The sequence below is a fragment of the Novosphingobium sp. UBA1939 genome (genome assembly GCF_002336885.1).
Lineage (GTDB): Bacteria > Pseudomonadota > Alphaproteobacteria > Sphingomonadales > Sphingomonadaceae > Novosphingobium.
In genome coordinates this window covers 1-46,014 of record NZ_DDFB01000152.1, presented here as the reverse complement: position 1 = coordinate 46,014, position 46,014 = coordinate 1, and the positions used below count along the sequence as shown (strand labels likewise).

At 66.3% G+C, this 46,014-nt stretch carries 55 protein-coding genes; 16 read left to right on the top strand and 39 right to left on the bottom strand.

The features are described 5' to 3' along the window. Positions 1-214: Hpt domain-containing protein (locus B3547_RS20540; RefSeq protein WP_292966538.1), on the bottom strand; the 214-nt coding region annotated here is incomplete at its 3' end. After that, positions 211-471, bottom strand: coding sequence for an STAS domain-containing protein (locus B3547_RS20535; protein WP_194920042.1), 261 nt, complete (start codon positions 469-471; stop codon positions 211-213). The genes B3547_RS20535 and B3547_RS20540, both read right to left, overlap by 4 nt. Positions 472-698: 227 nt before the next feature. Here B3547_RS20535 and B3547_RS20530 point away from each other — a divergent pair, with 227 nt between their 5' ends. Then, entirely contained in the window at positions 699-1,727 is a 1,029-nt protein-coding gene (locus B3547_RS20530; RefSeq protein ID WP_292966534.1) for a chemotaxis protein CheB, read from the top strand. A 206-nt stretch (positions 1,728-1,933) separates the two neighbouring features. Here the strand turns inward: B3547_RS20530 and fliS are convergent, their stop codons facing one another. From fliS to B3547_RS20440, 18 genes are read right to left on the bottom strand one after another with little or no spacing between them, the layout of a single operon-like run. Further along, entirely contained in the window at positions 1,934-2,314 is a 381-nt protein-coding gene (gene fliS, locus B3547_RS20525; protein ID WP_292966531.1) for a flagellar export chaperone FliS, read from the bottom strand. Next, positions 2,314-3,780, bottom strand: coding sequence for a flagellar filament capping protein FliD (gene fliD / locus B3547_RS20520; RefSeq protein ID WP_194920044.1), 1,467 nt, complete (start codon positions 3,778-3,780; stop codon positions 2,314-2,316). Before fliD ends, fliS begins: the two co-directional genes overlap by 1 nt. 45 nt (positions 3,781-3,825) lie before the next feature. After that, positions 3,826-4,965 (bottom strand): EscU/YscU/HrcU family type III secretion system export apparatus switch protein, encoded by a 1,140-nt coding sequence (locus B3547_RS20515; protein WP_124809269.1) that lies wholly within the window; start codon positions 4,963-4,965, stop codon positions 3,826-3,828. A gap of 10 nt (positions 4,966-4,975) precedes the next feature. Beyond that, the gene (gene fliR / locus B3547_RS20510) at positions 4,976-5,758 is read right to left on the bottom strand and encodes a flagellar biosynthetic protein FliR (RefSeq protein ID WP_124809268.1); all 783 of its coding nucleotides are present in this window, start codon (positions 5,756-5,758) and stop codon (positions 4,976-4,978) included. A gap of 10 nt (positions 5,759-5,768) precedes the next feature. Further along, on the bottom strand, positions 5,769-6,041 hold the full coding sequence (locus tag B3547_RS20505; RefSeq protein WP_124809267.1) for a flagellar biosynthetic protein FliQ: 273 nt from the start codon (positions 6,039-6,041) through the stop codon (positions 5,769-5,771). Positions 6,042-6,054: 13 nt separating this feature from the next. Beyond that, complete coding sequence (gene fliP, locus B3547_RS20500) at positions 6,055-6,927, bottom strand: flagellar type III secretion system pore protein FliP (protein ID WP_124809266.1); 873 nt, start codon at positions 6,925-6,927, stop codon at positions 6,055-6,057. A 28-nt stretch (positions 6,928-6,955) separates the two neighbouring features. After that, positions 6,956-7,246, bottom strand: a complete 291-nt coding sequence (locus tag B3547_RS20495) for a flagellar biosynthetic protein FliO (protein WP_124809265.1) — start codon at positions 7,244-7,246, stop codon at positions 6,956-6,958. After that, the gene (gene fliN / locus B3547_RS20490; protein WP_124809264.1) at positions 7,246-7,533 is read right to left on the bottom strand and encodes a flagellar motor switch protein FliN; all 288 of its coding nucleotides are present in this window, start codon (positions 7,531-7,533) and stop codon (positions 7,246-7,248) included. The genes B3547_RS20495 and fliN overlap by 1 nt, the downstream gene beginning before the upstream one ends. 36 nt (positions 7,534-7,569) lie before the next feature. Next, on the bottom strand, positions 7,570-8,466 hold the full coding sequence (locus tag B3547_RS20485; protein ID WP_124809263.1) for a FliM/FliN family flagellar motor switch protein: 897 nt from the start codon (positions 8,464-8,466) through the stop codon (positions 7,570-7,572). Positions 8,467-8,473: 7 nt separating this feature from the next. Beyond that, positions 8,474-9,067 (bottom strand): flagellar basal body-associated FliL family protein, encoded by a 594-nt coding sequence (locus B3547_RS20480; protein WP_124809262.1) that lies wholly within the window; start codon positions 9,065-9,067, stop codon positions 8,474-8,476. A gap of 41 nt (positions 9,068-9,108) precedes the next feature. After that, positions 9,109-10,335, bottom strand: a complete 1,227-nt coding sequence (locus tag B3547_RS20475; protein ID WP_292966515.1) for a hypothetical protein — start codon at positions 10,333-10,335, stop codon at positions 9,109-9,111. 29 nt (positions 10,336-10,364) lie between these two features. After that, positions 10,365-10,796 carry a hypothetical protein gene (locus B3547_RS20470; RefSeq protein WP_124809260.1) on the bottom strand — a complete coding sequence of 144 codons (432 nt, stop codon included), beginning with the start codon at positions 10,794-10,796 and terminating at the stop codon, positions 10,365-10,367. Further along, positions 10,786-12,093, bottom strand: coding sequence for a FliI/YscN family ATPase (locus B3547_RS20465; RefSeq protein WP_370449684.1), 1,308 nt, complete (start codon positions 12,091-12,093; stop codon positions 10,786-10,788). The genes B3547_RS20470 and B3547_RS20465 overlap by 11 nt, the downstream gene beginning before the upstream one ends. A 56-nt stretch (positions 12,094-12,149) precedes the next feature. Further along, positions 12,150-12,791 (bottom strand): FliH/SctL family protein, encoded by a 642-nt coding sequence (locus B3547_RS20460; RefSeq protein ID WP_292966511.1) that lies wholly within the window; start codon positions 12,789-12,791, stop codon positions 12,150-12,152. Then, complete coding sequence (fliG, locus tag B3547_RS20455; protein WP_124809258.1) at positions 12,784-13,794, bottom strand: flagellar motor switch protein FliG; 1,011 nt, start codon at positions 13,792-13,794, stop codon at positions 12,784-12,786. Before fliG ends, B3547_RS20460 begins: the two co-directional genes overlap by 8 nt. Beyond that, entirely contained in the window at positions 13,791-15,530 is a 1,740-nt protein-coding gene (gene fliF, locus B3547_RS20450) for a flagellar basal-body MS-ring/collar protein FliF (protein WP_292966508.1), read from the bottom strand. The genes fliG and fliF overlap by 4 nt, the downstream gene beginning before the upstream one ends. Positions 15,531-15,533: 3 nt before the next feature. Further along, positions 15,534-15,911, bottom strand: a complete 378-nt coding sequence (gene fliE / locus B3547_RS20445; RefSeq protein ID WP_124809256.1) for a flagellar hook-basal body complex protein FliE — start codon at positions 15,909-15,911, stop codon at positions 15,534-15,536. Next, positions 15,908-17,116 (bottom strand): sigma-54 interaction domain-containing protein, encoded by a 1,209-nt coding sequence (locus B3547_RS20440; RefSeq protein ID WP_223806612.1) that lies wholly within the window; start codon positions 17,114-17,116, stop codon positions 15,908-15,910. Before B3547_RS20440 ends, fliE begins: the two co-directional genes overlap by 4 nt. A 361-nt stretch (positions 17,117-17,477) precedes the next feature. Here B3547_RS20440 and B3547_RS20435 point away from each other — a divergent pair, with 361 nt between their 5' ends. Further along, complete coding sequence (locus tag B3547_RS20435) at positions 17,478-18,305, top strand: flagellin (protein ID WP_125954931.1); 828 nt, start codon at positions 17,478-17,480, stop codon at positions 18,303-18,305. 136 nt (positions 18,306-18,441) lie between these two features. After that, on the top strand, positions 18,442-20,196 hold the full coding sequence (locus B3547_RS20430) for a chloride channel protein (protein ID WP_292966503.1): 1,755 nt from the start codon (positions 18,442-18,444) through the stop codon (positions 20,194-20,196). Between the two features lie 10 nt (positions 20,197-20,206). On the opposite strand, the gene B3547_RS20425 is transcribed toward B3547_RS20430, so the two are convergent. From B3547_RS20425 to B3547_RS20360, 14 genes are read right to left on the bottom strand one after another with little or no spacing between them, the layout of a single operon-like run. Beyond that, entirely contained in the window at positions 20,207-21,046 is an 840-nt protein-coding gene (locus B3547_RS20425; RefSeq protein ID WP_124809253.1) for a flagellar motor protein MotB, read from the bottom strand. Positions 21,047-21,061: 15 nt separating this feature from the next. Continuing rightward, complete coding sequence (gene motA, locus B3547_RS20420) at positions 21,062-21,925, bottom strand: flagellar motor stator protein MotA (RefSeq protein WP_124809252.1); 864 nt, start codon at positions 21,923-21,925, stop codon at positions 21,062-21,064. Positions 21,926-21,968: 43 nt separating this feature from the next. After that, entirely contained in the window at positions 21,969-22,889 is a 921-nt protein-coding gene (locus B3547_RS20415; RefSeq protein WP_124809251.1) for a flagellar biosynthesis protein FlgL, read from the bottom strand. A gap of 4 nt (positions 22,890-22,893) precedes the next feature. Then, a complete protein-coding gene (flgK, locus tag B3547_RS20410; protein WP_124809250.1) occupies positions 22,894-24,234 on the bottom strand; it encodes a flagellar hook-associated protein FlgK in 1,341 nt (446 codons plus the stop codon). Positions 24,235-24,240: 6 nt separating this feature from the next. Continuing rightward, positions 24,241-24,558 carry a rod-binding protein gene (locus B3547_RS20405; protein ID WP_124809249.1) on the bottom strand — a complete coding sequence of 106 codons (318 nt, stop codon included), beginning with the start codon at positions 24,556-24,558 and terminating at the stop codon, positions 24,241-24,243. Continuing rightward, positions 24,555-25,664, bottom strand: coding sequence for a flagellar basal body P-ring protein FlgI (locus tag B3547_RS20400; RefSeq protein WP_194920056.1), 1,110 nt, complete (start codon positions 25,662-25,664; stop codon positions 24,555-24,557). Before B3547_RS20400 ends, B3547_RS20405 begins: the two co-directional genes overlap by 4 nt. Positions 25,665-25,684: 20 nt before the next feature. Beyond that, entirely contained in the window at positions 25,685-26,374 is a 690-nt protein-coding gene (locus tag B3547_RS20395) for a flagellar basal body L-ring protein FlgH (RefSeq protein WP_414690597.1), read from the bottom strand. A gap of 5 nt (positions 26,375-26,379) precedes the next feature. Beyond that, entirely contained in the window at positions 26,380-27,168 is a 789-nt protein-coding gene (gene flgG / locus B3547_RS20390) for a flagellar basal-body rod protein FlgG (RefSeq protein ID WP_124809246.1), read from the bottom strand. Between the two features lie 14 nt (positions 27,169-27,182). Next, on the bottom strand, positions 27,183-27,926 hold the full coding sequence (locus B3547_RS20385) for a flagellar basal body rod protein FlgF (RefSeq protein WP_125954935.1): 744 nt from the start codon (positions 27,924-27,926) through the stop codon (positions 27,183-27,185). 9 nt (positions 27,927-27,935) lie between these two features. Next, entirely contained in the window at positions 27,936-28,730 is a 795-nt protein-coding gene (locus B3547_RS20380; RefSeq protein WP_194920058.1) for a flagellar hook-basal body protein, read from the bottom strand. A gap of 27 nt (positions 28,731-28,757) precedes the next feature. Continuing rightward, entirely contained in the window at positions 28,758-29,039 is a 282-nt protein-coding gene (locus tag B3547_RS20375) for a flagellar hook assembly protein FlgD (RefSeq protein WP_194920059.1), read from the bottom strand. Next, complete coding sequence (gene flgC / locus B3547_RS20370; RefSeq protein WP_124809242.1) at positions 29,039-29,455, bottom strand: flagellar basal body rod protein FlgC; 417 nt, start codon at positions 29,453-29,455, stop codon at positions 29,039-29,041. The genes B3547_RS20375 and flgC overlap by 1 nt, the downstream gene beginning before the upstream one ends. Before the next feature lie 2 nt (positions 29,456-29,457). Further along, positions 29,458-29,805, bottom strand: coding sequence for a flagellar basal body rod protein FlgB (gene flgB, locus B3547_RS20365; RefSeq protein WP_125954937.1), 348 nt, complete (start codon positions 29,803-29,805; stop codon positions 29,458-29,460). Further along, positions 29,765-30,034, bottom strand: a complete 270-nt coding sequence (locus B3547_RS20360) for a hypothetical protein (RefSeq protein WP_194920060.1) — start codon at positions 30,032-30,034, stop codon at positions 29,765-29,767. Before B3547_RS20360 ends, flgB begins: the two co-directional genes overlap by 41 nt. On the opposite strand from B3547_RS20360, the gene B3547_RS20355 reads away from it, so the two are divergent. The 9 genes from B3547_RS20355 to B3547_RS20315 all read left to right on the top strand — a co-directional run bounded on the left by B3547_RS20355 (position 30,020) and on the right by B3547_RS20315 (position 37,233). Further along, positions 30,020-30,745 (top strand): MotA/TolQ/ExbB proton channel family protein, encoded by a 726-nt coding sequence (locus tag B3547_RS20355; protein WP_125954938.1) that lies wholly within the window; start codon positions 30,020-30,022, stop codon positions 30,743-30,745. The genes B3547_RS20360 and B3547_RS20355 overlap by 15 nt on opposite strands. Beyond that, entirely contained in the window at positions 30,742-31,191 is a 450-nt protein-coding gene (locus tag B3547_RS20350) for a hypothetical protein (RefSeq protein WP_292966490.1), read from the top strand. Before B3547_RS20355 ends, B3547_RS20350 begins: the two co-directional genes overlap by 4 nt. After that, positions 31,191-31,778, top strand: coding sequence for a flagella basal body P-ring formation protein FlgA (locus B3547_RS20345; RefSeq protein WP_292966488.1), 588 nt, complete (start codon positions 31,191-31,193; stop codon positions 31,776-31,778). Before B3547_RS20350 ends, B3547_RS20345 begins: the two co-directional genes overlap by 1 nt. Before the next feature lie 146 nt (positions 31,779-31,924). Further along, positions 31,925-32,170 carry a flagellar biosynthesis anti-sigma factor FlgM gene (gene flgM / locus B3547_RS20340; protein ID WP_255504732.1) on the top strand — a complete coding sequence of 82 codons (246 nt, stop codon included), beginning with the start codon at positions 31,925-31,927 and terminating at the stop codon, positions 32,168-32,170. Positions 32,171-32,199: 29 nt separating this feature from the next. Further along, entirely contained in the window at positions 32,200-32,517 is a 318-nt protein-coding gene (locus tag B3547_RS20335; RefSeq protein WP_292966483.1) for a flagellar protein FlgN, read from the top strand. A gap of 156 nt (positions 32,518-32,673) precedes the next feature. Next, complete coding sequence (locus tag B3547_RS20330; RefSeq protein ID WP_292966480.1) at positions 32,674-33,537, top strand: transglycosylase SLT domain-containing protein; 864 nt, start codon at positions 32,674-32,676, stop codon at positions 33,535-33,537. 6 nt (positions 33,538-33,543) lie between these two features. Then, a complete protein-coding gene (locus B3547_RS20325; RefSeq protein WP_124809234.1) occupies positions 33,544-35,661 on the top strand; it encodes a flagellar biosynthesis protein FlhA in 2,118 nt (705 codons plus the stop codon). Further along, a complete protein-coding gene (locus B3547_RS20320; protein ID WP_292966478.1) occupies positions 35,658-36,389 on the top strand; it encodes a sigma-70 family RNA polymerase sigma factor in 732 nt (243 codons plus the stop codon). The genes B3547_RS20325 and B3547_RS20320 overlap by 4 nt, the downstream gene beginning before the upstream one ends. 61 nt (positions 36,390-36,450) lie before the next feature. After that, entirely contained in the window at positions 36,451-37,233 is a 783-nt protein-coding gene (locus B3547_RS20315) for an SDR family oxidoreductase (protein WP_292966476.1), read from the top strand. Between the two features lie 25 nt (positions 37,234-37,258). Here the strand turns inward: B3547_RS20315 and B3547_RS20310 are convergent, their stop codons facing one another. Further along, on the bottom strand, positions 37,259-37,960 hold the full coding sequence (locus B3547_RS20310; RefSeq protein ID WP_292966540.1) for a L,D-transpeptidase family protein: 702 nt from the start codon (positions 37,958-37,960) through the stop codon (positions 37,259-37,261). Between the two features lie 149 nt (positions 37,961-38,109). Continuing rightward, positions 38,110-38,904: a transglutaminase-like domain-containing protein gene (locus tag B3547_RS20305; RefSeq protein ID WP_124809231.1), complete on the bottom strand. Its 795-nt coding sequence runs from the start codon at positions 38,902-38,904 to the stop codon at positions 38,110-38,112. 80 nt (positions 38,905-38,984) lie between these two features. Here B3547_RS20305 and B3547_RS20300 point away from each other — a divergent pair, with 80 nt between their 5' ends. After that, entirely contained in the window at positions 38,985-39,656 is a 672-nt protein-coding gene (locus B3547_RS20300; protein WP_292966474.1) for a retropepsin-like aspartic protease family protein, read from the top strand. Between the two features lie 9 nt (positions 39,657-39,665). Here B3547_RS20300 and B3547_RS20295 read toward each other — a convergent pair whose 3' ends face one another. After that, a complete protein-coding gene (locus B3547_RS20295) occupies positions 39,666-40,931 on the bottom strand; it encodes a DUF418 domain-containing protein (RefSeq protein WP_292966471.1) in 1,266 nt (421 codons plus the stop codon). Between the two features lie 4 nt (positions 40,932-40,935). Further along, complete coding sequence (locus tag B3547_RS20290) at positions 40,936-41,934, bottom strand: SPOR domain-containing protein (protein ID WP_292966468.1); 999 nt, start codon at positions 41,932-41,934, stop codon at positions 40,936-40,938. Positions 41,935-42,219: 285 nt separating this feature from the next. Here B3547_RS20290 and B3547_RS20285 point away from each other — a divergent pair, with 285 nt between their 5' ends. The 3 genes from B3547_RS20285 to B3547_RS20275 all read left to right on the top strand — a co-directional run bounded on the left by B3547_RS20285 (position 42,220) and on the right by B3547_RS20275 (position 44,946). Beyond that, on the top strand, positions 42,220-42,942 hold the full coding sequence (locus tag B3547_RS20285; protein WP_124809227.1) for a ParA family protein: 723 nt from the start codon (positions 42,220-42,222) through the stop codon (positions 42,940-42,942). A 13-nt stretch (positions 42,943-42,955) separates the two neighbouring features. Further along, positions 42,956-43,528 (top strand): hypothetical protein, encoded by a 573-nt coding sequence (locus B3547_RS20280; protein WP_292966463.1) that lies wholly within the window; start codon positions 42,956-42,958, stop codon positions 43,526-43,528. Between the two features lie 86 nt (positions 43,529-43,614). Next, positions 43,615-44,946, top strand: a complete 1,332-nt coding sequence (locus B3547_RS20275) for an SPOR domain-containing protein (RefSeq protein WP_194920075.1) — start codon at positions 43,615-43,617, stop codon at positions 44,944-44,946. A gap of 21 nt (positions 44,947-44,967) precedes the next feature. Here the strand turns inward: B3547_RS20275 and B3547_RS20270 are convergent. Next, positions 44,968-46,014: dihydroorotase (locus tag B3547_RS20270; RefSeq protein WP_292966458.1), on the bottom strand; the 1,047-nt coding region annotated here is incomplete at its 5' end.

Below are 46,014 nucleotides of genomic sequence, written 5' to 3'. Positions count from 1 at the left end.
AAAGCAGCGTTTCGAACGTGTGCGTGAACGCCTGGAGCGCGATGAAGCCGAAGGCGCCCGCGCCACCCTTGATCGAATGGACGCCCCGGAACACCGCGTTGACGGTATCGTCATCCTGCGTGCCCGCCTGGCAGGCAGCCAGCCCGGTTTCGGCGGCGGCCAGCGATTCCTCGCATTCCGCGAAGAAGATCGCCTGGATTTCCTCGCTGGTCATGCCGCGCCTCCATCGAACAGGTCGGCTTCCAGGCCCGCCAGCCGGGCAATGTCCTGCAGGACGGGCGAGGGGAGAATGGTCGCTCCGCCTTGCGAACGGCGCGCGCTGACCAGCAATTGCAACATGGCCTGCCCGATCTGCGTGCATTCGCGTGCGTCGATCTGCAGCGGGCCTGAACCAAGCGATGCGATCATCGAGGGCAGCACCGCTTCGGCGGCGGCCCGATCGCAGCGCGATGGCAGGGTTATGGTCGGCATCGTGACGGTTCCTTCGCGTGGCGTGCATCCGATCCCGGCGGGCTGACGGCCCGGCCGTTTTCGCTGGAATGCTTCTTAACCATCGAGGCGCAAAGGCTGCCTTGAGGGGAACCTAGGTTGAGATACCTATCCCCGCGGATGCAATTTGCTTGGTGATAAAGCGTTAAGCCTGTTTGCCGTGAAGGGGTGCCGCCTGGGCACGCCTGCAGGCGAAGGTTTGCAAGCAAATGCACGAAGCAAGAGTTCTTGTCGTTGACGATTCAGCCGCGATGCGCGCGCTGTTTTCGGATATTCTGGACCAGGCGAAGAACGTCCGGGTCGTGGGCGCGGCGGCCAATGCCGCAGAAGCGCGCGACCAGATCGACGCGCTGCGCCCGAACGTGATCACGCTCGACGTCGAAATGCCGGGCATGAGCGGAATCGAGTTCCTTGAAGAAATCATGGAGCACAATCCGCTGCCGGTGGTCATGCTGTCGAGCCTGACGCAGGCGGGCACCGAAACCTCGCTCAAGGCGTTCGAGCTGGGCGCGGTGGAGTGCTTTCCCAAGCCGCTGCGCGCCACGCCGGAACAGTTCAACAAGTCGGTCGGCAAGCTGGGCAAGATCGTGCTGGCGGCCGCCAACAGCAACGTGCGCGATCGCAAGACCGTGCGGGACCAGAAGCAGGTCGATGCCCAGTTCGAATGGAACGGCCGCATCGTGGCGTGCAGCGCCTCGATGGGCGGGATCGACGCGCTGACGACGCTCCTTTCCGATTTCCCGTCCAATTGCCCGCCGACCATCGTCGCCCTCCAGGCGGAGCCGGCCCTCGTCGAAACGTTCATCAAACGGCTGAACACCGACCTGAAGTGCGCGGTGAAGGCGGCGAAGGACGGCGCGGCGCTCAGCCAGGGCACGATCCACATCGCCGCCGACCCCGAATGCCATGTCGTGGTGGAACCGGGTACGCCGCCGCGCATCCGCCTGATCGTGCGCGAACCGATCGAGGGCGCGCGACCTTCCGCCAATCTGCTCTACGGCTCGATCGCGCGTGGCGCGGTTCCCGCAGTGGGCGCGGTGCTGACCGGTATGGGCAGCGATGGCGCGAAGGGACTGAAGCTGTTGCGCGAAGCCGGCTGCGATACCTTCGCGCAGGACCGCAAGACCGCGCTGGTCGCCGAAGCGCCGACGGCCGCCATCGAACTCGATGCCGCCTCGCGCGAGGTGGCGCTGGATGAACTCGCGACCGCCATGATCGGCTGTTGCAATATTGGTTGAGGCCGGCAGCGGGCGGTGTTGACCCGATGCCGGCACGGCGATCGATCCGGACCGTGCGTCCCATAGCCTTCGGGGACAAGGGGCGGGGCCGGTGCGGGGGATCGTGACCGGCGGACAGATGTGTCCGCGACCGGTCCGGATCGATCAATCCGTCCGCAATCCATGATGAGAGCCTGATCGCAAGCGCGACGAAACGGCGGCGGCGTTCAGCCGCGCGCCGCTTGCAGCATGGCCTGACGGATCTCGAGGAAGTCCGCGCGAATGGTGGTCAGCCGTTCCGCGTCGAAGTTGACCGCGGAATCAAGCACCGAGCGCCGCGCCGCCTGGTAGAGCTGGATTAGCGCCGGGCCGGTCGGGTTGGTGGTGTCCACCCCCATTTCCAGCGCCAGCAGCGACGAGACGGCGCGCGTCAGCGCCGCGCTTTTCGCGGCATTGTCGCCGCGCCCCGCCGCATAGATCGCGCGCGATAGCGAGCCGGTGAACTGTTCCAGGCACAGGTCCACCAGTTGTCGCGGATCGGCGCCGAACACGCGGGCGTCGAAATCGACCCGGCGATAAGCTTCGCTGGGATCCTGGAGATACCGCATCAGCCACTGGAGCTCTTGGAGTTCCAGGCCGAGATCTGCGCCTGCAGGAAGGACAGCGTCGATTTCGACGCGCTAAGCCGCGTGTCGAGCGAGGCGAAGCGGCTGACCATCTGCTGGCGCAGCGTTTCCTGTTGGGCGGCAAGATCGCTCTTGTCGCTCGCTGCCTTGGTCTGCGCCGCCGTCAGGCGGTTGACGGTCCCGGTCAGCGAACTGGGGTCCACTGCCGAGGTGAGGTTGCGCGAGATCTTGTCGAACGAGGCGTAGACGCCATACAGGCCGTTGGTGAACATGGCCGCGGATTCGGAAGGGTAGTTCGCCAGCGTGGCGGACAGGCGGTTCGAATCCAGCGTGAACGTGCCGTCGCGCTGGATCACCAGCCCGAGATCGGACAGCGTCTTCGGCGCGCCGGCGGCGGCGTTGGGCATGATCACCGTGCTGCCAAGCGTCGTCAGCGTGTTCTGCAGCGATCGCGCGCCGGGATCGTTGTTCAACGCACCCGAGTTGGGATCAGTGTCGTTCTTCAGTTCGCCCGCGACCGAGTTCAGCGCGTCGACGAGATCGGACATGGCCGTCGAAATGGCGCTGGTGGGGTCGGAAAAGCCGATGGTCGTGGGCGAGCCGGCATTGGTGCCGGTCAGCTTGAGCGTCAGGCCCGGCGCTGCGTCGGTGATCGTGTTGGACGTGCTCGTGCGCTGCACGCCGTCCAGCTTGAACACCGCGTCGGTCGCCGTCGTGGTCAGGCGCGAAAGATCGCCGGAAGGGGACCAGGCGAGATTCGACAGGCCCGGATCGGAGGCGTTTTCAGATGCTTCGAGGACGAAGCCGTTGGCCGCGCCATCCTTGCCCTTGAGCACGAGTTGCGCGCCGTTGGAGCCGTTCGCGACATAGGCGGTGACGCCCGCGCCCGAAGCGTTGATCGCCGTTGCCACATCCGACAGCGTGGCGCCGGTCGGCACGGTGATGTTGACGGCGCTGTGGCTCGTATCCTCGGTGAAGGAGGAGCCGGACACGGTGCCGAACTTCAGCGTCAGCGTGCCCGAACCGACGGTCGAGGTCGACGCGGCATAGACCGGCGAGCTGAGCGTCTGGCTCTTGGCGACCGAAGTCACTTCCAGCGAATAGGTGCCGCTGCCCGAAAGGGTTCCCTTGGTGACGGAGGCCACGCTCGCATTGGTGATGGTCGGCGTCACGGCAAGGTCGCCCGTGCGCACGCGCGTGCCGAGCGACGTGGCCAGCGAGGAGATCATGCTTTTCAGCGTGGACGCGGCCGAGATCTGCGTCGTCAGCTTGTCGTACTTGGTGCTGAGCTGGTCGATCCGGCTCGCGTACTGGGCCGACGAAAGCTGCTCCGCCAGCGACGCCATGTTGATGCCGCTGCCACCGCCGAGGGCCGACAGCAATGTCGACGTGACCGACGAGGATGATGTCGACGAGGTCGTGCTCGAAGTGGATGAGGTCGTAGCCATGACGAAAAGAACGGTCCCTGGGCCGGTGAGTTAAGGGGTGGCGGATCAATGCATTGTCTGGCGTTCCGGGCGGCCGTCCGCATCGAAGCGCACCTCGATCGGCACCTCCACTTGCGGGGTGGGCGGGGTTTCGCCTCGCTTCAGCGAGAGGACGAACGCCAGAACCGAAGCGACCGCGACGTACAGCTCTTCGCGGATCACCTGGTTTTCGCGCGTGGTGAAGTACACGGCACGGGCGAGCGCAGGGTATTCCAGCGTCGGCACGTTCAGTTCCGCGGCCAGTTCGCGCATCGCCAGCGCCTTTTCGCCACGGCCCTTGGCCAGCACGATCGGCGCGGATGCCTTGTCCGGATCGTAGGCCAGCGCGACCGAGAAGTGGGTCGGGTTGGTGATCACGAACTGAGCCTCGCGCATCGCCTTCTGCACGCCGCCCATGGCAAGCTGGCGCTGCTTGTTGCGGATCGCGCCCTTCTTTTCGGGTGAACCTTCGGCTTCCTTGCTTTCGTCACGCATGTCCTGGTGGCTCATGCGCAGCCGCATGAAGCGGCGTGCCCACTGGACCGGGAAGTCGATCATCGCGATCACGACCAGTCCCCCGGCGAGCATGAACAGCAGCGAGAGCAGCGAATCCCAGGCATAGGCAAGCTGCATCCGCACTTCGCCTCCGCCCAGGCCAACCAGCCCGGAAATCCGCCCGCGCATCCACAAGTAGGCGATGCTGCCGAGCAGAACGAGCTTGGCCAGGCCCTTGCCCAGCTCGATCCATCCCTGCAGGCCGAGCATCCGCTTCAGGCCCGAAAGCGGGTTGATCCGCGATGCCTTGGGGGCAAGGTTGCTGCCCACCCAGCGCCCGTCGCTGAGGCCGATCTGCGATCCGAGCGATGCGGCCATGATCAGGCCGCCCAGGACCAGCACCGGCGGCAGTAGCGCGACGATGGCCGGCACGATCATCTGATCGGGCGAGAAATCTTCCAGCGTGCCACGATCCCAGCTGAAGCCGGCGCGGGCGGTGGCGCCCAGTTCGGTCAGCACCCAGGGGCCGGCGAACTTCAGCCAGGCGGCGCCGACCAGCACGGCGATCGCCGTAGTGACTTCGCGGGAGCGCAATACGTCGCCGCGTTTGGCGGCGTCCCGTTTGCGCTTCTCACTTGGGGCGAATGTCTTTTCGCCATTTTCCTCGGCCACCGCGGCGCTCCTACTTGGCGATCATGGCGCCGGCCTGCGTGACGGCGGCGGCGGAAAGGTCTTCCAGCCGGTCGGTCAGCAGCGGCATCGCGGCGATCAGGGCGACCAGCCCGGCCAGGATGCCGGCTGGCAAGCCCAGCGAAAACAGGTTGAGGCTGGGGGCAGAGCGGCTGATCACGCCGGTCATCACCTGCACCAGCAGCAGCAGCAGCGTGACCGGCAGGGCGATCGAAAGCGCGGTGGCGAACATCACCGAACCGAAGCCCATGATGATTTCGAACCGGCCGGGCGCGAACCAGGCGCTGCCGGGCGGGAATGCGCGGTAGCTTTCCACGATCAGCGCGATCCAGTTGAGATGCGCGCCAAGGCCCAGGAACAGCACGGTCAGCACCACCGCGAAATACTGGCCGAGCGCGGGCGAATGCGCGCCGCTGGAAGGGTCGGCGGCGGTGGCGATGCTCATGCCCATGCTGGCGCCGATCACTTCGGCGGCGATCGTGGGCGCGGCGAAGGAAAGCTGGAGCACGAAGCCAAGCGACAGGCCGATCATGATCTCGTTGAGCGTGGCCATCAGCCCGGCCAGCGACAGCAGGGCCGGGGGTGGGGCGACGGGCGACCAGGCGCAGATCATGATGGCCAGCGACGCCGAAAGCACGACGCGCAGCTGATAGGGGACGGCCATCGCGCCGAACAGCGGGGCGGCGAGCATGGCTGCGCCGATCCGTGTCATCACGAACAGCATCCGCCAGAACTCGTGTTCCAGTCCGCCGAAGCCGAAGTTGAGCTGGATCATCGCGTGGCGCTCAGTTCCCGGTGGCCGCGATCTGGGCGAAGATGTCCTTCATGAAATCGCCGATCAGGCCCATCATCGCGCCGCCCAGCAGCACGAGAACCAGGGCGATGATCGCCAGCTTGGGCACGAAGGTCAGCGTCTGTTCGTTCACCGAGGTCGCCGCCTGGATCACGCCGACGACAAGACCGACGGCCAGCGAGGCGAGCAGGACCGGGGCGGCAACCAGCGCGGTCACCCACAGCATCCGGTCGGCAAGGGCAAGGAGGGCGGAAGTATCGTCCATGGCGCGTCTTCTCCTAGCCGAAGCTGGCCGCAAGGCTGCCCATCAACAGTGCCCACCCGTCCACAAGAACGAACAGCAACAGCTTGAATGGCAAGGATATCACCGTGGGCGACATCATCATCATGCCCAGGCTCATCAGCACCGATGAAACCACCAGGTCGATCACCAGGAAGGGCAGGAACAGCATGAAGCCGATCTGGAAGGCGGTCTTCAACTCGCTGGTCACGAAGGCCGGCAGCAGGATCGAGAAGGGCACGTCGGCGGCGTTGGTGAACTTGGGCGCGTGGGCCATGTCGGCGAACATCGACAGATCGTGCTCGCGCGTCTGCCGGATCATGAAGGCGTGGAATTCCTTGCCGCTCGCGCTGATCGCCTGCTCGGCGTTGATCGTGCCGGCGGCATAGGGCTGGATCGCGTTGGCGTTCACCTTGTCCAGCGTCGGCGCCATGACGAATAGCGACAGGAACAGCGAAAGGCCGATCAGCACCTGGTTCGGCGGCGACTGCTGAAGCCCCAGCGCCTGCCGCAGGATCGCCAGCACCACGAGAATGCGGGTGAAGCTGGTCATCATCAGAACCAGCGAAGGCAGGATCGTGAGCAGCCCCATGATGAGCAGGAGCTGCAGCGACAGCGAAAGGCTGCCACCCTGCTGGTTGCCGGCCATCTGGCCGAAGGCGCGGTCGAGCGCGCCCGAAACGGCCGAAGGCGACGGGGTTGCGGCAGCCGGGGCCGAAGCGGGCGCGGCCTGCGCTGCGATGGTGGAAGCGGGGGCGGCGGAAGCGGGCGCCACGGCTTGCGCATGGGCGGCCGGCACGCTGCCGAAAATCAGGGAAATGGCCAGGAACGCGCTGAACAGGGCGGATGCCATGGGGCCGAAGATACGCATGCGAAGAAGATCCTGCGGGTAGGCGGTGTCAGGCCGTGGTGTCGATCAGCGGCTCGTGCGAGGCGCTGCGCGCCGGCGCTTCCGCCAGGGCAACAAGCCCGTTCTTCGAGGCCGAGACGAGGATTTCGCGACCGTGGAATTCCAGCACGGCAAGCCGCAGGGTGGGCGAGAGCATCTGCGTTTCGATGATCTTCACCGAACGCGTGCCCTGTCCCTGCCCGAACTTGCCTTCCATCCGCTTGGCGAACTTCAGGCTGGCCCAGGCCAGGCCGCCGATCAGTGGCAGCAGGATCAGCAGCTTGAGAATATACCAGAACATCAGGCGGCCTCGCCCTTTCCGGTGAAGGCGACAGGCGTTGCGTCGCCTGCCAGCTCGACGATGCGAAGGCCGAAGCGATCGCCCTGCGCCACGACTTCGCCGCGCGCGATGAGCTTGCCGTTGACCATGACGTCGAGCAGTTCGTCGGTCTGGCGGTCAAGCATGATGACGCTTTCCTCGCTCAGGCCGAGAACGTCCTTCAACTTCATTTCGGTGCGACCGAGTTCCACGGTCAGGCGGACGTCCACGTCCTTCAGAAGATCAAAGCTGCGGGGAATAAAGCTCATGGGGTGCCTCGTTCGAATGCGTGTGGTCTGGCAAAATCAGGAAGGATTGGTGATCTGGATGGCGACCCGGTCATCGACCGAGCCAAGCGTTCCGTGCGCGATCGTTCGTTTGCCGACACGGACCGGAATGTTGCGGGCGATCGGCAAGGACAGGATTTGTCCCACTTCCAGCGATGATATCGTGGAAAGCGGCAGTGCCACATCGACCAGCAGCGCGCTGACCGGCAGCGGCATGTCCGCGAACGGTTGCGACAACGGATCGGCCGGGCCAACGCGGGTGCGCGCGATCGGCGGCTTCTCGCCATGCCCGAACAGGTGCGCCAGCGTGGTCAGCGGGAAAGCGATCCGCATGGTCCACGGTGCAAGGCCTTCCTCCGTCACGGACACGGTCAGCACGGCCAGTTGCGTCGCCGCCGGGAAGGGGTGGAGCTGACGCAGGCTGCTGTCGCGGCGGATCGGCTGGACGGCGTCCGCCGAATTCGATCCCAGCGCGGCGGCCAGCCCGATGCCGATCTGGCGTTCCAGCCGGTCGATCATCAGTTCCGCCGACAGGGGGAATTCGCGGGGAAGCACCTCCGGCACCTGGCCGCGGCCGCCAAACGCGCGGTCCACCAGGCTGAGCACCGCTTCCGCCTCGATCGTGCAGAGCAGCGGAGCAGCCTGGGAACCGGCTGCCATCAGGCTGTTCGCCGCCAGCGATTCAACCGTGGTGACGAATTCCTTGAAGTTGCAGCTCGTCGGTTCGGCAACCGCCACCTGCGGTCCCTCGTTGCCCAGCAGCGGTGCAAGCGCGACGCGGAGCGAGCGGGCGAACCGTTCCGTGGCGCGGGAAAGCGCCGGGATCAGTTCCGCCGGTCCGGGACCGGGGCGCAGCAACGCTTCGCTGTGCTGGGCCAGCGGGCGTTCGGCAATAAAGGCGCGTTCTGGCTTCATGGTTGCCTTACTGGACGATGAAAGTCTTGAAATAGACCGCGTCGACTCCGCCGAAACCTTCGGCCGAAGTCAGCACCTTGTTGATCGTGGCGGTCAGCCGCTTCTGCAGACGATCCTTGCCTTCGGCAGTGTGGATGTCTGCTTCGGGCGTGTCGGCCAGATCGGCGAGGATCGCGGATCGGAGCGCCAGTTCATGCTTCTTGAGCCACAGCATCACGCGATAGTCGCGGCGCGTGGAAGCGGCGATGCTGGTCTGCACAAGCGCGTCGGAATCCCTGAGGTTCGACGTGAAATCCTCGGCGAAGCTGAAGTAAAGCGTGCGGTATTCGCTGCCGCCGTCACCCTCGGCGCCTTCGGCCGCCGCGCCCTCACCTTCGCCTTCCTTGGCCACGGGCGCGAAGGGATCCTTGGCGCCCTTGCGGATCAGCTTGGGCGTGTTGTCTTCCTTCTTGGCTTCGTGCGAGCCGCCGATGATCCCGGCCGCGACAAGACCGTAAGCCCCGCCACCGCCGACGGCGATCAGGCCAACGGCCATGCCGATCTTCATCATCATGCCACCGCCCTTCTTCGGCTTGGCTTCCTTGTCCTTCTTATCGCTCATGCGAGGTCCTTCGATCGGTATTCGTGGAATGGTGGGGCGCGTCAGGCGTAGATGCCGTCAGCGTTGGGATCGGTTGTGGTTTCCTGACCGCCGACGCGCGGCGCGGCGGTCCGGGGAAGCGTATCGGCGATCGGCGCGCGACCATGGCGGCCCTGCGCGTTCGCGCCGTCGGCCGAGGTCTGCGTCTGGCCGCCGGCGTGGCGCTGCTGCGCTTCCGATCGCGGCGCGTTGGCGTCGGCGTTGGTGGAGCCGGCTTCTGCGCGGCTGGCGGCGGCCACGGCAGGGGCAAAGGCCGGGTCGGCGCTGCTCATCGCAACGGAGAGGCCATTGTGTTCCTGGCGGAACTGCAGCGAAACCTTGCCGAATTCGGCGTGGGCGAGCGAGACGCCGACCGTGCCAATGCCGGCTTCTTCCTTCGCGCGGGCGATCGTTTCCACCAGCGTGGCGAAGTTGACGGGCTGTGCCGCCGAAGCGCCGTTGGCTGGCGCGGCGCCCTGGGGCTGCGCGGCGTTGACCGGCGCGCTCTGAACGGCGGCAAGCGAGTAGCCGTCGGTCGGCAGGGCATCGCTCTCTACCTTGGTGGCGGAGACGGCGGCGGCAAGCGTGGCGGACTGTGCCTTGTGGGAGGTTTCGGAAGGCGCCATCGCCTGCGCCAGCATGTCCGCCGTCTGCGGCGCTGCGGCGTGGGCGGCGGCCTGAGCCTTGTCGCTGGTGGTCGCCGCCGGTGCCGCGCCTTGCGGTTCGAGCGTGAGCTTGGCGGTCGCGACGTCTTCGGGAATGCCCAGGGCACCGGCGATCTGCGCGCCAGCGGCCTTGGCCGTTTGCGCGATGGCGACGGGCAGGGCGGGAGCGGTTGCGGCCGCGCTTCCGTCAGCGGTGGCTTCGGAAGCGCCAGCGGCGTTTCCGTTCGCCTGCGTTTGCCGCAGAAGGCTGGCGATCAGCGAGGGATCGATGCTTGCCGCTGCCTTGGCCTCGGCATCCTTGCGATCCTCGTCCTTTTCGGATGCGTCATCGTCATCGTTGCCGGATGCCTTGCCGGCAACCGGCAAGGTTTTGCCGCTTGCCGGCAAATCGTCTGCCGGCTTTGCCGTATCGCGTGCGGTGGACGCGGTACGATCATCGTTCGCATTGCGAGCGGCGGACGCCCGGCGTTGATCCAGAACGGCCTGAAATGCCGGACTGCCTGCATTCTCGTCGATCGCGGACAGTGCGGCATCGCTGCCTGCACGCGCGGCCGTCGCAGAATTGAAGGCGGCTATTTCGAACATCGCGGACTCCCTGGTGGTTCCGCGATCTTCTATTCAAGGTTCGTGCCAAATGCCTTTTTTGCCGTCAATGCCACGGTGTTGGCCGCCGTTTTGCGGGCAATTAGCTGGGATTGGGCCTCGACCCTGTCCTCCACCGCGGCCCGCCTGCGTTCGGCTTCAGCGGCTTCGCGCGCCTTGGCATCGGCGATGGCGCGCGCCCGTTCCATGTCGGCGCGGGTTCCATTGGTAACCTCGTCCAGCCCGCGCACGAACTGGTGCAGGTGCTGGAGCGCGGCCGCGTCCTGGGCATCGCTGCGCGCGGCATAGTCGAGCGACATGCGCGCGGTGCGTTCGGCCAGCCCCTGCAACTGGGCAAGGGTGCCCTCCGCGAGCCCGGCTTCGACCAGCGCATTCCGTCGCGCGATGTCGCGGATGCGTTCCAGGCGTTGCAGGCGCGCAAGTTTGGCGCGTTCAGCCTTCATGGTCCAGCAGCTTGGTCAACGCGGCGACGCTCGCATCGAGCGGGACGATTTCGGGCGCGGGCTGGCACAGGAACTGCGTCAGCTCGTCATGCATGGCGATGGCGCGATCCAGTTGCGGGTCCGCGCCCGATCGATAGGCTCCCATCAGCACAAGATCGCGATTGGCTTCGTAACTGGCGATCAGCGCTCGGAAATCGCGCGCCAGCTTCTGGTGCTGCGGCGCGGTGATGTCGTTCATCACGCGGCTGAGCGAGGCGGCGATGTCGATCGCCGGATATTGCCCGCGCTGCGCGAGATCGCGCGAGAGCACGACGTGACCATCGAGAATCGAGCGGGCGGTATCGACCACTGGATCGTCCTGGTTGTCGCCGTCCGCCAGCACCGTGTAGAGTCCGGTGATCGAACCGCCACTGGCGGCAGAGTTGCCGGCGCGTTCGACCAGCTTGGTGATCGTCGCCAGCGCGGACGGCGGATAGCCGCGCGCCGCGCCGGGTTCACCCAGCAGCAGCGCGATCTCGCGCCCGGCATGGGCCACGCGAGTCAGGCTGTCCATGATGAGCAGGACGCGCTTGCCCTGCGCGCGGAAGTATTCGGCCAGGCTGGTGGCGAGCAACGCCCCGCGAATGCGCAGGTTTGGCGCGTGATCCGCCGGAACGGCCACCACGACGCTGCGCGACCGCTTCTCGCCATTCATGTGACGTTCGACGAAATCGGATACTTCGCGCGCGCGCTCGCCGATCAGGCCGACGATGACGATTTCCGCTTCGGCCCCGTGCGCGACCATGTCGAGCAGGACCGATTTGCCGACGCCGGAACCGGCCATGATGCCGATACGCTGGCCAACGCCGAACGTGGTGATGGCATTGAGCGCCCGAACGCCGGTATCGAAGGTCTGGCGGACCGGGCTGCGATCCAGCGCGCCGGCGCGGACGCCGCCCGAAGGCCATTCCTTCTGCGCAACGATCGGGGCGCCGCCATCGATCGGCTTGCCTTCGCCATCGACCGCGCGCCCCAGGAAGGCTTCGCCCACCGGCAACATGCCGGGGCGGCCTTCGGGCCGCACGCGCGCGCCGGGGCGCAGCAGTACGGGATCGCCGAGCAGCATCATCAGGGTATTGCCGTTGCGAAAGCCGATGACCTCGGCCGCCAGCGAACCGCGTCCGTGCATGATCCGGCACTGCGTGCCGATCGGCACGGATAGTCCGGTCACTTCCAGCATGCCGCCATCACAGGCGGTCAGCAGGCCATAGCGCGCAGGCGCCAGGTCCGGATCCGCCGCGGCGAAGCGGTGGAGCATCGCCAGGGCGGGGTTCATGCGGGAAGGAGGGATGGCGTCCGGCGCGAGCGCGGGATTCAACATGCGCGAAGCGCCTCCTGCAATGCGATGCGCCATTGTTCCGGCCCATCCTCGACGCCGCCTTGTGCGCCTTCCACGCGGATGGAGCCGCGTTCGAGGGCGGGATCGGGTTCGAAGTGCCAGTCTTCGGGCAGGTTATGGGCAACCAGCGCGAGATCCTCGGGATGCAGCCTGATCACGCGCGCGTCCTGCGCGCGCGCGAGCATTCCGGCGGCGATCCGGACCCGTTCGGTCAGCCGATCGGGCGCGATGGCGGCTTCGTCCAGCACGGACTGGCACAAGGCCAGAACCGTTTCGCGCAGCCGTTCATGCAGCAACGCAAGCTGATCGCCATCCATCCGCGTCATCGCCATTTCGATCCGGTGGCGCGTTGCGTCGGCGATCGCGGCTTCTGCTTCGGCGGCGCTGCGTCCCTCGGCGTGGCCCTTGGCATAGCCATCCGCGAAAGCGCGGGTGACCGGATTTTCCGGTTCCGGTTCGGGGACGTGTTCGACAACGGGGGCAGGCGGCGTGTGGGCGCGACGCGCCAGCGGCGATACTTCCATGCGGCCGCCACCAACGAAGCGCTTGTCCGGGGCAAAGCCTACGCGCCGTTCCGCCAATGCGGAAAGCGCAATCGCGCGGGTCGGCTCAGACATAATCGTCGTCGCTCGCGCCGAACACGATCACGCCTTCGGCAGCCAGCCGGCGCGCGGCCGTGACCATGGCCTTCTGCGCCTCGATCACTTCGGCCATCTTCATGCGGCCCCGCTCGTTGATCTCGTCGCGCACGCCATCGGCGGCGCGCGAGGACATGGCGTCGAAGAACACCTCGCGTTGCGTGTCCGGAATGCCCTTCAGCGCGGCGATCAGCGTGTCGCTGTCCACTTCGCGCAGCAGGGAACCCATCGACTTGCTGTCGAGCACGAACAGGTGCTCGAACTTGAACATCTCGTTCTCGATCTGCTTGGCGAGCTGTTTGTCGATCTTGTTGATCTCGGGCATCACCCGCTTTTCGACCGCGCGTGCGGCGGCGTTGATGATGTCGGCCGCTTCGCGCGGCCCGCCCATCGTCATCACCGACTGGCCATGGCATTCGCCGATCCGGCGATTCAGCATCTGTTCGAGCATTGCGATGGCATCCGGCGAAACCGGCCCCAGGGTGGCGATGCGGTGCACGACCTGCGGCTGGATGTTGTCCGGCAGCGCGTGCAGCACGGCGGCGGCCACTTCCGGGTCAAGCTGCACCAGCAGCACCGCGATCGCCTGCGGATGTTCGTCGCGGATCAGCGGGGTCAGCACCTGGGGCGTCAGCCAGCGCGCAAGTTCCAGCGGCGAGGTGCGCGGCAGGTCGGCCGGCGTGATGCGCTGCATCAGGCTTTCCGCCTTGATCTCGCCCACGGCGCGGGTCATCAGCGAACGGACCTGGCCGATGCGGTCGTGCGCGGTCAGGCCAAGGCGTTCGGTGCGTTCGACGAAGCCGGTGATCGCCTGCGCGATCGCCATCGGGCCGATCTCGCCCAGCGCGCACATCTTCTCGCCCAGCGTCCGCAGCTCTTCGGGTTCCAGCTGGCCAAGGATTTCCGCGGCCTGCTCGTCCTCAAGCAGCATGACCATCACCGCGGCGCGTTCGGCGCCGCTGATGGGAGACAGGTCGCTCATACCGCTTCCTCCGTATTTTCCTTCAGCATCTGGCGCAGGGCGGCAACGGCGCTGTCAGGCTTTTCCTTCACCAGCCGCTGGGCGATGCCAACCTGGCGGCTCAGCAGTTCGGTATCGACGACGCCCGTGGAGGCGTCCTGCGCCGGGCGCAGATCGGCCTTGGCGACCAGCGGCTTGGGGGCGGAAACGGCGCCTTCGCCATCCTCCGCTGCCTCTTCATCGTCGTTTTCAGCCTTGCTGCGCTTCGATGCGGCCGGATCGCGCTTCAGCGCCTTGATCAGCGGGCGCACGCCCAGCAGCAGCACCAGCAGCACCGCGAGCAGGGCAACGGCATTGCGCAGGATCGTGGCGAACCACGGCGTCTCGTAGAACTTGGGCGCTTCGACAACCGCCGGCTTAAAGCTGCGGATGGCAACGGCGACCTGGTCGCCCCGCGTCGGGTCCGCGCCCACGGCGGCGCTGACGAGCTGCTTGATCTGTTCGATATCGGCGGGCTTGGCCTTGGCCATCGCCTCCTGGCTCACTGCCACGGCAACCGACAGGCGCTTGATCTTGCCCGGCGCCACGTTGGACACGGCCACTTCGCGGCCCAGTTCGTAGGTGCGCGTGGACGAGCTTTCGCCATTGGAGGACGGTGCGGCGGGCGTTCCGGGCGTGCCCGGAGTTCCCGGCGCCTGGCCGTTGGCGGCCTGCGCCCCCTGCGCCGGCGTGCCTTGCGGCGCACCCGGCTGGGCGGTGGTCGCGGGTGGCGGCGTGTTCGACAGTACGCCCGGTACGCCGATCGCGCCGGCCGCTCCGGCCGACTGGGAAGCGGACTGCGATTCCGTGCGGACCGCGCCCTGCTTGTCATAGCTTTCGCGGGCCGAGGTCACCTGGTCCATGTCGAGATCGACCTGGATCTCGCTCGAAAAGTTGCCGTCGCCCAGCATCGGGGTCAGCAACTGGGAAACCTGCTGGCGGAGCTTGTCCTCCATGCGGCCCTGGATTTCGATGCGGTCGCTATCACCCGCCTTGGCGGCGGACAGCAGGCGGCCGTGCTGGTCGATCACTTTCACGGAATCGACCGACAGGCCGGGCACCGACCCCGCCATCAGATTGACGATCGCGGAAACCTGGCTGTCGGAAAGCTGGCGGCCACGGGCAAGCTTGACCATGACCGATGCCGAAGGCGCCACGTTGTCGCGCACGAACACCGACTTTTCCGGTTCGGCAAGATGGACCCGCACGGCTTCCACGCCGTCGATTTCCATCATCGTCAGTTCCAGCTCGCGCTCGCGCGCGGCCTGAAGGCGCTGGCCTTCCAGCGTCCGGCTGGCGCCCATCGGCAGCTTGTCGATCATCTGCTGCCCGGTTTCGGGCGCGGCGATCGCCCCGTCCGAGGCAGCGACCATGCGGGCCTTGTAAAGATCGCTTTCCGGCACGGTGATCGCGCCGGTTGAATTGTCGATCGTGTAGGGGATCGACGCCTTGTCGAGCGCGGCGACCACTTGCGCGCGTTCGTTGTCGGAAAGCTGCGAATAGAGCATCCGCTGCGGGGCAGGGGCCATGGTCATCCATAGCACGCCGGCAAGCCCGGCTGCCGACATGCCGGCAAACCAGGGCAGGGCGCGGCGAACCGACGTCTGGCCCATGAAGGCGCGCAGCCGCGCCGAAGCGCCGCCGAGCGCGGGATCGGTCAGCGGCGTCAGCACAGAAGGAGTACTGCCGCCAGCGACAGCGGGAACAAGGTCACTCATTTATCAGACCCCCATCCGCATGATGTCCTGGTACGCGGACAGCAGGCGGTTGCGAACTTGGAGCGTGGCTTCGAAGGCGACGCCGGCTTCCTGCCGAGCGAGCATAACCTTCGCGACATCGGTCACTTCGCCACGTTCGTAGGCTTCGCTGACCGCCTCCGCCTTGTTCTGCGTGGCGCTGACGCTGTCGAGCGCGGACTTGAGTGCTTCGGTGAAACCGCCGGCCGGACCACTGCTCTGGGTCTCGGCCGCGCCCGACGCGGCTGCATCGGGCTTGTGGATCTGCTGAAGCAGGTTGGAACGATCAATGATCTGCTGACGCAGCGCGATGATCTGCTGCACCCCGGCGGCACTTCCGCCGATTCCGTTGATACCACTCATCGACGACCTCCAGCGACTGCGATGCCGGCTTCACGGAAGCTGGCAAGGCGATAGCGTAGCGTGCGTTCCGAAATGCCGAGCTGGCGTGCCGCGGCCACGCGGCTGCCGCCGCAGGCCTCGAGCGTGGCCAGGATTGCCCGCGCTTCGGAAATCTGAACGATGTTGGAAAGCTTGGCTCCGGACGCGCCCATGTCGTCCGCGACGATTTCGGCGGGCGCGGCCGGTACTGCCGGGTTGATCGGCGTCACCGTGCCCGGCATCGGTGCGGCCTGCGCGCCGTTGCGATCAGTGACCAGGCGGGCAGGGCGATCGAACACGATGTGCTGCGGCAGGATTTCCGGCGCATCGCCTGCAAGAAGCAGCGCGCGGCGCACCACGTTTTCCAGTTCGCGGACGTTGCCCGGCCAGGTGTGCTGGGCCAGCAGCGTGATCGCGGCATCGGAAATCCACGGCGTGTTCATGCCGCGCGGAACGTGGCGCAGCATCATCGCGAAGGCGAGCGGCGCGATATCTTCCGGGCGCTCGCACAGCGCGCCCAGCGAGAGCGGGAAAACGTTGAGGCGGTAGTAAAGGTCCGCGCGGAAGCGGCCTTCCTCGACCTCCAGCGGCAGATCCCGGTTGGCGCAGGCGATCACGCGCACGTCAACCTTGACCGGCTGCGTCGCACCCAGCGGCAGGACTTCGCCTTCCTGCAGGGCGCGCAGCAGCTTTGCCTGGAGCGAAATCGGCATCTCCGCGATTTCGTCGAGCAGCAGCGTGCCACCGTCGGCGGCGCGGAAGAAACCTTCGCTGGCCGCGTTGGCGCCGGTGAAGGCGCCCTTCTGGTGACCGAACAGCAGCGCTTCCAGCATCGTTTCCGGCATCGCGGCGCAGTTGATGGCGATGAATGGCTTGTCGGCGCGGCGCGAACGATCGTGGATGAAGCGGCTCAACACTTCCTTGCCGGTTCCGGTCGGGCCGTTGATGAGCACGGGAATGTCGCTCGCGGCGATGCGTTCGGCCAGGGCGAGGACGGAGAGGCTTTCTGGATCGGCGGCTACGGGCGTGCCGGCGGGGGCGGCACAGGCAAGCAGCGCGGCGAGCGCGCCTTCCGAAGCTCCATCGACATAGCGCAGCGTGAACTGGCGGCCTCCCGGCGCGCGGATCAGTTCGTTGTGCGGTGCGCGTTCAAGGGCGATCGCGATCTTTCTGGGATCATGCTGCACGCATTCTTCCGATGCGTACACATACGTACCAGCGCTGCTGCCGAAGCTCCCGACAATAGCATCCGCCCGCTGAACCAGTGGCGCGTTAACGCTTCCGGCTTGTTCAGAGACGTTCAATCCGTCCGTATGTTGATCCATGTTAATGGCCCCCGTCTTAACCATATCTGGTGACGGTTTGCCTCTAAATCCTAAATGAACCATTAACCTCAGTGTTCGTACTTAGGCGTTGAGCGTAGTTTTTTGCACGCCGCGCATTTTTTCCCCTTAAAAACCCGATCCCCATGCCGGTCTTTGCCTCGACAGCCGCGTTATCCCCGTGACTCGGCGGTCCTCTCGGGAACGATCCTCACTGGAGACTGACATGACCGTTATCAACACCAACATCAGCGCACTGCGCGCGGCGAACGCTTCGAACTCGGCCAGCCAGATGCTGGGCACTGCCATGCAGCGCCTGTCCACCGGCACCCGCATCAACAGCGCGAAGGACGACGCCGCCGGCCTCGCCATCGCCACCTCGATGACCTCGCAGATCACTGGCATGAACCAGGGCATCCGCAACGCCAACGACGGCATCTCGCTGGCGCAGACGGCTGAAGGCGCGCTGGGCGAAGTCACCAACATGCTGCAGCGTATCCGCGAACTGGCCACCCAGTCGGCTTCGGGCACCTATCAGGACACCACCGACCGCGCTTACATGCAGACGGAAGTCGACCAGCTGACCTCGCAGATCGACCAGGTCGTCACCAACACCAAGTTCAACGGTGTTGCTCTGTTCGACGGTTCGACCGCGACGGTGAAGATCCAGGCCGGCGCCAACGCCAGCGACACGGTTGACCTTTCGATGGCCGACCTGACCACGCTGGCTGCCAGCGGCGGTGCGGCCGGTTCCTATGACGTTTCGACGGCGACGGCGGCCAATGGCCTTCTGTCGACGCTCGACACCGAACTCGAATCGATCTCCAGCGCCCGTTCGACGCTGGGTGCCGGCCAGAACCGCCTCCAGTCGGCGGTCAACAACCTGACCAGCAACGTCACGAACCTGTCGGATGCCCGCTCGCGCATTCAGGACACCGACTACTCGGCGGAAACGACGGCGCTCGCCAAGGCCCAGATCCTGAGCCAGGCTTCGACGGCGATGATCGCCCAGGCCAACCAGAGCCAGCAGAACGTTCTCTCGCTGCTCCGCTAAGCCTGACGCAACCTGACACCTGCCTCCACCAGGTGGCGGCCCGGCGATCGCGAGATCGCCGGGCCTTTGGCGTTTTCAGCGCGGACATGCGTCTTGCCTTCTTGACTCCGCGCGCGCGAGGCGATTGGCCGAAGCCGTGGCTTCGTCTGGCAAATATCTCGTGCGGTCCGCCGCCATCCGGTTCCGCCGCCGCCTGCGCGAAAGCGAGGCGGCCTTTATCGTGCTCGCGCTGCTGGCCGGGCTTGCGGCCGGTATCCTCACCAATGCGCAGCAGTTCCTGGCGCACGGCATCCAGCACTTCTTCTATGGCGTCACGATCAACCGCCTGAGCGCGCTCGGATCGATCCATCACCCCTGGCGCCTGCTGGCGCTGCCGATCGGCGGGTTGTTGCTGGTGTTCATGGCGCGATGGCTCCATCGCCGCCGCCGGACGCTGATCGACGTGGTCGAGGCGAATGCGCTGCATGGCGGGCGGTTGCCACTGTCCGACAGCCTGATCATCGCCGGGCAGACCATCGTATCGAATGGTGCGGGCGCTTCGGTCGGGCTCGAAGCCGCCTATGCCCAGATGGGCGGCGGCATCGCCTCCGCGCTGGGGCAATGGTTCAAGCTGCGCCGCGCGGATCTGCGCACGCTGACCGGGGCAGGGGCCGGCGCGGCCGTCGGCGCGGCTTTCGGCGCGCCATTGGCCGGCGCGTTCTATGCCTTCGAGATCGTGATCGGAACCTACACCCCGGCCGCGATCGCACCGGTGGTCACGGCCGCGTTGTCAGCCGTCTTCGTCACGCGCCTGCTTGGCGTGGAGCCTTATCTGATCGCGACGACGGCGGACCGGGTGCTGCACACGCCCGATTATCTTGTCTATGCGGCGCTCGGACTGGTCTGCGCTTTCATGGGCATCGTGGTCATGCGCCTGGTCACGGCGATGGAACTGGTGGTGCAAGCCTGGACGCGCATCGGCGTGTGGCGGCCGGTGATCGGCGGCCTCCTGCTCATGCCGATCGCCTGGCTCTCGCCGCAGGCGCTGTCGGCCGGACATGGCGCGCTGCACCTCAACCTTCTGCTGCATCCGCCGATCATGTTTCTGCTGACCGTGCTGGCCCTGAAGATCGCGGCGTCCGTGATCTCGCTCAGCTTCGGTTTCCGCGGGGGGCTTTTCTTCGCCTCGCTGTTCCTCGGTTCACTGGTCGGACAGATTTTTGCCGGTGTGGGCAACATGCTGTTTCCGGGCTTGGCGATCGATTCCAACGATGCGGCACTGGTGGGCATGGCCGCATTCAGCGTGTCCGTGGTGGGTGGTCCGATGACGCTGGCCATGCTGATGCTGGAAACCACGCACGATTTCGCGCTGATGGGCGTGGTGCTGACCGCATCGCTTATTTCCAGCGCCGTCACGCGCGAAGCCTTCGGGTATTCCTTTTCCACCTGGCGTCTCCACGTGCGCGGATCGATCGTGCGAAGTCCGCGCGACATCAGCTGGGTCGTGGACCTTCACGCCGGCCGCATTATGCGCAAGGACTGGGTCAGCATCGCGGACGACAGCACCATTGCCGCGTTTCGCGCGGCGATTCCGTTGGGATCGGCCAGCAAGGCCGTGCTTGTCGATCGCGAAGGGCGTTATCGCGGGATCGTTCCCACGGCGCTGGTCTATCGGTCCGATCTCGCCCTGGATGGCCTGGTCAGTTCAGTAGCCACGCTGGTCGATACCACGCTGCATCCCGAGACGGGCATTCAGGAGATGCTGGCCCTGTTCGATCGGCTGGGAGTGGACGAAATGGTGGTGGTCGATGCCGCCCACCACGTCGTCGGCGTGGTTACCGAACGCCATGCCCGCCGGCGCTATTTCGAGAAACTCGAAAGCGCGCAGCGGGACATTTTCGGCGAAACCTGAAGGACAGGCGTCAGTTCACCAGCAGGATGGAAATCCGGCGGTTGCGCGGATCGGACGGGTTGTCTTTCACCAGCAGTTCGCGGTCGGCAACGCCTTCGATCCGCCGGAAGCGGCTTTCGGCCACGCCCTGGTGCATCAGTGCCTGTCGCGTGGCTTCCGCGCGGCCGGCGGAAAGCGACCAGTTGTTGGCGGCCTGACCGGGCTTCCACTGCACCGAATCGGTATGGCCGCGCACGGTGATGCCGGATGGATCGGGGCCGATCGCCTGGCCGATCGCCTGCAACAGTTCGGTCGCGTCGGGCGTCAGCAGCGTGGTGCCGAGGCGGAACATCGAGAAGTTGGCGTCGTCGACCAGGTCGATGCGCGTCCCTTCGGTGGTGTCCACCATGCGGACCTGCCGGGCAAGCTGGCGCAGCTTGGCGTTGGCGGCCAGCTTTTCCTGCAATTTCTTCTCGACGGCCGTGCGTTTGGCCTTCGATCCGCCATCCTTGGCGCCGCCGGTGGCGTCGCGCGGCACGGTCAGAGTCTTGGTGCCGGTCTGCGCGGCCTTGTGCGGATAGTTGTCCGCGTCGGTGATCGAGGAGCCGCCGAGCAGGCCATAGGAGCCGGCTTCGCCTTCCTTCATCTTGACCAAGGTGGGCGTGAAATAGTCGGCAAGGCCCTTGCGCTGCTTCTCCGTGGTTGCGCCCAGCAGCCACAGCAGCAGGAAGAAGGCCATCATCGCGGTCACGAAGTCGGCGTAGGCGACTTTCCACGCGCCGCCATGGTGGCCGCCGGCTACCACCGTCACCTTCTTGACGATGATTGGCGCCGGAGGCGGCTCGTTCTTGCCTCTGGGAGGTTTGGCCATGGGTTCAGCCTTCCCTTAGCGGCCGCGCAGCGCGTCGAGCAGTTCGGACAGGCCGGGGCGGAAGGCGTGGCCAAGACCCGACCGCGCGCTTTCCACCACCAGCGGCTGCGGCCACCCGTGAAGCGAAGCGATGATGACCTGCTTGACCGCCTGGAAGATCATCTCGTCCTGATCGAGCACCTGCTTGAGGCGGCTCGCCAGCGGGGCGACGATGCCATAGGCCAGAAGCACGCCCATGAAGGTACCGACCAGCGCCGAACCGATCATGCCGCCCAGGATGGCCGGCGGCTTGTCGATCGAGCCCATGGTCTTCACGACGCCCAGAACCGCCGCGACGATACCCAGCGCGGGGAGGGCGTCGGCCAGGCCCTGCAGCGCGTGCTGCGGTTCGGCTTCTTCATGGAAGTGCGTCTTCATCGCGTGATCCATCACGTCCTCGACGGCGTGCACTTCCAGCGTGCCGGAGGAGACGACGATCAGAGTCAGCGTATCGCAGATCAGCGAAATCAAGGGTTTGTTGGCGAGAAGTCGCGGAAATTCCGCGAAAATCGGCGAGCTGGCGGGATCGGTGACATGGCTTTCCAGCGCCACCGGCCCGTCCGACCGCAGGATCTTCATCAGCTTGGTGCACAGGATGATCGCGTCGATGTGATCCTGCTTGGTGTGCTTCGGCCCCTTGAACACTTTGGCGAAACCGCCGCCGATCGCCTTCAGCTCGTGCATCGAGTTGCCCGTGACCAGCGCGCCGACAGCCGCGCCGCCGATGATGAGCATTTCGTGCGGGATCGCCTCCATGACCGGCCCCAGCGCGCCGCCAGTGATGGCAAAGCCGCCGAAGACCATGACCAGCAGGATAATGATGCCGATACCAGCGTACATGGAAGTTCAACCCTTCAGAATTCGAAAGCGGTGTGGTTCGGGATCAGCTCAACATGCTGAACAGCGAGAGGCCCGAAAGCTTGGTGAAGCTTGCCTGGCTGGCTTCGAGCACGGTCGAAAGTTCCTGCAGCCGCGTGAAGGCTTCGGTGATGTCGGTGCCACCGATGTCCTTCTGTTCGGTCGCGCGCGATGTGGCCATCGCGGTCTGCCGCTGGACGTTGATGTCGATCCAGGACAGTCGCGAACCGACCACCGTTTGCGCGGTGGTGACCGAATCCAGCCCCGCCTGGAGCGACGTCAGCGCATTGTTGGCGGCGGTGGTGGCCCCGGCGCCCCCCGCGTCGAGCGCGTCGGACAGGGTCTTCACTACCGACATGATGTCGGTCTGCGTCCCGTTCACGTTGAACGACAGAAATTCCGGACCGGTCACGCCGCGCGTGACGGTCTGCCCGTCGCCGAGCGCAAGCTGCCCGGCCGAACCGGTACCGATATAGGAGGCGTTGCCCGAAGCATCGACAGTGTAGGCATCGCCGCCCGTCTGGCCACCGAACAGCGCGTGCCCGGCGGAATCGCGCGTATTGGCGAGCGCCACAAGGTTGCCCTGCAACTGCTTCAGCTCGGTGCTGATGCTCGAACGCTGCGTGTCGGACATCGTGCCGCTCGCGGCCTGCGTCGCCAGCTGCTGCACGCGGATGATCGTGTTGGAAAACTCGGTCATCGCCGAATCCGCCAGATTGAGATCCGATGTCGCGCGGTTGGCGGCGTCGGTATCGATCTTGGACAGCGTGTCGGTGCGCGACAGCGCGCGTAGCCGTGATGCCGCGACCGGATCGTCCGACGAGGTCGTCAGCCGATTGCCCGAACTGATCTGCGTCTGCAGCTTTTCCGCCTGGGCGCGAAGCGACGTGAGGTCGAGCGTCGAGCGGCTGTAGAACGCGCTGGTGCTGGTAGCGAAAGTGGTCATGATATCACCTGATGCCTATCAGCGTGTCGAAGATGTTGGAGGCTACCTGCATGACGCGCCCAGATGCCTGGAACGCCTGCTGGTAACGGACGAGATTCACCGCCTCGCTATCGAGATCGACGCCGGACTGTGCGGCCAGCGTGGTCTTGGCGGAATCGGAAATGGTCTTCAGTGCGTCGCGCGTGACCGTGCGGCCCGATACGGCCGACGAGACGTCGAACAGGATCGAGTCCATCTTGCCTGCCGGGTCGGCGTTGCCGAGCGCGTTGCGCAGCGCGTCAAGGTTCGTCGTGTCGAGGCTCTTGGCCGCTGAGCCAGCCGGAGCCGTGGCGATTTGCGAGCCGTTTGTCAGCGCCAGCGAGAAACTGGCCGCATCGGTGCCGGAGAACATGGCCACGCCGGGGTTGCCGTCCACGTCCACGCCGCCGGTCTGGACGCCGTTCACCGTGGTGACGATGTTCGCCGCGAGCGCATCGAGATCGCCATGAAGTTGCGACAGCTTGCCGAGCGCGAGGTTCTGGCCGGCCAGCGAACCGCCGGAAAGGGCAACGCTGGCGCCCGACGCTGTCGAGAACGTGATCGTGCCGTCCGCGGCAGTCGCGGCGGCCAGCGCGTCGGTGGACCCGCCGTTGACGATCGCGGGGCCGGCGGCGCCGCCGATCTGCACTTTCACGGTGCCGTCCGGCGAGAACGTGGTCGCGATGTCGCCGTACTGGCTCATCTGCTGCAACAGATTGTCGCGCTGGTCGAGCAGCGAGGTCTGGTCGCTGGTCGCGTCCGATGCCCGCGCGAGGCGGACGTTGGTGCGGGCCAGTTCCTGCGCCAGGCGGTTCACCTCGGTCACGCCCGCGTTGGCTTCGAAGTGCAGGCCGTTGCCCACCGCATCGAGCTGCTGCGAGGCGATCTGGAAGGTGTTGGTCATCGTCCGCGCGCTTTCCACGACGGATGCGCGCAGAGAACTGTCGGTCGGATCTTCCTTCAGCTTCTGAAGGGTGGATTCGAACGACGTGATTGAATCATAGACGTTGGACTGTTCCAGCGCCGTTTCGACGTTGCTGAGGCCGGTTACTTCCGCATCGGCGCGCGCCGTGTCGGAGCCGGTCCGGCGCACTTCCGATTGCCGGAAGGCATCGGCGTTGCGCACCACCTGGCTGACGCGGACGCCCGACAGCGAAACGTCGGACGTCTGTCCGAAATAGCCCGTGGTCGAAACCTCGGACATCTTGGCCGTGCGGCGGACATAGCCTTCCGTCGACGCGTTCGCGATGTTCTGGGCGGTGACGTCCAGCGCGATCCGCGCAGCTTTCGCGCCGCTGCGGGCAATCGAGAGAAGGTCTGACGACATCGCCGGTTACTCCTTTTTCGCCGAAGCCTGCGGGAAGCGGGCGGCAATTTGCGCCTCGATCTGCTTGGCGAAACCAAGCGTGCCCGTCTTGGAAGCGATGTCGGCGAACTGTTCATCGCGCATCGTGGTAAATGTTTCGTTGCCACGGCCCGCGAAAGGATCGTCCTCGCCGGCAAAATTCGTCTTGTGGGCCGCCGACAGCATCTGCCGCAGGAAAATCGCCTCGAAACCCTGCGCCGCCTGGCGCAGTTTCCCGCGCTCGGTCGAGAGGGCGTCGGTGGCGGCGGATACCACGCCGCCGACGTTGATCGGGAGAATGCTCATATCACCACCATTTCCGCCTTGAGCGATCCGGCCTGCTTCAGCGCTTCCAGGATCGCGACGAGGTCCGAGGGCGTGACGCCCAGCTTGTTGAGGGCATCGACGATCGACGACAGCGAGGCGCCCGGCTTGAACAGGGCGACGTGCGCCTGCTGTTCCTGCACGTCGATCTGGCTGTTCGGCGTTACCGTGGTGCGGCCGTTGCTGAAGGGCGCGGGCTGCGAAACCTGAGGTTTTTCGTCGATCTTCACCACCAGCTTGCCGTGGCTGATCGCGGCCGGCGCAAGGCGCACGGCGCTGTTGATCACCACGGTGCCGGTGCGGCTGTTGACGATCACGCGCGCGGGGGTTTCGGCCGGGTTGACCTCGATCATCTCGACAGCGGCCATCGTGCTCGCACGCGCGTCGGCGCCTTCGGGCAGGTGCAGCGCCAGGGTCACGCCGTCTTCCACCGAAGCCATGCCGGGATAGCGCGCGTTGATCGCGTCGCGCACGCGCGATGCGGTCAGGAAGTCCGCGTTGAACAGGTTCCAGCGCAGGATCGGGTTGTCGTCGAAGCCGGTGGCGACCGCGCGTTCCACGCTTGCGCCCTCGGCGATCCGGCCGACGGTGGGAATGTTCACGGTGACTTGTGAACCGTCCTTGGCGGCGACGCCCAGGCCGCCGACAGCCAGGTTGCCCTGCGCCATCGCATAGATCTGCCCATCCGCGCCGTAGAGCGGCGTCATGATGAGCGCGCCACCGCGCAGCGACTTGGCCTTGCCCAGCGTGGAGACGGTAACGTCGATGCGCTGGCCGGGCTTGGCAAAGGCGGGCAGGTCGGCGGTGATGAGCACGGCGGCCGCGTTCTTGAGGCCCGGCGACACGCCCGGCGGCAATTGCACGCCCAGCCTGCCAGCGGTGCCTTTCATCGCCTGCGTCAGGTATTCCAGGTTGTCATCGCCCGTTCCGGCCAACCCGACGACGATGCCGTATCCGGTAAGCTGGTTGGTGCGGACGCCCTGAAACGCGCCCAGATCGCGCACGCGCTCGGCATGGGCCGCCACGGGGGCGACAGCGGCGAGCGCGGCGGCGAAGGCGGCGGTCAGGGGAAGGAGCAGGCGGCGCATGACGGACCTCGAGGAAAGCCTCAGAAGGGGCTGAGAATGTTGAAGAACTTGCTGAGCCAACCTTCACGGCTGGCCCGCTGGATCGCGCCGTTTCCGGCATATTCGATCCGCGCGTCGGCGACTTGCGTCGAAACGAGGCTGTTGTTCTGGTCGATGTCGCCAAGGCGCACGATCCCGGAAAACTGAACCCATTCCTGACCCTGGCTCAACAGCAAGCGCTTTTCCCCTCTGACGAGGGCGGTGCCGTTCGGTCGCACTTCCGCGATCGTGACGGACAGCGAACCCCCGAGAGAGTTCGTCTGCGCGGCATTGCCCTTGCCATTGAACGACGATCCGGCCGACGCTTTAAGGGCGTTGGGGTCAAGAAACGACAAAGGGCCTGCACTCGGCGGTACGATATTGGCGCTGCCGGCACGGTCGGTCTTGGAACTGGCCGACTTCGAGGTGGTCATCTGTTCGACCAGCACGATTGTCAGCGGATCGCCGACCGCGTGGGCGCGGCGCCCTTCGACCAGACCCGCATACCCAGCCGACGCATTGAAGATGGCGCCGTCCGCGGGGCGCGGGGCGGGCTGCTGCGGCAAGGTGGCGCCGAAGCCGACCGGCGGCTTGCGACCGGCCCATGCCGGGCCTGCGACGTTCAGCGCGAGCAGCGCCGCACCGACAAGCATGGCCTTGCCGGCGCGCGCGCGATTGAAGGGAGCAAGCATCATGGTCACAGCGTCTGGTTCGCGTTCTTGAGCATTTCGTCGACAGCGGAGATCATCTTGGAGTTGATCTCGTAGGCGCGCTGGGTCTCGATCATGTCGACCAGCTCCTGCACCACGTTGACGTTGCTCGCTTCGAGGAAGCCCTGCTTGATGTGGCCGCGGCCGTTGTCGCCGGGAATGCCGATCTGCGCGGTGCCGCTGGCGGCGGTTTCCATCAGGAAGTTGTCGCTGCTGGCGCGCAGGCCTGCCGGGTTGGCGAAGCTGGCGACCGTCAACTGACCGAGCTGCGTCGGTTCGGCGTTGCCCGGCAGCGTGGCCGATACTGTGCCGTCCTGGGCAACCGTGATCGCCGATGCGCCTTCCGGAATCGTGATCGTGGGCTGCACGACATAGCCCTGCGCGGTGACGAGCTGGCCTTCGGCCGAACGGCTGAAGTTGCCCGCGCGGGTATAGGCCAGCTGACCGCCCGGCAGAGTCACCTGGAAGAAGCCATCGCCATCGAGCGCCAGATCCAGCGCGTTGTCGGTGTTCTGCAGCGATCCCTGCGATTCGATGCGCGTGGTCGACTGGATGCCGACGCCGGTGCCGAGGTTGAGGCCCGTGGCATAGGCGGTTTCGTTCGACGATTGCTGGCCGGCGACGCGCGCGTCCTGATAGGCCAGCGTGGCGAAGTTGGCGCGATCGCGCTTGAAGGCGGTCGTCCCGACGTTGGCGAGGTTGTTCGCGATCACGCGCATCCGCGTGTCCTGCGCCTCAAGCCCGGTGCGGGCGACGTGAAGGGCTGAACTGGGCATCGTTCGGTACTCCGTTAGCTGCTGATGCGCATGAGCGCGGCGCTGTTTTCATCGACCTCGCGCGCGGTCGAGATCAGTTTGGTGCGGATGTCGAAGCTGCGTTGCGCCTCGATCATCTGGACCAGGACGTCGGCCGGATTGACGTTCGACTGCTCGAGCGATCCGGTCACGACGCGGGCATCCTCATCGCCGGGCAGCACGCCGCCGCCTTCGACGCGGAAGAAGCCGTCGATGCCCTTCTTGATGGGCGATCCATCGGTGCTGACCAGCTTGATCCGGTCCACCACCTGCGGCGGGGTGTCAGGCGTCGCCGGGTCGGCGGCCATGACGCTGCCGTCGGGCGCGACGGTTATCTTCGAACCGAGCGGCACGGTGATCGGCCCTCCACTGCCGATCACCGGCCGCCCGTCGCCATTGACGAGCAGCCCGGTCGCGTCGACCGAAAGATCGCCACGACGGGTATAGGCCTCGGAACCGTCGTCCGCCTGGACCGTCAGCATGGTCTTGCCGTTCATCGCGATATCCAGCGGATTGTTCGTCGCGATGATCGCTCCCTGCTTCATGTCCGCGCCATAGACCTCGCCGTCCGTCATGGCCCGCGCCTCCAGGCTGGGGCCTTTCAGGGTCATCGGCGTGGTCGTGAGCATTTCGGCACGGAAGCCCACGGTCTGCGAGTTCGCCATGTTGTTGGCGATCATCCGCTGCTTCGTCATTGACGTGCTCATGCCCGAATAGGCGGTGTAGATCAGGCGGTCCATGGTTTAGCCTCAGCTCCGCAGGTTGATCACGGTCTGCGAGATCTGCGTGGCCGTATCGATCGCCTTCGCGTTCGCCTGGAAATTGCGCTGGGCCGTGATCAGCCCGACCAGTTCCTCGGCGATGTCGACGTTCGAACGCTCGACCGCGCCGGCGAGAAGCCCGCCGTACTTGCCGGTCGAAGGCGTGCCATAAGCGGCCGGGCCGGAAATGCCGGTCGCGCTCCAGTTCGACGAGCCTTCCTGGCGCAGGCCGGTGGGCGTGGTGAACGAGGCCAGCGCGACCGTGCCGATCACGGTGTTCGAGCCATCCGCGTAGGACGCCGTGACATCGCCGTTCTCGGCGATGGTGATGCCGGCATATTCCGAACCGGCACCGTTGGTCAGCGGGATCTGCGCGTCGGTCAGCGTGGAGCCGCCCGGAGCATAGATCTGCAGGCGGTTGTTCGTGTCGTCATGGATATAGCCGTTGCTGTCCAGGTCGAACGAGCCGTTGCGGGTGTAATAGGTGTTGCCCGTTACCCCATCGCGCGTGGTGAAGAAGCCTTCGCCCGTGATGGCGACGTCGAGTGCGTTGCCCGTCAGGTCGGTGGCGCCGGCCTTGAAGTTCTGCTTGATCGCCGAAACCTGCGCGCCGATGCCGATGGTCATGGTCGGCGAGGTCTGCGCGGTGGTGGCCACGATATCCGCGAAATCGGTACGGCTCGATTTGAAGCCGTTGGTTTCCGCGTTGGCGATGTTGTTGCTGATGACGCCAAGATCGGTCTGGGCGTTCTTCAGGCCGGTGAGTGAAGTGTAGAAAGACATGGTGGAGGTCCTTTCCGGTTGAAGGTCTTAGCTCGCCGTGCCCGTGAGCTTGGTGTTCAGGGTGGCGATCTGGCTGGAGATGGTCTTGAGCGTGCTGCTCATGTCGTTCGAGGTCGAAAGGCTCGAGAACTGCGCGAGCTGCGCGACCATCTGGGTGTTGTCCACCGGGGCGGTCGGGTCCTGGTTCTGAAGCTGCGTGGTCAGCAGTTTCAGGAAGTCACCCGCGCCCAGCGAGCCCCACGAGTTCTTGGCGGTGGACGTGTTGGCCGTCGAACCGGTGCCCGACGTATTGGAAACGCTGCTGGTCATTATTTCATCCTCATCGTATCGAGCATCAGTTGCTTGGCGGTCTGCATCGCCTCGACAACATTCTGGTACTGGCGAGAGCTTTCGAGCATCTCGACCATTTCCGCACTTTCATCGACCGGAGCGGACCAGACATCGCCGTTCTGGTCGGCGAGCGGGTTGTCCGGCTGGTGATCCTTGATCGGCGTCGCGGACGAACGGTACACGCCGTTGACCTTGACGGTGGCAAGGCCCGTCGACCGGTCCAGTTCTTCGGAGAAGACGGGACGCAGCGGGCGGTAGGCCGTGCTTTCGCTGGACGAGACCGTGCCGGCGTTCGCGAGGTTCGATGCCGCCGCGTTCATGCGCACGAGCTGCGCGGACATCGCGCGGCCGGCCACGTTGAACAGCGTCATGGGGGAGGTGTTTGGGCCTGCCATGGTTATTCGCCCTTGAGCGCGCGCGTGACGTTGTCGATGCGTCCGCGGATGAAGGAGAGTGTCGCGGTGTATCCCACCGCGTTTTCGGCGAAGGCGGTCTGCTCGGTCGCCATCTCGACGGTGTTGCCGTCAAGGCTGGGCATGACCGGCACGCGATAGCGCGTGGCCGATGCCATCGCCTGGTCTTCGCTCGCGCCCGTGGCGCGCGCCTTCAGCGCGGCCTGGAAATCGATGTCCTTGGCCTTGTAGCCCGGTGTTCCGGCGTTCGCGATGTTGGACGTCAGCAGGCCCATGCGCTGCGAACGCAGCTCAAGCGCCTTGCCATGTATCCCGAAAAGACTGTCGCTCATCGTCGGTCAGCTCCGCATAGGTGTTGCCGACATCGATTTTGCAAGCATCGTGCCAAATCGTTTTGCCGCTCCCGCGCATCGTCCAAACGGCAAAATCGCGGCGCATTTCCGGCAAGGGATTGCCGTTTGGCGGCGGATACCGGCAAAGTTCGGCCACTCCCTGAAACCTCGGAAAACAAAGCCGTTCTTCGCCCCGAGCAGGAGTTCCTGATCCATGGATTTCACGCATTTCTACAATCCCGCCGCCGCCGTCATCGTCTTTGGCGGCACCGCGCTGGCCGCTGTGCTGCGCTGTGGCCTGTCTGCGACCGTAACGACGGGGAAGGCGCTGACGGACCTGTTCCGGCCGCGCTTCCGTGCCGATGCCGTCCGCGCCGTCCTGGCCGGGCAGGCCGCCGACATTCGCGCCAACGGCCTGTTGCGCGCCCAGCCGTGCCGCAGCGGTGATCGCGAGTTCGATGAAGCCACCAACGCCATGCTGTCGGCCCGGTCGGTCTCCGGCCTGCTGGAAAAGCACGAGGCCTTTCGCGCCGCGCGCCGGACGAAAGCGGGCGAGGCGGCGGGGATGCTGGCGCAGGCGGCCGATCTGGCGCCGGTGTTCGGCCTTGCCGGAACGCTCGTATCGCTGACGCAGTTGCCGGCCGACGGTGTGGCACGCGGCGCTTTTTCCAGCGCCATCGGGATGGCGGTGCTGACCACGCTTTACGGCCTGATCTTCGCCAATCTGGTGCTCGGTCCGCTGGCCAAGATGGTCGAGCGGCGCGCGCGTGACGAAGAAGCTGCGCGTCAGTCGGTGATCGACTGGCTGGTTCAGCAGGTCGCGCTCGCCACGCCGCGCCATGCGCGCCATGAGGCGGATCACCATGGTGGCCACACCGCTGCGCGCCACGGTGCGGACGAACATGCCGCTGCGGCGACGCGTGCGGGGGAAGCGGCATGATCGTTCGCCCGTCGACCGGCTGGCAGACCATTCTGGCCGACCTGTCGATGATCCTGTTCATGATCGCGGCTTCCGCGCTGGCCAACACGCCGGAGAAAGCGCAGCCCGTGGCGAAAGCCCATGCCGCCCCCGCGCATACCCCGCCGCCGGCACCCGTCCAGGCCTCGGTTCGCGCCGAGCCGGTGGGCGTGTGGTCCGATGGCGCGGGCGCTCCGCCTTTGGCGCAATGGCTTGCCGATCAGGGCAGCGATCCGCGTTTGCGCGTGACGATCGTGGTGCGCCATGGCCCCGGCGACCAGGCGGCCGCGTTCGCGCGCGCCGCGGCGCTGGCGCAGAGCGCGGGCGAACGCGGCAAAAACGCGCGCGTTGTCGTGGAGCCGGGCATCTCGCGCGGGGCTACGGTCACGCTTGGCTTCGATACCGAAGAAAGCGCATCGGCAACCTGATGGATGGCACGATGTTTGCTTATTTGCGAGAGACACTTACTTATCCGGGGTCCTTACCCATGACGCGCAAGATTCCTTCTTTCAGCTTTCTGGCCATGGCGCTGGCTGGCGCCGCAATCGGCACGCCGGCACAGGCCCAGCGGGCCGGGCTTGCCGATCTGACCGATATCGACATCGCCGTGGCGCGCTTTACCGGTTCGCCGATCGGCGTGCCTGGCGGCGCTGCCTTGCCGGTGGATCGCCGGATGCGCCTTGCCGCCTGCCGTGCGCCACTGGCGCTCTCCTGGCGGGGCGGTACGCGCGATAGCGTGATCGTTCAGTGTCCGGACGCCGGCAGCTGGCGCATTTTCGTGCCGGTGGTCGGCCTTGCGCCGGCAACCCGGCAAGAAGCTGCCGCCCCGGCGGTTCTGCGCGGCGAAGCCGTGACGGTTTCCGTGACGGGCGAGGGCTTTGCCGTCTCCCAACCCGGAGAAGCCATGGATTCCGGGGCTATTGGCGCGTGGATACGGGTCAAGACCTCGGCCAAATCCGACCCCGTGCGTGCGCAGATCGTGCGTCCGGGACTGGTGGAACTACCGATCGAATGACCGCCATTCGGCAATTTTTTTCCGGGTGGCCTTAACGCACCGGCTTCAACGCCGTTCTTGGGCATGAGAAACGCTATAGGAGCGGGACCATGCCATCATTTGAAATCGGACCGACGCGCCCGGTTGGCGCGGTTCAGGTCAAGACTGTGAACACCGAGACTGGCCTGCAATCGGTCAAAGCGGACGATCAGCCGGCAACCTCCGGCAGTGTGGCTTCGTCCACACCGCAGGTGGAAACCAGCGAAGCGGTCAAAGCCGGCACTGCGCCGGTCAACTCCGAACGGGTTGCGGAAATCCGCAAGGCGATCGAGAGCGGCCGCTATCCCCTGATCCCCGCCAAGATCGCTGACGCGATGATTGCTGCCGGTATGCTCTGGAGGAGCCCGCAATGAGCCATGAAGCCGCCGTCCGTCCCATCGAAATGCGCGACACGCTGCGGCAGATGGTTGCCGTCCTGCAAAAGGAACGGCACGCGCTTGCCGGCCTTGACGTGGATGCGATCATGGGATGCGCGGTGGACAAGGGCAACCTGTGCGGGCGCCTGGGTGACGCTTCACCGGAACTGGTCGATGAGGAATGCCGCGGCCTTCTGGACGCTGCGCGGCGCCTTAATGAAGCCAACCGCCGCGTGCGCAACCTGATCGCCTCGAATGTTTCGGCGCGTCTGGACGCGATGGTGGGGGCACCGACGCTTTACAATGCGCATCGCTCGACCCGCCGGCTGAACTACCGGGCCTGATATTTATTTCGCTGCGCCCCTTAATCGGGGTGTTTGGCACGATATTTGCTGATCCCTTTCCTGAAGCCGCTTTCGAAATCGGAAGCAGCGTGACGGAAAGGGATTTTTGTGAGTTCAGTCCAGTCTCCCGCCGGGCCGGCCGCATGGGCCGCTGCCATGGATGGAACAACCGGGCCGGGCGATGTGCGCGCCGCCATCTCGCGCGCCGCACAGGCGACGGGGGTCGACTTCGGCTACCTGCTGGCGCAGGCACGGCTTGAATCCGGCCTCAATCCCAACGCACGCGCGCGCACTTCCAGCGCCACCGGGCTTTACCAGTTCACCAATTCCACCTGGCTGCGCACGCTGGACAAGCATGGCGCGGATCATGGCTATGACTGGGCCGGCAGCGTCATCGAGAACGGCAGCGTCCGCGATCCGGCGCTGCGCCAGCAGATCATGTCGATGCGCTCCGATCCGCAGCTTTCGGCGCTGATGGCGGGCGAACTGGCCAACGACAACCGCAACTATCTGTTCGGCGTGCTGGGGCGGCAGCCGGGGAACTCCGAACTCTATCTCGCGCACTTTCTCGGCGCGGAAGGGGCGGGACGCTTCCTGACCGCCATGGCGACCGATCCCTCGCAATCGGCAGCGGCACTGTTGCCGCAGGCCGCGGCTTCGAACCGGTCGATCTTCTATGACGATAGCGGCGCGCCGCGTTCGCTGCAGGGGGTGATGAGCCTTCTCAGCGGCCGCCTTGCCGCCGCCGGTGGCGCGACGGGCAGCGACATGGCCTGGGCCGGCGGCTATTTGCCGGCAGCGTCCGGCAACGTCATGCCGGTCGATAGCACGCCCACGTTCACGGGCGGCCCGATCGCGCAGGAGTTTCAGGCGACGGCCTATGCCGCCGGCCAGCAACCGGCCCGTCCGGCTTCCTCGATGGCGGACACGCTGCGCGATGCCTTCGCGCTGAACGACGCTTCCGCCACGCCCAGCCATGTCCGCGCCGCCTACGACCGGCTCCGCTCTTTCGGACTCTAAGCCACGATGCTCAAGCGCCTAGGCTCACCCAGTGCTCTCGCCTTGCCGGCGGGGATTCTCACGCTCATCGTCCTGATGATCGTGCCGATCCCGTCGTTCATGCTCGACGTGTTCTTCGTCCTCAACATCGCCCTTTCGGTGGCGATCCTGATGGCCTCGATGAATGCCGAGAAGCCGCTGGATTTCTCGTCCTTCCCATCCGTCCTCCTGTTCGGCACCCTGTTGCGCCTGGCGCTCAACGTCGCCTCCACGCGCATCGTGCTGGTCAACGGGCACCAGGGCGGCGCGGCGGCCGGCCATGTGATCGAGGCGTTCGGCGCCTTCCTGATCGGTGGCAACTTCGCTGTTGGCCTGTTCGTGTTCATGATCCTGATGATCATCAACCTGATGGTGGTGACCAAGGGTGCTGGCCGCGTTTCGGAAGTGTCCGCGCGCTTCACCCTGGATGCCTTGCCGGGCAAGCAGATGGCGATCGACGCCGATCTTGCCGCCGGCCTGCTCACCGCCGACGAAGCCAAGGCCCGTCGGCGCGAAGTGGCGACCGAGGCGGACTTCTACGGTTCGATGGACGGTGCCAGCAAGTTCGTGAAGGGCGATGCCATTGCGGCCCTGCTGATCCTGGCGGTCAACATCATCGCGGGCTTCTGTCTGGGCATGATCAGCCACGGGCTGACCGCCGGCGATGCCGCGCAGAAGTACGTGACGCTGGCGGTTGGCGACGCGCTGGTGGCGCAAGTCCCCTCGCTGCTGCTCTCCATTGCCGCTGCCGTGATCGTGACCCGCGTGTCGGATACCCGCGACCTTGCCGGACAGATCGGCGGCCAGCTCGCCGATCCGCGCACCTGGCTGCCGGTTGCGGTGATCTTGGGCGCGATCGGCATGATACCGGCGATGCCGCAGTCCATCTTCCTGCCGGCTGCCGGACTTGCGGGCTGGCTGTGGTGGGCGCTGAAGAAGCGCGCCGAACGCCCCGCGCCCGAAGTGGTCGAGGAGGAAATCCCGGTCGATCCCTCGCGCATCACGCTCGAAGAGGTCAGCGACCAGACGCTCGTCACCATCGAGCTGGGCTATGGCCTTGTCCATCTCGTCGACGACCGGCGCGGTTCGCCGCTGGTTGCCCGCATTACCGGCGTGCGCAAGCAGCTCAGCCAGACCTTCGGTTTCATCGTGCCGCAGTTCCGTGTGCGTGATGCGCTCGATCTGCCGCCGAACGATTATCGCATCGTGCTGGGCGGCGTCACGCTGGGCGGGGCGAGCATCAAGGGCGAGAAGATCCTGGCCATCGATGTGGGCGAGGCCCGCGAGAACCACGGGTTGCAGGGCGATGCCACGCGCGATCCCAGCTTCGGCTGCCCGGCGCTGTGGATCGATGCCGCCCAGCGCGACCATGCCATCGCCGAAGGATTCCTGACGGTCGATGCCAGCACGGTTATCGCCACGCACCTCAACCAGCTTCTCGGCGAACGCCCGCAAGTGCTTCTGGGACCGGACGAAGTTCGCGCCATCTTCGACGCGGTCAAGGTCCGCGCGGCCGGCCTGGTCGAAACGATCTACCCGCAGCCGCTGTCGCTGGGCGCCGTCACGCGCCTGTTCCATGCGCTGCTGGAAGACGGCGTCAGCATCGCCCATCCGCTGCCGATCCTCTCGGCCTTGAGCGAAGCGGTGCTGCAGACGACCGAGCACGATCGCCTGGTGGACATCCTGCGCGCGCGCCTTGGCGCGATGATCGTCGCACGGGTGTGCGGGCCGAACGATCGCCTGCCGGTGTTGACGCTCGACGGTTCGCTGGAACAGATGATCGTGCAGGGATTGCAGGACCCGGTAACCGGCCAGCCAGTGATCGAGCCCGATCTCGCGCGCGGGATCGGCGAACGGGTGGCGCAGATCATCAGCGATCGCGGGCCGACCGCGTCGCCGGTGGCGCTGGTGGTCCAGCCCCGCGCGCGCCGTGCGCTTTCCGCGCTGCTGCGGATGCGTGCGCCGACCTGTCTTGTCATTTCGATCTCCGAACTGCCGCCGACGCAGCCGATCGAGGTCATTTCCGTGATCGGAAACGAGGCGCCCAGGCCCGTTCCCGCGCTTCCCCAACCGTCAGTGCTGCACCCCGAGGGCCTTGCTGCATGAAACATGATCAACGTCGATTTGCCGCCGCGCGTGCCTACCGTGACGATACCGCGGATCGTATCCGCCGGTTTCTGCCCATGGTCCGGCGCCTGGCGTGGCACATCCATGGGTCCGGGCGTGCCGGCATGGAACTGGAAGATCTGGTGCAGGCCGGGCTGGTCGCCTTGACCGAATGCGCCCAGAAGCATTCCGGCCCGACGGAGGACGGCTTTGCCGCCTATGCCAAGATGCGCGTGCGCGGGGCCATGGTCGATCTGGTGCGTCGTGTGACGCCGCTTTCGCGCAGCGTTTCCGAACGGCGCAGGATGCTGGCCGATCATACCGCGACGCTGCGCAACGAACTGGGGCGCGATCCCACCGATGCCGAACTGGCCACCGCCATGGGACTTACCGACCAGGAGCTTGCCACCTTGCACGCCGGGAGCGAACCAGTGCGCTTTGAAACGATCGACAGCGCCTATTCCGACAGCGATCCGGCTTTCGCCGACGACCGGCCGGACAGCTTCGCCTTGCTGGCCGACGAACAGATGCGCGCGCGGGTGGCCTTCGCCATCGCCGCGTTGCCGGAACGGCTCCAACTCGTCATCCAGCTTTACTTCGTCGAGGAACTGAACCTCGCCGAAATCGCGCAGGTGCTCGACGTCAGCATTCCCCGTGTCCACCAGCTCAAGGCGCAGGCGCTCGAAAAGCTGCGCGCCGCGCTGGGGGACGAGGCCGACATTCTCTGATCGCCTCTTGCCGTGCCGGCTCCCATGATTTAATCGATCGATTAAATCATGGGAGAGCAAGATGCGGATTGATGCGGGCACGGCCGCCGTCGTTACCGGCGGCGCTTCGGGACTGGGGCGCGCCACGGCAGAGGCGCTGGCCGCCAGCGGAGTCCAGGTCGCGATCTTCGATCTGAACGAGGAACTGGGCCAGGAGGTCGCGAGCGCGATCGGGGGCTTGTTCTGCAAGGTCGATATTACCAGCGAACAATCGGTGGTGGCCGGCTTCGAAAAGGCGCGCGCCGCGCACGGGCAGGAACGCGTCTGCGTCCACTGCGCCATGGCCAACCGCAAGGGCAAGACCGTCGGCCGCAACAAGGAGACCGGCGAGTTCGTGCGCCTTTCGACCGAAGACTACGAATTTGCCGCGCAGGGCATCCTGATCGCCAGCTACCGTGTCGCCTCTTTGTCGGCGCTCGGCATGGCCGGGCTGGACCCGCTGGAGGACGGCGAACGTGGCACCATCATTCTCACCGCCTCGGTCGCCGCGCAGGATGCGCAGGTGGGGCAGGTCGCCTACGGTTCGCTGAAGGCTGGCGTGAATGGCCTTGTGCTGCCGATGGCGCGCGATCTGATGGACCTTGGCATCCGCGTGAACTCGATCATGCCCGGCATCTTCGGCACGCCGTTGCTGGGCCGCCTGCCGGAAAAGGTGCTGGATGGCCTCAACGCCTCGGTCCCGTTCCCGAAGCGGCTGGGCAAGCCCGAGGAATTCGCCTCGCTGGCGATGGAACTGGTGCGCAATTCCTATTTCAACGGCCAGAACATCCGCCTTGACGGCGCGATCCGGATGGCGCCCCGCTGATGCCCATTCGCCTATGCCGCAAGGCTCAGGCGCCCGATGGCGTCTGGGCCTGCTGCTCCACCACGATGGGATCGCCCACGCCGATGCGCTTGCCGTCGGTGATGATGACCTTGTCGCCCAGCTTTGCCTGTTCGAACAGGCGCTTGGCAAAGGCATCGGGCACGCCGATGCAGCCGTTGGTGGCATAGCCCTTTTCCACCTTGCTGCCGTGGATCGAGACGCCGTCGTTGGTCAGTCGCAGCATGTAGGGCATCGGCGCGTCATAGATGTTGGAAACGTGATCGGCGTCCTTCTCGGTGATCGGGAAGACGCCGACAGGAGTGGGCTTGTCGCCATAGCCCTTGAGGATCGCGGTCGCGCCGATCTCGTGGCCGTTGCGGAACACGGACAGGGTGCGCGCCGCGAGATCGACTGTCACGACCAGCGGTCCTGGCTCGCCCTTGCTTTCGTCCCAGAAGAACTGGCCGAACTTGATCGGTTCGTCGATTTTCAGGATCGACTTGACCACAAAGGGATCGTCGGCCGGCGGTTGCGGAACGGCGGCGTTAGCGGAAGGCTGTGGTACCGTGGCGGCGGGTTTGGCCGGCGCGGGCTTCGCTGCCTCGTCCTTGTGCGGGAAAAACACTTGCGCCGCATCCTGGCCCACGTGGAACGCCAGCATCGAGGCGAGCGACATGGCAACGAAACCGGCGGGCACGCGAATCCAGCGCTTGCGCAGCAGGTTCATCGGTCCGTCGTCTTTCACAGGTGCCGGCCTTTCATCGCCTTCGGTCGCGAATCGTGCGTCCATGCTTCGCGCGGCCTTGCGCACGGCTTAACATACAGGGTTGAAAGGGAAGTAAACCCGATTGTTCCTCCCGCTATCGGCGGCAGCCGTTACTCGCTGCGGACGGTGATGTCCTTCGATACAAGGTCCATCGTGCCGTAGCTGGTGAAGAAGCTGGCGTCCGCCGCATCGCGCCCCACGCCGATCACCGCGAAGGCGTCTGGCGTGATCATCCCCGTGGCATCGACGATGCGCCAGCTTCCGCCTTGGCCCGCCGGATCGGCAAGGAACACCTCGGCTACGGCGTGAAAGTCCTGCGGCGATACACCGGGGCCATAGCCGGACGCGAAGCGGGCGGGGATGGCCGCCGCGCGGGCAAGGGCGATCAGCGTATGGGCATAGTCGCGGCACACGCCCCGTCGCTCGACGAAGCTGTCCAGCGCGGTGGTCGCGGAATTGCTCGATCCCGGAACGTAACGGAAGTGGCCGGCGATCCAGGCGCGCATCGCCTCCACCTTCGCACCGCCCGCCAGCGCACCGAATTCCTCCTGCACGAAGGGCTGGAGCCGGCTGGCCGGGCAATAGAGCGAATCGAGCAGATAAGGCACCGCCTCTCCCGGCAGGCGGTGCGGCGGCAGCCCGGCTAGCGACGCCAGGTCGAAATCGTTGCGCAGCACTTCGATCCGCGCATCATAACTGACCGAGAATTCGCCGTCGTGGTGAACCCATATCCTTTCGCCGATGCCATCCTGTGCCCCCACACGCAGAAAGTGCGGGGTGGGTGTGCTGGCGATGTTTGCGGAAAGGATGGACTGTTGCGACGTCGGGGCCGCTTCGATCTGGAGCAAGGCATCGGTTGCGCCATACATGCGGCAGGAAAGGCGGGTGGCTATGGTGAGGATCATGATCGCTCCAATGGTTTGACCGCCCATGCGTTCCGATGATGTCAGCCGCGTGAAAGGAAAGGCATGGTACGCGCGATTCGATGGACATTCCGGGAAATCTGATCGCTGCCTTGCCGCCGGCGCTGACCGGCGCCCCGCCGCTGCTTCTGGCGGCGGGCGGCGCGATCGTGCTGGTGATGATCGCCGGCATGATTCGCGGCTTTCTACCGTTGACCGGGCGGCTGCTGGGCTTTGTCGGCAATGTCGCGTTGCTGGCGGTGTTTGCTCTGACGGTGGTGCGCTTCGTGCATCTCGATCCCACGTTCGATTCCCTCACCTCCAACATCGGGATGCCGGCGCAGACCGTGGCGGGTGGCGAAACGCGCATTCCCCTGGCGGCCGACGGGCACTACTGGATCGAAGCGCGCGTCAACGGCGTGCGCCAGCGCTTCATGGTCGATACCGGGGCCACCATCACGGCGCTGTCCGACGATGCCGCCGCCGCCGCCGGCATCAGGCCCGATCCGTTGCGCCTGCCGGTATCGGTGCGCACGGCGAACGGAGAAGTGGAGGCGCGCATGGCGCGGGTGGGCGAATTGCGCTTCGGATCGATCGTGGCGCGCGACATGGACGTGATCGTCACCGGGTCGACCGGCGGCCTCAACGTGCTGGGCATGAACCTGCTGTCACGGCTCAAGTCGTGGCGCGTGGAAGGCGGGGTCCTGATCCTGAGTCCGAAGCATCCGCAGAAGGCGGCGGATACGCCATCCTGAGCCGCGGGATCAGGATGGCCTCGCGACGAACAGGAACGTCAGGCGTCGCCACGCCGCTTCCATCGGCCCCTGGCGGAATCGGGCAAGCCACCATGCCGGCCAGGCCAGCATCGCGATCCAGCCGAGTACGACGAAAGCCGGTAGCCACATGCGCGGCAGTTCGGGGCCGAGGCCCAGGCCCCAGCCCGAAAATACGGCGCCCATCAGCACCGTAGTCCCCAGGTAGTTGGTGAAGGCGCAGCGTCCGGCGGCTGCAAGGCGGCGGGCGAGCGGATGGGCGCTTGTGCCCGGCCAGCGCAGCATCAGCGCGGCGAGGTAGCCCAGCGCCATGATCGCGCGCGGGATGGCCGCAATGTGGTCCATCACCCCCAGCATCGCGCGTGGCGGGAAGTGATGCGCCCAGATCCACCAAAGGACCGGCAGCGTCAGCATCCCGCCGATGCCGATGCCGGCCACCGCCAGGCGGACGATCGCCTGCCGGCTCCAGCCGCCGGTGAAAAAGCCGCTGCGAAACAGGGCGATGCCCATCAGCATCAGCGGCAGCGTTTCGGTCGCGGTCGCCAGCGCGACCTTGAACGGCAGGAACGGCGCCAGAGCAAACCGCAGCCGGATCGCCTGGAGGAAGCCGGCGTTCAGGATCTGCGTGTCCTGCGCCATCGATTGCGCGATCCGCGCCATCATCGCGGCCTGTTCAGCCTGTTCCGCTGCGGTGCCATGCCCGGACAGCACGCGCTGTTCGGCCGCTATGCCGGGTAAGTCGCCGATGCCGTCCAGTCCGTGTGCGGCGCAGAACACCGCGATGGCAATGGCGGCCAACGCGGCAGGCGGCAGGCGGCGCAGCACCAGCGCGCCCAGGCCGCACAGGGCATAGGGGAACAGGATGTCCCCCCACCACAGCAGGAGGTAATGCGCATAGCCGAACAGGGCGAGCCAGAACAGCCGGCGGGCCTGCATCGCATCGCCGTTCAGCCCGCGCCGTTGGGCGGCTTCGATGAACAGCATCATGCTGGCCCCGAACAGCAGCGTGAACAGCGCGCGCATCTTGCCTTCGAACAGCAGGAACGAAAGCGCGAACCACGCATCCGCGCCGGGTTCGACGCGGGGCAGGGCGGGGGAGAAGCTGGCGAGCGTCGGACCCCAGAACCCGGTGATGTTGATCGTCAGGATGCCCAGCACGGCGACTCCGCGCACGAAATCGATCGCCGCGATCCGCGAAGGATCGCCGCGCGATGGAGATGCGGGGGAAGCGGACTGGTCCGAAGCGTGATCCGTCAAAGCCTTACGGCTTTATCACCAGGCACGCGATGCCACCAGCCTTGAGGCCGTCGCACGCCCTTTCCGCGTCCGCCTGTCCGGCGTAGCCGCCGGCGAGCAGGCGCGTCACGCCGCCGGAGGGAATGTCGATCCGGGGATGGCCGGCCACGCCTGGCCGGGCCTTCACCCGGCTCCACAGCGCATCGGCATTGCCGCGCTGCGAGAACGCGCCCAACTGGATACGCCAGTTGCCTGTGGCGTGGGGTGCGGGCGCCGGTGGCCGGGCCGCAGCGGGCGGGGGTGGTGCCGGCCGGGGTGCGACCGGACGCGGCGGCATGGGCGTTGCCGGAGCCGTCGCCACGGAGGAGGCGGGGATGCTCGTGGTGGGCAGCGGTCTTGGCGCGGCGGATCCGGGCGTCTGCAATGCCGGGGCTTTGGCGCCCAGATCGCTGGCGGCGAGTTGCACGCTGCGCGCCTGCTCCGCTTTCCGTTCGAGATCGCCGGCCAGCGAAATGCCCATTTGCCGCTGCTCCAGCGGGATCACGGTGTCCATCGTGGCAAGGCTGGTTGTCGCCTGCGGCAGGCCGCTGGCAGCGGCGCGCGTCATCAGCGCATAGGCGCGCACCCAGTCCTTGCCGACGTAGTCGCCGTTGAAGGCGGCAATGCCGAGGATGTACATCGCGCGCGGCTCTCCGCGATCGGCTGCCGTGTTGAGCCATGGCAGCGCCTCCGTCTGGCGGCCCGACTGGAACAGCACGATGCCATAGTTGTCGCCGGCCTGCGGATGCCCCTTGCGGGCGGCGCGGCCGAAATAGAATTCGGCCTTTGCCATGTCCTGCGGTACGCCTTTGCCCAGCCGATAAGCCTGACCCAGGTTGAACTCCGCGTCCGCATCGCCCCTGGCGGCGGCGGTTTCCCATTGACGGACCGCGCCCGCGAAGTCCTGCCTCTGCCAGGCTTCGACGCCGGACTTGACCACGTTGGCGTTCGCACCGCTCCCCGTTGTCTGGGCATGGACGGACATGGTCGGCACAGCCGCGCAGGCTGCCATGATGGCAATTCCTATGGTTGTTCCCGCTTTCGGTAGAAGCACGGCAAGGCCCCCGCTCGTGTAATAGCTGCTGCTGATGCGATGGTATTTGTGATCGGTTAACCCCGCATTAGCAAAGAATTCCGGCCTTGCGAGCCAGATTGCCACGAAATCGGGGGCGTGTTGTCCCTTCGCCGTCCCGCGCTGCATTAACGGAAATTTCAGTCTGTTCTGCGATCTCCCGTTCAGGACCGTTTCGGTATAAGAGGGGGATACCCATTGCGCGTATTGGCTTTAGCATCGCAGAAGGGCGGATCGGGAAAGACCACCCTGTCCGGTCATCTTGCCGTGCAGGCGCAGCGCGCCGGCGCCGGCCCGGTCGTTCTCATCGACATCGATCCGCAGGGATCGCTGGCTGATTGGTGGAATGAGCGCGAGGCGGAATACCCGGCCTTCGCCCAGACTACCGTGGCCCGTCTGGCCGCCGATCTTGCCGTTCTGCGCCAGCAGGGCTTCAAGCTGGCCGTAATCGATACACCACCGGCGATCACGATGGCGATCCAGTCGGTTATCTCCGTGGCTGAACTGATCGTCGTGCCCACGCGCCCCAGCCCGCATGACCTGCGCGCCGTTGGCGCCACGGTCGATCTGTGCGAGCGCGCCGGAAAGCCGCTGATCTTCGTGGTGAACGGCGCGACGCCCAAGGCACGCATCACCTCCGAAGCGGCGATCGCGCTGTCGCAGCACGGCACCGTAGCCCCCGTAACGCTGCACCACCGCACCGATTTCGCGGCCTCGATGATCGATGGGCGCACGGTGATGGAAGTCGATCCCAAGGGACGTTCGGCGCAGGAAGTCACCGCGCTGTGGACCTATATTTCCGAACGGCTGGAACGCAATTTCCGCCGGACGGTCTTCGCGGTGCCCGCCCAGCCGGCGCCGGTCATTGGCGCTGCACCACGCGCTGCCGGGGGCTTCGGCCGCCGCGTCAGCGGTTCGTGAAGGGAGGAGCCCGATGACCGAACCTCGTGCTTTCGCTTCGCTGACGCCAAGCCTTCTTGCCCGCAAAGGCGGCGCGCGTCCCGCGATGCGCCCCCAGCTTGCGCCGATTTCCTATGACGAACAGCACCGTGTCGGGCTGGGAGGCGGCCATGCTCCTCTCGACGATCTGGGCTGGAACGACATGGGCGAGGCACCGTCGCATGGCTCGTCCCATGGTGCGCCAGTGCCCGATCATGCCGACGCCGCGCCTGCCGTGCCCGAAGTGGTGCGCCAGATGAAGACGCTCGCGCAGGCCGTGGCCGAGGAAGCTCCGGTTGTGGAAGAAGTATCGGCCGCAGAGCCGGTATCGGCACCGTCCGAACCTGAAGTTGCGCCGCAGCCGGCGCGTCGCCACGGCGTTGCCCTCGCTTCGGGCCGCAAAGCCGCTTTCACGCTGCGTCTCGACGCCGATCGCCATTTCCGCCTGCGGCTTGCCAGCACGCTGGAGAACCGCAGCGCGCAGCAGGTCGTGACCGACGCGCTCGACCGCTTTCTCGAAACCGTGCCCGGTCTTGAAGACCTGGCCTGCCGCGCCAAGCGGCCTTGATCCGTTTGCCAGGGGATTTTCCGATCATGCAGCCCTCGATCGATTTTACCGCACCGTGCGCTGCCCCGCTTCGCCGGCGGCTGCGCATGGGGTTAGCCACCGCGCTGGCGGCGGGCCTGCTTGCGGGTTGCGCGGCCGGAGGGCCGCATGCCGACAAGATTGCGGCGAATGCCCGTGCGGAACTGGGTGGCGGCCATGCCGACAAGGCGGTCGCGCTGGCGGAAAAGGCGGTGCTGTCCGATCCGCGCAACGGTGCCTATCGCCTGTTGCTGGGGAACAGCTACTTGCGCGCGGGCCGCTTCGAATCCGCGCGGCAGGCCTATGACGAGGCGATGGAACTGGGCGAGGACAGCGGCAAGGCCGCGTTGAGCCTTGCGCTGGCGGAAATCGGCATGGGCCGCAGCAACGAGGCGGTCGATACGTTGAACAGCTATCGCGATGCCATTCCGGTCGAGGACTATGGGCTGGCGCTGGCGCTGGCCGGCCGCACCGGCGAAGGCATCGAACTGATGGGCAACGCGCTGCGTACCAGCGGGACCAATCCCAAGATACGCCAGAACCTGGCGTTCGCGCTGGCGCTTCATGGCGAGTGGAAGGAAGCCCGGGTGATGGCTTCGTTCGACGTTCCGGCCGACCAGCTTGATGCGCGCATCCAGCAATGGGCTGCCATCGGCAATCCCGAGGACGTGCGCCGCCGTGTGGCGTCGCTGATCGGGGCACCGGTGCGTGAAGATGCCGGCCAGCCCACGGCGCTGGCGTTGGCCAACTTCCCGGAAACGGCGCAATTGGCCGCTGCCGCTGCCGCGAAGGCGGAAACGCCCAAGGCAGGAGACGCTGGCGCGGCTCCCGCGCTGGCCAAGGCTGCCGTGGAGGAACTGCCGGCGCTCGATACCGCGCCCGCGCCACGCGTGGCCGATGCTTCGACGCAGCCGCGTCCCGCGCAACTGGCGATGATCGACGCGCCCGCAGCGAAAACCGCGCCGGTCGCGGTGATCCAGCCGCAGGCACGCCCCTACCGGATCGCCGCAGCGGCGGCGCGTCCTTCCGCGCGCCCGGTGGCAAAGCCAGTGGCGATGTCCGCGGCAAAGCCCGCGGTGCGTCCCACGGTCGCACCGGGCACGCATCTGGTGCAGCTTGGAGCGTTCTCCACCGCCGATGGCGCGCGCCGGGCCTGGCGCCACTTTACCTCGCGCAATCCGGCTCTCGCCAGCTACCGTAACGTGACCACCCAGGTAACCGTGAACGGCCGTCGCTTCTGGCGCGTGCAGGCGGCGGGCTTCGTTGGACAGGCTTCAGCCGCCACGCTGTGCCGCTCGGTCAAGGCGCGCGGCGGCGCGTGCCTGGTCATGGCAGCGCCGCGCGTGGCTCCGCCGCAGCCGGGCCGCACCACCGATACCCGTCTCGCGCGGTTGCGCTGACGGGCTTCGGCCCGCCCGCGTTCAGGCGATCAGCTTGCCGCCCTTGAACAGGGCGTTGACCCGGCCTTCCACGGGCCGTCGGTCGAACGGCGTGTTGCCGGCGCTGGCTGCCATCTTGTCCGAATCGACGATCCAGGGACGGACCGGATCGACCAACGCGATATCGGCTTCCCAGCCCGCTTCCAGCCGCCCCGCATCCACGCCCAGCAGGCGCGCGGGCGCGCCCGCCAGCAGATCGAACGCGCGGGCCAGATCGATATGACCATCGCGCACCAGCGTCAGCGTCAGCGGCAACAGCGTTTCCGCCCCGGCCATGCCCGGTTCGGCATCGGCAAAGGGCAGGCGCTTGTCCTCGGGGCCGCGCGGATCATGGCCCGATGCGATCACGTCGATCGTGCCGTCAGCGATCGCGGTGATCACCGCCTTGCGATCGGCATCGCTGCGCAGCGGCGGCGAAAGGCGGCAGAACGTCCGGAAATCGGCGAGTTCCAGATCGGACAGCATGAAATGCGCCGGGGTCACGCCCGCGCTGACCGGCACGCCACGGGCCTTGGCCTTGCGTACGAGATCGAGCGCGCGCGCGGTCGTCACCTGCCGGAAGTGGACGTGGCAACCCGATAGTTCGGCCAGCGTGATGTCGCGCGCCACCGCCAGCGCTTCGGCCTCGGCGGGGGCGGACGGCAGGCCCAGCCGGGTCGCCATCTCGCCGGCGGTGGCCACGGCCGCGCCGGTGACGCCGGCATCCTCGGCATGGGTGATGACGACCAGCCCGAGCATCGCGCAATAGCGCAGCAGCCGAAGCATCACGCCCGAATCGGCGATCCAGTTCCGCCCGGTCGCGACCGCGCGCGCGCCGGCCTCGCGCATCAGGGCCAGTTCGGCGAGTTCCGCGCCTTCCAGCCCGCGTGTGGCGGCGGCGAGCGGGTGGACCCAGAAATCGGGCTTGCCCGATTGCGCGGCGAAGCGGACGCGCGCCGGATGGTCCAGCGGCGGCCCCTGATCGGGCATCAGCGCGGCGCGAGTGATGCCGCCGAAGTGGAACGCCGGCTTGTCGATGGCGAAGACGCC

Coding starts and splice junctions, on each gene's coding strand:
- B3547_RS20535 (WP_194920042.1), bottom strand. CDS start 471: ATGCCGACCATAACCCTGCCATCGCGCTGCGATCGGGCCGCCGCCGAA.
- B3547_RS20530 (WP_292966534.1), top strand. CDS start 699: ATGCACGAAGCAAGAGTTCTTGTCGTTGACGATTCAGCCGCGATGCGC.
- fliS (WP_292966531.1), bottom strand. CDS start 2,314: ATGCGGTATCTCCAGGATCCCAGCGAAGCTTATCGCCGGGTCGATTTC.
- fliD (WP_194920044.1), bottom strand. CDS start 3,780: ATGGCTACGACCTCATCCACTTCGAGCACGACCTCGTCGACATCATCC.
- fliR (WP_124809268.1), bottom strand. CDS start 5,758: ATGATCCAGCTCAACTTCGGCTTCGGCGGACTGGAACACGAGTTCTGG.
- B3547_RS20505 (WP_124809267.1), bottom strand. CDS start 6,041: ATGGACGATACTTCCGCCCTCCTTGCCCTTGCCGACCGGATGCTGTGG.
- fliP (WP_124809266.1), bottom strand. CDS start 6,927: ATGCGTATCTTCGGCCCCATGGCATCCGCCCTGTTCAGCGCGTTCCTG.
- B3547_RS20495 (WP_124809265.1), bottom strand. CDS start 7,246: ATGTTCTGGTATATTCTCAAGCTGCTGATCCTGCTGCCACTGATCGGC.
- fliN (WP_124809264.1), bottom strand. CDS start 7,533: ATGAGCTTTATTCCCCGCAGCTTTGATCTTCTGAAGGACGTGGACGTC.
- B3547_RS20485 (WP_124809263.1), bottom strand. CDS start 8,466: ATGAAGCCAGAACGCGCCTTTATTGCCGAACGCCCGCTGGCCCAGCAC.
- B3547_RS20480 (WP_124809262.1), bottom strand. CDS start 9,067: ATGAGCGATAAGAAGGACAAGGAAGCCAAGCCGAAGAAGGGCGGTGGC.
- B3547_RS20475 (WP_292966515.1), bottom strand. CDS start 10,335: ATGTTCGAAATAGCCGCCTTCAATTCTGCGACGGCCGCGCGTGCAGGC.
- B3547_RS20470 (WP_124809260.1), bottom strand. CDS start 10,796: ATGAAGGCTGAACGCGCCAAACTTGCGCGCCTGCAACGCCTGGAACGC.
- B3547_RS20465 (WP_370449684.1), bottom strand. CDS start 12,093: ATGCTCCACCGCTTCGCCGCGGCGGATCCGGACCTGGCGCCTGCGCGC.
- B3547_RS20460 (WP_292966511.1), bottom strand. CDS start 12,791: ATGTCTGAGCCGACCCGCGCGATTGCGCTTTCCGCATTGGCGGAACGG.
- fliG (WP_124809258.1), bottom strand. CDS start 13,794: ATGAGCGACCTGTCTCCCATCAGCGGCGCCGAACGCGCCGCGGTGATG.
- fliF (WP_292966508.1), bottom strand. CDS start 15,530: ATGAGTGACCTTGTTCCCGCTGTCGCTGGCGGCAGTACTCCTTCTGTG.
- fliE (WP_124809256.1), bottom strand. CDS start 15,911: ATGAGTGGTATCAACGGAATCGGCGGAAGTGCCGCCGGGGTGCAGCAG.
- B3547_RS20435 (WP_125954931.1), top strand. CDS start 17,478: ATGACCGTTATCAACACCAACATCAGCGCACTGCGCGCGGCGAACGCT.
- B3547_RS20425 (WP_124809253.1), bottom strand. CDS start 21,046: ATGGCCAAACCTCCCAGAGGCAAGAACGAGCCGCCTCCGGCGCCAATC.
- motA (WP_124809252.1), bottom strand. CDS start 21,925: ATGTACGCTGGTATCGGCATCATTATCCTGCTGGTCATGGTCTTCGGC.
- B3547_RS20415 (WP_124809251.1), bottom strand. CDS start 22,889: ATGACCACTTTCGCTACCAGCACCAGCGCGTTCTACAGCCGCTCGACG.
- flgK (WP_124809250.1), bottom strand. CDS start 24,234: ATGTCGTCAGACCTTCTCTCGATTGCCCGCAGCGGCGCGAAAGCTGCG.
- B3547_RS20405 (WP_124809249.1), bottom strand. CDS start 24,558: ATGAGCATTCTCCCGATCAACGTCGGCGGCGTGGTATCCGCCGCCACC.
- B3547_RS20400 (WP_194920056.1), bottom strand. CDS start 25,664: ATGCGCCGCCTGCTCCTTCCCCTGACCGCCGCCTTCGCCGCCGCGCTC.
- B3547_RS20395 (WP_414690597.1), bottom strand. CDS start 26,374: ATGCTTGCTCCCTTCAATCGCGCGCGCGCCGGCAAGGCCATGCTTGTC.
- flgG (WP_124809246.1), bottom strand. CDS start 27,168: ATGCCCAGTTCAGCCCTTCACGTCGCCCGCACCGGGCTTGAGGCGCAG.
- B3547_RS20385 (WP_125954935.1), bottom strand. CDS start 27,926: ATGGACCGCCTGATCTACACCGCCTATTCGGGCATGAGCACGTCAATG.
- B3547_RS20380 (WP_194920058.1), bottom strand. CDS start 28,730: ATGTCTTTCTACACTTCACTCACCGGCCTGAAGAACGCCCAGACCGAT.
- B3547_RS20375 (WP_194920059.1), bottom strand. CDS start 29,039: ATGACCAGCAGCGTTTCCAATACGTCGGGCACCGGTTCGACGGCCAAC.
- flgC (WP_124809242.1), bottom strand. CDS start 29,455: ATGGCAGGCCCAAACACCTCCCCCATGACGCTGTTCAACGTGGCCGGC.
- flgB (WP_125954937.1), bottom strand. CDS start 29,805: ATGAGCGACAGTCTTTTCGGGATACATGGCAAGGCGCTTGAGCTGCGT.
- B3547_RS20355 (WP_125954938.1), top strand. CDS start 30,020: ATGGATTTCACGCATTTCTACAATCCCGCCGCCGCCGTCATCGTCTTT.
- B3547_RS20360 (WP_194920060.1), bottom strand. CDS start 30,034: ATGCGTGAAATCCATGGATCAGGAACTCCTGCTCGGGGCGAAGAACGG.
- B3547_RS20350 (WP_292966490.1), top strand. CDS start 30,742: ATGATCGTTCGCCCGTCGACCGGCTGGCAGACCATTCTGGCCGACCTG.
- B3547_RS20345 (WP_292966488.1), top strand. CDS start 31,191: ATGGATGGCACGATGTTTGCTTATTTGCGAGAGACACTTACTTATCCG.
- B3547_RS20335 (WP_292966483.1), top strand. CDS start 32,200: ATGCGCGACACGCTGCGGCAGATGGTTGCCGTCCTGCAAAAGGAACGG.
- B3547_RS20330 (WP_292966480.1), top strand. CDS start 32,674: ATGGATGGAACAACCGGGCCGGGCGATGTGCGCGCCGCCATCTCGCGC.
- B3547_RS20325 (WP_124809234.1), top strand. CDS start 33,544: ATGCTCAAGCGCCTAGGCTCACCCAGTGCTCTCGCCTTGCCGGCGGGG.
- B3547_RS20320 (WP_292966478.1), top strand. CDS start 35,658: ATGAAACATGATCAACGTCGATTTGCCGCCGCGCGTGCCTACCGTGAC.
- B3547_RS20315 (WP_292966476.1), top strand. CDS start 36,451: ATGCGGATTGATGCGGGCACGGCCGCCGTCGTTACCGGCGGCGCTTCG.
- B3547_RS20310 (WP_292966540.1), bottom strand. CDS start 37,960: ATGAACCTGCTGCGCAAGCGCTGGATTCGCGTGCCCGCCGGTTTCGTT.
- B3547_RS20305 (WP_124809231.1), bottom strand. CDS start 38,904: ATGATCCTCACCATAGCCACCCGCCTTTCCTGCCGCATGTATGGCGCA.
- B3547_RS20300 (WP_292966474.1), top strand. CDS start 38,985: ATGGACATTCCGGGAAATCTGATCGCTGCCTTGCCGCCGGCGCTGACC.
- B3547_RS20290 (WP_292966468.1), bottom strand. CDS start 41,934: ATGTCCGTCCATGCCCAGACAACGGGGAGCGGTGCGAACGCCAACGTG.
- B3547_RS20280 (WP_292966463.1), top strand. CDS start 42,956: ATGACCGAACCTCGTGCTTTCGCTTCGCTGACGCCAAGCCTTCTTGCC.
- B3547_RS20275 (WP_194920075.1), top strand. CDS start 43,615: ATGGGGTTAGCCACCGCGCTGGCGGCGGGCCTGCTTGCGGGTTGCGCG.